This window comes from Hyphomonas sp. NPDC076881, from assembly GCF_050269995.1.
Taxonomy (GTDB): Bacteria; Pseudomonadota; Alphaproteobacteria; order Caulobacterales; family Hyphomonadaceae; genus Hyphomonas.
Genome location: NZ_JBNNJJ010000010.1, coordinates 57,672 through 113,011 on the forward strand (window position 1 = coordinate 57,672; position 55,340 = coordinate 113,011).

55 protein-coding genes and 1 riboswitch (2 of these 56 cut by a window edge) are annotated in these 55,340 nt (G+C 63.9%); of the genes, 24 read left to right on the forward strand and 31 right to left on the reverse strand.

All coding sequences use genetic code 11. The features are described from left to right. The 6 genes from ACQKI2_RS12330 to ACQKI2_RS12355 all read left to right on the forward strand — a co-directional run. A protein-coding gene (locus ACQKI2_RS12330; RefSeq protein WP_427379964.1) for an enolase C-terminal domain-like protein crosses the window boundary here: on the forward strand, nt 1–428 show its 3' portion. 877 nt of this gene lie to the left of the window's left edge; only the last 428 of its 1,305 coding nucleotides appear in the window; its start codon lies beyond the left edge, outside the window; its stop codon occupies nt 426–428. Continuing rightward, the gene (locus tag ACQKI2_RS12335; protein WP_427379965.1) at nt 425–1,417 is read left to right on the forward strand and encodes an aldo/keto reductase; all 993 of its coding nucleotides are present in this window, start codon (nt 425–427) and stop codon (nt 1,415–1,417) included. Before ACQKI2_RS12330 ends, ACQKI2_RS12335 begins: the two co-directional genes overlap by 4 nt. Next, the gene (locus tag ACQKI2_RS12340) at nt 1,417–2,256 is read left to right on the forward strand and encodes an amidohydrolase family protein (RefSeq protein ID WP_427380072.1); all 840 of its coding nucleotides are present in this window, start codon (nt 1,417–1,419) and stop codon (nt 2,254–2,256) included. Before ACQKI2_RS12335 ends, ACQKI2_RS12340 begins: the two co-directional genes overlap by 1 nt. Before the next feature lies 1 nt (nt 2,257). Then, on the forward strand, nt 2,258–2,995 hold the full coding sequence (locus ACQKI2_RS12345; protein WP_427379966.1) for an SDR family oxidoreductase: 738 nt from the start codon (nt 2,258–2,260) through the stop codon (nt 2,993–2,995). Between the two features lie 11 nt (nt 2,996–3,006). Continuing rightward, nucleotides 3,007–3,849 carry a fumarylacetoacetate hydrolase family protein gene (locus tag ACQKI2_RS12350; protein ID WP_427379967.1) on the forward strand — a complete coding sequence of 281 codons (843 nt, stop codon included), beginning with the start codon at nt 3,007–3,009 and terminating at the stop codon, nt 3,847–3,849. A gap of 113 nt (nt 3,850–3,962) precedes the next feature. Further along, nucleotides 3,963–4,562: an MlaC/ttg2D family ABC transporter substrate-binding protein gene (locus ACQKI2_RS12355; RefSeq protein ID WP_427379968.1), complete on the forward strand. Its 600-nt coding sequence runs from the start codon at nt 3,963–3,965 to the stop codon at nt 4,560–4,562. Here the strand turns inward: ACQKI2_RS12355 and ACQKI2_RS12360 are convergent. Beyond that, nucleotides 4,551–6,731, reverse strand: a complete 2,181-nt coding sequence (locus tag ACQKI2_RS12360; RefSeq protein WP_427379969.1) for a S9 family peptidase — start codon at nt 6,729–6,731, stop codon at nt 4,551–4,553. The genes ACQKI2_RS12355 and ACQKI2_RS12360 overlap by 12 nt on opposite strands. Before the next feature lie 247 nt (nt 6,732–6,978). On the opposite strand from ACQKI2_RS12360, the gene ACQKI2_RS12365 reads away from it, so the two are divergent. Both ACQKI2_RS12365 and ACQKI2_RS12370 read left to right on the forward strand, forming a co-directional pair. Further along, nucleotides 6,979–7,218, forward strand: a complete 240-nt coding sequence (locus ACQKI2_RS12365) for an AbrB/MazE/SpoVT family DNA-binding domain-containing protein (protein WP_427379970.1) — start codon at nt 6,979–6,981, stop codon at nt 7,216–7,218. A 7-nt stretch (nt 7,219–7,225) separates the two neighbouring features. Then, nucleotides 7,226–7,624, forward strand: coding sequence for a PIN domain-containing protein (locus ACQKI2_RS12370; protein WP_427379971.1), 399 nt, complete (start codon nt 7,226–7,228; stop codon nt 7,622–7,624). Nucleotides 7,625–7,664: 40 nt separating this feature from the next. Here the strand turns inward: ACQKI2_RS12370 and ACQKI2_RS12375 are convergent, their stop codons facing one another. Continuing rightward, complete coding sequence (locus ACQKI2_RS12375; protein ID WP_427379972.1) at nt 7,665–8,675, reverse strand: hypothetical protein; 1,011 nt, start codon at nt 8,673–8,675, stop codon at nt 7,665–7,667. 178 nt (nt 8,676–8,853) lie between these two features. On the opposite strand from ACQKI2_RS12375, the gene plsY reads away from it, so the two are divergent. The 6 genes from plsY to rsmA all read left to right on the forward strand — a co-directional run bounded on the left by plsY (nt 8,854) and on the right by rsmA (nt 16,347). Beyond that, nucleotides 8,854–9,477 (forward strand): glycerol-3-phosphate 1-O-acyltransferase PlsY, encoded by a 624-nt coding sequence (gene plsY / locus ACQKI2_RS12380; RefSeq protein WP_427379973.1) that lies wholly within the window; start codon nt 8,854–8,856, stop codon nt 9,475–9,477. After that, nucleotides 9,474–10,589 carry a DNA-processing protein DprA gene (gene dprA, locus ACQKI2_RS12385; protein ID WP_427379974.1) on the forward strand — a complete coding sequence of 372 codons (1,116 nt, stop codon included), beginning with the start codon at nt 9,474–9,476 and terminating at the stop codon, nt 10,587–10,589. The genes plsY and dprA overlap by 4 nt, the downstream gene beginning before the upstream one ends. 268 nt (nt 10,590–10,857) lie before the next feature. Continuing rightward, nucleotides 10,858–13,038 carry an LPS-assembly protein LptD gene (locus tag ACQKI2_RS12390; RefSeq protein WP_427379975.1) on the forward strand — a complete coding sequence of 727 codons (2,181 nt, stop codon included), beginning with the start codon at nt 10,858–10,860 and terminating at the stop codon, nt 13,036–13,038. A 139-nt stretch (nt 13,039–13,177) separates the two neighbouring features. Continuing rightward, complete coding sequence (locus tag ACQKI2_RS12395) at nt 13,178–14,425, forward strand: peptidylprolyl isomerase (RefSeq protein ID WP_427379976.1); 1,248 nt, start codon at nt 13,178–13,180, stop codon at nt 14,423–14,425. 15 nt (nt 14,426–14,440) lie between these two features. Continuing rightward, nucleotides 14,441–15,484, forward strand: a complete 1,044-nt coding sequence (pdxA, locus tag ACQKI2_RS12400) for a 4-hydroxythreonine-4-phosphate dehydrogenase PdxA (protein WP_427379977.1) — start codon at nt 14,441–14,443, stop codon at nt 15,482–15,484. Continuing rightward, nucleotides 15,481–16,347, forward strand: a complete 867-nt coding sequence (rsmA, locus tag ACQKI2_RS12405) for a 16S rRNA (adenine(1518)-N(6)/adenine(1519)-N(6))-dimethyltransferase RsmA (RefSeq protein WP_427379978.1) — start codon at nt 15,481–15,483, stop codon at nt 16,345–16,347. Before pdxA ends, rsmA begins: the two co-directional genes overlap by 4 nt. Here the strand turns inward: rsmA and ACQKI2_RS12410 are convergent. The 8 genes from ACQKI2_RS12410 to fabD all read right to left on the reverse strand — a co-directional run bounded on the left by ACQKI2_RS12410 (nt 16,344) and on the right by fabD (nt 23,231). Continuing rightward, nucleotides 16,344–17,075, reverse strand: coding sequence for a hypothetical protein (locus ACQKI2_RS12410; RefSeq protein WP_162786541.1), 732 nt, complete (start codon nt 17,073–17,075; stop codon nt 16,344–16,346). The genes rsmA and ACQKI2_RS12410 overlap by 4 nt on opposite strands. Before the next feature lie 49 nt (nt 17,076–17,124). Next, nucleotides 17,125–17,778, reverse strand: a complete 654-nt coding sequence (gene gmk / locus ACQKI2_RS12415) for a guanylate kinase (protein WP_427379979.1) — start codon at nt 17,776–17,778, stop codon at nt 17,125–17,127. Next, nucleotides 17,768–18,652 carry a YicC/YloC family endoribonuclease gene (locus ACQKI2_RS12420; RefSeq protein ID WP_427379980.1) on the reverse strand — a complete coding sequence of 295 codons (885 nt, stop codon included), beginning with the start codon at nt 18,650–18,652 and terminating at the stop codon, nt 17,768–17,770. Before ACQKI2_RS12420 ends, gmk begins: the two co-directional genes overlap by 11 nt. Next, nucleotides 18,652–19,689, reverse strand: coding sequence for an endolytic transglycosylase MltG (mltG, locus tag ACQKI2_RS12425; protein ID WP_427379981.1), 1,038 nt, complete (start codon nt 19,687–19,689; stop codon nt 18,652–18,654). The genes ACQKI2_RS12420 and mltG overlap by 1 nt, the downstream gene beginning before the upstream one ends. 202 nt (nt 19,690–19,891) lie before the next feature. After that, a complete protein-coding gene (fabF, locus tag ACQKI2_RS12430) occupies nt 19,892–21,178 on the reverse strand; it encodes a beta-ketoacyl-ACP synthase II (protein WP_427379982.1) in 1,287 nt (428 codons plus the stop codon). A gap of 15 nt (nt 21,179–21,193) precedes the next feature. Further along, complete coding sequence (locus ACQKI2_RS12435) at nt 21,194–21,427, reverse strand: acyl carrier protein (RefSeq protein WP_035596381.1); 234 nt, start codon at nt 21,425–21,427, stop codon at nt 21,194–21,196. A 113-nt stretch (nt 21,428–21,540) separates the two neighbouring features. Continuing rightward, on the reverse strand, nt 21,541–22,278 hold the full coding sequence (gene fabG, locus ACQKI2_RS12440) for a 3-oxoacyl-[acyl-carrier-protein] reductase (protein ID WP_427379983.1): 738 nt from the start codon (nt 22,276–22,278) through the stop codon (nt 21,541–21,543). Between the two features lie 5 nt (nt 22,279–22,283). Further along, nucleotides 22,284–23,231: an ACP S-malonyltransferase gene (gene fabD, locus ACQKI2_RS12445; protein ID WP_427379984.1), complete on the reverse strand. Its 948-nt coding sequence runs from the start codon at nt 23,229–23,231 to the stop codon at nt 22,284–22,286. Nucleotides 23,232–23,444: 213 nt separating this feature from the next. Between fabD and rpsF the strand changes: the two genes are divergently transcribed. From rpsF to ACQKI2_RS12470, 5 genes are all read left to right on the forward strand, one after another. Continuing rightward, nucleotides 23,445–23,783, forward strand: a complete 339-nt coding sequence (gene rpsF / locus ACQKI2_RS12450) for a 30S ribosomal protein S6 (protein WP_427379985.1) — start codon at nt 23,445–23,447, stop codon at nt 23,781–23,783. 21 nt (nt 23,784–23,804) lie between these two features. Next, nucleotides 23,805–24,062 carry a 30S ribosomal protein S18 gene (rpsR, locus tag ACQKI2_RS12455; protein ID WP_035596393.1) on the forward strand — a complete coding sequence of 86 codons (258 nt, stop codon included), beginning with the start codon at nt 23,805–23,807 and terminating at the stop codon, nt 24,060–24,062. A gap of 12 nt (nt 24,063–24,074) precedes the next feature. After that, nucleotides 24,075–24,659, forward strand: coding sequence for a 50S ribosomal protein L9 (gene rplI, locus ACQKI2_RS12460; protein ID WP_427379986.1), 585 nt, complete (start codon nt 24,075–24,077; stop codon nt 24,657–24,659). A 154-nt stretch (nt 24,660–24,813) separates the two neighbouring features. After that, nucleotides 24,814–26,304 carry a replicative DNA helicase gene (locus tag ACQKI2_RS12465; protein WP_427379987.1) on the forward strand — a complete coding sequence of 497 codons (1,491 nt, stop codon included), beginning with the start codon at nt 24,814–24,816 and terminating at the stop codon, nt 26,302–26,304. 196 nt (nt 26,305–26,500) lie between these two features. Beyond that, nucleotides 26,501–27,208, forward strand: coding sequence for a hypothetical protein (locus tag ACQKI2_RS12470; RefSeq protein WP_427379988.1), 708 nt, complete (start codon nt 26,501–26,503; stop codon nt 27,206–27,208). A 323-nt stretch (nt 27,209–27,531) separates the two neighbouring features. Here the strand turns inward: ACQKI2_RS12470 and ACQKI2_RS12475 are convergent, their stop codons facing one another. Together ACQKI2_RS12475 and ACQKI2_RS12480 are read right to left on the reverse strand one after the other, a co-directional pair. After that, a complete protein-coding gene (locus tag ACQKI2_RS12475) occupies nt 27,532–28,017 on the reverse strand; it encodes a CinA family protein (RefSeq protein ID WP_427379989.1) in 486 nt (161 codons plus the stop codon). A gap of 27 nt (nt 28,018–28,044) precedes the next feature. Beyond that, nucleotides 28,045–28,953: a crotonase/enoyl-CoA hydratase family protein gene (locus tag ACQKI2_RS12480; protein WP_035596410.1), complete on the reverse strand. Its 909-nt coding sequence runs from the start codon at nt 28,951–28,953 to the stop codon at nt 28,045–28,047. A 148-nt stretch (nt 28,954–29,101) separates the two neighbouring features. On the opposite strand from ACQKI2_RS12480, the gene ACQKI2_RS12485 reads away from it, so the two are divergent. Both ACQKI2_RS12485 and ACQKI2_RS12490 read left to right on the forward strand, forming a co-directional pair. Then, the gene (locus ACQKI2_RS12485) at nt 29,102–30,406 is read left to right on the forward strand and encodes an amidohydrolase family protein (RefSeq protein ID WP_427379990.1); all 1,305 of its coding nucleotides are present in this window, start codon (nt 29,102–29,104) and stop codon (nt 30,404–30,406) included. A gap of 12 nt (nt 30,407–30,418) precedes the next feature. Beyond that, complete coding sequence (locus tag ACQKI2_RS12490; protein WP_427379991.1) at nt 30,419–31,357, forward strand: sterol desaturase family protein; 939 nt, start codon at nt 30,419–30,421, stop codon at nt 31,355–31,357. On the opposite strand, the gene ACQKI2_RS12495 is transcribed toward ACQKI2_RS12490, so the two are convergent. From ACQKI2_RS12495 to ACQKI2_RS12515, 5 genes are all read right to left on the reverse strand, one after another. Continuing rightward, the gene (locus tag ACQKI2_RS12495) at nt 31,354–32,814 is read right to left on the reverse strand and encodes a cobyric acid synthase (protein ID WP_427380073.1); all 1,461 of its coding nucleotides are present in this window, start codon (nt 32,812–32,814) and stop codon (nt 31,354–31,356) included. The two genes, ACQKI2_RS12490 and ACQKI2_RS12495, sit on opposite strands and share 4 nt — an antisense overlap. A 126-nt stretch (nt 32,815–32,940) precedes the next feature. Beyond that, nucleotides 32,941–33,306: a DUF779 domain-containing protein gene (locus ACQKI2_RS12500; RefSeq protein WP_427379992.1), complete on the reverse strand. Its 366-nt coding sequence runs from the start codon at nt 33,304–33,306 to the stop codon at nt 32,941–32,943. A gap of 39 nt (nt 33,307–33,345) precedes the next feature. Continuing rightward, complete coding sequence (gene adhP, locus ACQKI2_RS12505) at nt 33,346–34,377, reverse strand: alcohol dehydrogenase AdhP (RefSeq protein WP_427379993.1); 1,032 nt, start codon at nt 34,375–34,377, stop codon at nt 33,346–33,348. Nucleotides 34,378–34,469: 92 nt separating this feature from the next. Continuing rightward, on the reverse strand, nt 34,470–35,993 hold the full coding sequence (gene adh / locus ACQKI2_RS12510) for an aldehyde dehydrogenase (RefSeq protein ID WP_427379994.1): 1,524 nt from the start codon (nt 35,991–35,993) through the stop codon (nt 34,470–34,472). 187 nt (nt 35,994–36,180) lie between these two features. Further along, a complete protein-coding gene (locus tag ACQKI2_RS12515) occupies nt 36,181–37,161 on the reverse strand; it encodes a GAF domain-containing protein (RefSeq protein WP_427379995.1) in 981 nt (326 codons plus the stop codon). 147 nt (nt 37,162–37,308) lie between these two features. On the opposite strand from ACQKI2_RS12515, the gene ACQKI2_RS12520 reads away from it, so the two are divergent. Then, the gene (locus ACQKI2_RS12520; protein ID WP_427379996.1) at nt 37,309–38,394 is read left to right on the forward strand and encodes a glutathione S-transferase N-terminal domain-containing protein; all 1,086 of its coding nucleotides are present in this window, start codon (nt 37,309–37,311) and stop codon (nt 38,392–38,394) included. A gap of 96 nt (nt 38,395–38,490) precedes the next feature. Next, nucleotides 38,491–39,006, forward strand: a complete 516-nt coding sequence (cobU, locus tag ACQKI2_RS12525) for a bifunctional adenosylcobinamide kinase/adenosylcobinamide-phosphate guanylyltransferase (RefSeq protein ID WP_427379997.1) — start codon at nt 38,491–38,493, stop codon at nt 39,004–39,006. On the opposite strand, the gene cobD is transcribed toward cobU, so the two are convergent. From cobD to ACQKI2_RS12585, 12 genes are all read right to left on the reverse strand, one after another. Then, complete coding sequence (gene cobD / locus ACQKI2_RS12530; RefSeq protein WP_427379998.1) at nt 38,996–39,997, reverse strand: threonine-phosphate decarboxylase CobD; 1,002 nt, start codon at nt 39,995–39,997, stop codon at nt 38,996–38,998. The genes cobU and cobD overlap by 11 nt on opposite strands. After that, on the reverse strand, nt 39,994–40,941 hold the full coding sequence (gene cbiB / locus ACQKI2_RS12535) for an adenosylcobinamide-phosphate synthase CbiB (protein ID WP_427379999.1): 948 nt from the start codon (nt 40,939–40,941) through the stop codon (nt 39,994–39,996). The genes cobD and cbiB overlap by 4 nt, the downstream gene beginning before the upstream one ends. Continuing rightward, on the reverse strand, nt 40,938–41,474 hold the full coding sequence (gene cobC, locus ACQKI2_RS12540) for an alpha-ribazole phosphatase family protein (RefSeq protein WP_427380000.1): 537 nt from the start codon (nt 41,472–41,474) through the stop codon (nt 40,938–40,940). The genes cbiB and cobC overlap by 4 nt, the downstream gene beginning before the upstream one ends. Continuing rightward, entirely contained in the window at nt 41,465–42,241 is a 777-nt protein-coding gene (gene cobS / locus ACQKI2_RS12545; RefSeq protein ID WP_427380001.1) for an adenosylcobinamide-GDP ribazoletransferase, read from the reverse strand. Before cobS ends, cobC begins: the two co-directional genes overlap by 10 nt. After that, nucleotides 42,238–43,242, reverse strand: a complete 1,005-nt coding sequence (cobT, locus tag ACQKI2_RS12550) for a nicotinate-nucleotide--dimethylbenzimidazole phosphoribosyltransferase (RefSeq protein WP_427380002.1) — start codon at nt 43,240–43,242, stop codon at nt 42,238–42,240. Before cobT ends, cobS begins: the two co-directional genes overlap by 4 nt. 4 nt (nt 43,243–43,246) lie before the next feature. Next, complete coding sequence (locus tag ACQKI2_RS12555) at nt 43,247–43,645, reverse strand: DUF1636 family protein (protein WP_427380003.1); 399 nt, start codon at nt 43,643–43,645, stop codon at nt 43,247–43,249. Then, nucleotides 43,639–44,448, reverse strand: a complete 810-nt coding sequence (locus tag ACQKI2_RS12560; RefSeq protein WP_427380004.1) for an ABC transporter ATP-binding protein — start codon at nt 44,446–44,448, stop codon at nt 43,639–43,641. Before ACQKI2_RS12560 ends, ACQKI2_RS12555 begins: the two co-directional genes overlap by 7 nt. Then, nucleotides 44,445–45,491, reverse strand: coding sequence for a FecCD family ABC transporter permease (locus ACQKI2_RS12565; protein WP_427380005.1), 1,047 nt, complete (start codon nt 45,489–45,491; stop codon nt 44,445–44,447). The genes ACQKI2_RS12560 and ACQKI2_RS12565 overlap by 4 nt, the downstream gene beginning before the upstream one ends. Further along, nucleotides 45,484–46,347: an ABC transporter substrate-binding protein gene (locus ACQKI2_RS12570; RefSeq protein ID WP_427380006.1), complete on the reverse strand. Its 864-nt coding sequence runs from the start codon at nt 46,345–46,347 to the stop codon at nt 45,484–45,486. Before ACQKI2_RS12570 ends, ACQKI2_RS12565 begins: the two co-directional genes overlap by 8 nt. Next, nucleotides 46,340–46,930, reverse strand: a complete 591-nt coding sequence (locus tag ACQKI2_RS12575; protein WP_427380007.1) for a DUF7676 family protein — start codon at nt 46,928–46,930, stop codon at nt 46,340–46,342. Before ACQKI2_RS12575 ends, ACQKI2_RS12570 begins: the two co-directional genes overlap by 8 nt. A gap of 43 nt (nt 46,931–46,973) precedes the next feature. Beyond that, on the reverse strand, nt 46,974–48,890 hold the full coding sequence (locus tag ACQKI2_RS12580; protein ID WP_427380008.1) for a TonB-dependent receptor plug domain-containing protein: 1,917 nt from the start codon (nt 48,888–48,890) through the stop codon (nt 46,974–46,976). Nucleotides 48,891–49,064: 174 nt separating this feature from the next. Then, nucleotides 49,065–49,278: riboswitch (cobalamin riboswitch) on the reverse strand. A 24-nt stretch (nt 49,279–49,302) separates the two neighbouring features. Continuing rightward, the gene (locus ACQKI2_RS12585) at nt 49,303–50,331 is read right to left on the reverse strand and encodes a FecCD family ABC transporter permease (RefSeq protein ID WP_427380009.1); all 1,029 of its coding nucleotides are present in this window, start codon (nt 50,329–50,331) and stop codon (nt 49,303–49,305) included. A gap of 163 nt (nt 50,332–50,494) precedes the next feature. Between ACQKI2_RS12585 and ACQKI2_RS12590 the strand changes: the two genes are divergently transcribed. Beyond that, nucleotides 50,495–51,337: an ABC transporter substrate-binding protein gene (locus ACQKI2_RS12590; protein WP_427380010.1), complete on the forward strand. Its 843-nt coding sequence runs from the start codon at nt 50,495–50,497 to the stop codon at nt 51,335–51,337. Here ACQKI2_RS12590 and cobO read toward each other — a convergent pair. Continuing rightward, nucleotides 51,334–51,939, reverse strand: coding sequence for a cob(I)yrinic acid a,c-diamide adenosyltransferase (cobO, locus tag ACQKI2_RS12595; protein WP_427380011.1), 606 nt, complete (start codon nt 51,937–51,939; stop codon nt 51,334–51,336). The genes ACQKI2_RS12590 and cobO overlap by 4 nt on opposite strands. After that, nucleotides 51,920–55,340, reverse strand: partial view of a cobaltochelatase subunit CobN gene (gene cobN / locus ACQKI2_RS12600; RefSeq protein WP_427380012.1) — the 3' portion only. Its footprint extends 347 nt past the window's final position; 3,421 of the gene's 3,768 nt are visible here — the last part of the coding sequence; its start codon lies beyond the right edge, outside the window; the stop codon is at nt 51,920–51,922. The genes cobO and cobN overlap by 20 nt, the downstream gene beginning before the upstream one ends.

The following is a 55,340-nucleotide window of genomic DNA, read 5'->3' on the forward strand; positions in this document are numbered from 1 at the left end:
AGCTTGCCACCGGCGAACACGCCCATAACAAGGTGATGTTCAAACAATTCCTGCAAGCACGCGCCATCGGCTTCTGCCAGATCGATTCCTGCCGCCTCGCCGGGGTCAATGAAGTCATCGCCGTGATGCTGATGGCCGACAAGGCCGGCATCCCTGTCTGCCCTCATGCGGGCGGCGTCGGCCTCTGCGAATATGTGCAGCATCTGTCAATGATCGACTACATCTGCATCTCGGGCACCATGGAAGGCCGCGTCATCGAACACGCCGCCCACCTGCATCAGCATTTCCGCAACCCCATCGAAATCCGCGATGGCCGCTATCTAGCCCCGCTCGCGCCGGGCTATTCGGTTGACCTCTGGCCCCAGAGCATGGCCGATCATGAATTCCCGAATGGCAAGGTTTGGGCGGAGGAGCCCGTCTCTGGATGACCCCTGCGCCCGCCCCCTTCTCCCTGCCGGATTTCGGCCTCGGCGCAGCGGGGCTTGGAAATCTGTATACGGCCATTTCGGAGGCTGATGCCAGCCGCGCCCTGGCAGCAGCGCAGGCGGCAGGCCTCACCTATATCGACACTGCCCCCTTCTACGGTCACGGCCTCAGCGAGCAGCGCATCGGCGCCCATCGCTGGGCCGGAGAGGACCGCCCACACCTCTCCACCAAGGTCGGCCGCCGGCTGGAGCCCGCCAGCGGGCGCCCCGTTCCGGACAATGGCTTTGCCCATCCGGCGCCCTTCATTCCCGTCTTCGATTACTCCGCTCACGGCATCCGTGCCGCCTTTGAAGGCAGCCAGACCCGGCTGGGCGTCAACTCCGTCGATGCCCTGTTGCTGCATGATATTGGCGAGATGACCCACGGCGCGGCCCATCAGAAAATCCTGGCACAGGCGCTGGAAGAGGCCCTGCCGGAAATGGCCGCGATGAAATGGGAAGGGCTCACCCGCGCCATCGGCCTCGGCGTCAACGAAATCGATGTCTGCCGCGATGTCCTGGACCATTTTGATCTGGATATCCTGCTGCTCGCCGGGCGCTACACGCTGCTCGAGCACGCTGCCGCGCTGCCCTTCCTCGATGAATGCCACCGCGCGGGCATAAAAGTCATCATCGGCGGCGCCTTCAATTCCGGCCTTCTCGCCGCCGCGCCAGGTGACGCGCTCCACTATAACTACGCCGCCGCGCCCGGCTGGGCTGTCGAGCGGGCCAATACGTTGCGAAACGTATGCGGATCATTCGGCGCGCCCCTTCCGGCGGCCGCGCTGCACTTCTGCAAGGCGCATCCGGCAGTCATCTCCGTTATCCCCGGCGCGCAATCTGCCCGGCAGGTCAACGAGATTGCCGGCTGGATCGCGGAAGAGATCAATCCCGATCTCTGGACCGCGCTGAAAGACAGGGGCCTCATTGCTCGGGATGCGCCGGTGCCATGATGGAAAAGATCGACACCCATATGCATGTCTGGCGCCTCGCGCGCGGCGATTATGACTGGATGACACCCAGCCTCGGCGCAATCCATCGCGACTTTGCAATTGACGATGCCTGGCCCGCCGCCCGCGCCGCCGGCGTCTCCTCCGTCGTCCTCGTCCAGGCCGCCGCCACCGCCGCCGAAACAGACTACCTCCTCTCCGTTGCCGAGGCTGACGCCAGAGTTGCCGGTGTGGTCGGCTGGGTGGATTTCGAAGCGGCAGGCGCCGCCGCCGAAATCGCCCGCCGCGCAGCCGATCCCCGCATGCTGGGCCTACGCCCGATGATCGCAGACCTTCCGGACCCGGAATGGATTCTCCGCCCTGCCTTTTCGCCCCTTCTGGAAGCGATGGCCGGACACGGCCTCATCTTTGATGGCCATGCCCGCGCCGATCTCGTGCCCGTGATGACACGTCTCGCAGACCGCCACCCCGCCCTGCAGATCGTCCTCAACCATGGCGGCAAGCCCCAGATCGCCAGTGGCAATCTCGCCGCATGGCGTGCAGATCTCGCCGCCCTCGCCCAGCGCCCCAACGTCGCGTGCAAACTCTCCGGCCTGCTCACCGAAGCGGGCGCCCGCACAAGCGATGACGCTCTCGGCGAAGTCGCCGCCTACATCCGTGACTGTTTCGGGCCGTCCCGCGTAATGTGGGGCAGCGACTGGCCAGTCCTCAATCTCGCCGGCGACTATGCCGGCTGGGCCAGCCAGAGCGAGCGGCTGATAAATCATTTCTTCCCGGAACATCAACGCGCCGTCTGGGCGGGCAATGCCCGGCGCATCTATCTCAATCGATCAGGAGCATGATATGGGCCGTCTGGCAGGCAAAAAGGCGCTGATTACCGCCGCAGGCGCTGGCATTGGCCGCGCCTGCGCAGAGGCATTCGCGCGCGAAGGCGCTCATGTCATCGCGACCGATATTAATGCCGATGCCCTCTCTGAACTGAAGGATTCTGCCAACATCGACACGCAGATCCTCGACGTAACCGACCCCGCCGCCATCGCCCGCCTCCTTGCGGCGCATCGCGATGTGGGCATTCTCTTCAACGTCGCCGGCTGGGTCCATCACGGCACGATCGAGCAGTGCGAGCGGGCCGACTGGGACCGCTCCCTCCAGATCAATCTCACCTCCATGTACGAAACCTGCCGCGCCGCCCTGCCGAACATGCTGGCCCGTGGCGGCGGCGTCATCCTGAACATGTCCTCTGTCGCCTCCAGCGTTACAGGCGCCCCCAATCGCTTCGCCTATGGCGCCACCAAAGCCGGCGTGATCGGCCTAACCAAGGCCATCGCCGCCGACTATGCCGGGCGCAACATCCGCTGCAACGCTATCTGTCCGGGCACAGTCGATACGCCCTCTCTGCAGGGCCGCATGTCGGCGCAGGGAGACTATGACACAGCCCGTCAGATGTTCATCGCCCGCCAGCCCATGGGCCGTCTCGGCACAGCGGAAGAAATCGCCCATCTGGCCGTCTATCTCGCCTCCGATGAGGCTTCCTTCACCACGGGCGCCATCCATGTCGTGGATGGCGGCTGGACCAATTAGGAGCTGATGAGATGAAACTCTTGAGAGTCGGCCCCGCAGGGCGCGAAAAACCGGCAATCCTGGATGCCGATGGCCACATTCGCGATGTCAGTTCCCTGATAGACGATTGGGATGGCCCCGCTTTGGCCGATGCGGTTCTGGATCAGCTGAGGAAAATTGATATCGCCTCCCTCCCCATTCTCCCCGCCGCCAGCCGCATCGGCCCCTGCGTGGCCGGCGTGGGCAAATTCATCTGTATCGGGCTGAATTATGCCGATCACGCCGCCGAAACCGGCGCGGCCGTCCCGGCAGAGCCTGTCGTCTTCTTCAAGGCCACCAGCGCTATCTGCGGCCCGAATGACAATCTGGAAATCCCCCGCCGCTCGGAAAAGACTGATTGGGAAGTCGAACTCGGCATCGTCATCGGTAAACAGACGAAATATGTCAGCGAGGAAGACGCCCTGGATCATATCGCCGGCTATTGCATCATCCATGATGTCTCCGAACGCGCCTTTCAGCTCGAAGGCACCGGCCAATGGGTCAAAGGCAAAAGCGCCGACACGTTCGGCCCCATCGGCCCCTGGCTCGTCACGCGCGATGAAGTCGCCGATCCCCACGCCCTCTCCCTGTGGCTCGACGTAAACGGGGAAGCCATGCAGCGCGGCTCCACCTCCACGATGATTTTCAGCGTGCCCCACATCGTCAGCTATCTCTCACAATTCATGAGCCTGCAGCCCGGCGACGTGATCTCCACAGGCACGCCGCCCGGCGTCGGCCTCTCGCGCACTCCGCCCCGCTATCTCCGCTCCGGAGACGTGGTTACCCTTGGAATACAAGGCCTTGGCGACCAGAAGCAGGTCTGCATTGATGCCTGAAAGCCACACATCCTGACCCCTCCGGCAGCGGGGCCGGGAACCGATAGCCGCAACCGGGCGTTCATCAGCGAAGTCAAAATCCCTCCGGATGCGACAAACCGATGGAGCCCAACATGCAAGTCCTGAAGTCTCTCCCAGCTCTCAAGACGCGCCACGCCCTCACCGGCCTTGCGCTTTCCCTTGCCCTCCTGGCCCAGCCCGCCGCTGCCTCCGGCGCCACCCCCGAAGCCGTCGTGGAAACCGCTGTGGACCGCACCCTGTCGGCGCTGCAGGATTCGCATATCTCCGATCAGGAGGCGGATGAAATTCTCAAAGTGATTGATATTGAGCGCGTCGCCCAGTTCACCATGGGCCGCCACTGGCGCGGTATGGATGAAGCCAGCCAGGCAGACTTCATGACAGCCTTCCGCTCCTTCGCCCGGGTTCAGCTGCGCGAACACCTCTCGGATTTCTCCGAAGCCGAAGTGGAAATTCTGCGCACGGTCGAACGCAAGCCGGGCGACGCCATCGTCACCACCAAGGTCAGCGGCGTTGACAACAAGGAACATATGGTCAGCTGGCGCGTGAACGACAATGATGGCTGGAAGGTCACCGATATTGAAGCCATGGGCCTCTGGTTCGCCATCGAACAGCGCGCCCAGTTCCAGGCCATGCTGGACAAGAATGGCGGCAATGTCAGCCAGCTGATCGAAGAGATCGGCTCAGCCACCTAGCCCGCCGCTGACGGCCACCTCCGCGAACGCCCAGTAAAGCGACATCTCGCGGAACTCCGCCTCGCGCCCGCCGCTGGACTGATGCCCCGCCTCAGCATCCAGAACCAGTATGGCGGGCGCGTTGTCGGTGGAAGTATGACGCACTTCCGCCACCAGCTTCGCCGCCTCCCAATAGCCTACCCGGTCATCCTTGAGCCCGGATGTGCACAGCAGCGGCGGATAAGCCGTGGCCTGAACATTCTCGTAAGGTGAAATCGAGAACATGTAGTCATACGCCGCCGGATCGGCAAGCGGATCGCCCCAGTCCGGCCGGAACAGCGGCACGAGTGGATGGTCCGCGTCGCTCATCGTGTTCAGCATGTCCACAAACGGCACCTGCGCGATCACACCCGCCCACATGTCTGGCATTTCATTCATGGCCCCGGCCACCAGAAGTCCGCCGGCTGACAGGCCATAGGCCACCACCGCGCCCTTGCGGGTCACGCCCAAATCGCAGAGATGCTCCGCACACGCTACAAAATCGGTAAAGCTGTTGCGCTTGCTGAGGCGCCGCCCGTCGAGAAACCATTGCCGCCCCCGCTCCGATCCGCCGCGCACATGCGCAATGGCATAGGTCCATCCCCGGTCGACCAGCGTGAGCGCGGGCACGGAAAATTCCGGCTCGCTGGAAATGCCATAAGCGCCATACCCGTAAAGCAGGCAAGGCCGGGAGCCATCGCGCGGCGCGCCCCTGCGGCTCAGCAGCGTTACCGGCACCTGCGCCCCGTCCGGCGCGGCGGCAAATATCCGCTCAACGACATAATCGCCGGGATCATACCCCGGCCGCCCGGCCTTCTGCACAAGGCTGAGCCCGCCCGTTTCAAGGTCCACATCCATCCACTGCACCGGCAGGCGCGGCGACTGAAAAGTGATCCGGCAGCGGGCCGCCGTATAATCCTGCCCTGCAGGCACGGACACCGCATACGCCGCCTCGTCAAAGCCGATAACGCGCTCGCTTCCGTCCGCCCTCAGAAGGATCAGCTGATGCAGGCCATCCTGCCGCTCAAGGCGCAGCAACCCCTTCTCGAACGGAAACACTTCCAGGATCTGGCTGCCCACCCGGTGCGCCACCAGCGTTTCCGGCGCCGCGCCCGGCGCCAGCACCAGCAGCTTGTTGTCCAGCGCGTCCTCATCCGTCAGGACGACCAGCCGCCCGGCCCACTCGTCCACCTCATAGCGCACCTTGTCGCGGCGCGGAAACACAAGCTGCGGCGCCCCGGTCTCATCCTCGGCCGAAACCAGCCACACTTCGGATGTATCCGGCCCGGACATCGTGATCGCCACATATCCGCCCGCCGCGGTGCGTTTGATCTGCATAAAGATGGCTGGGTCGGCCTCCTCATACACCAGCTCCGCCGCGCCCCCGCCCACCGGCGTGCGGTAAACCCGCGTCGGCCGGTTGCGGCCGTCGCGCCATATCCAGAACAGGAAGCGAGAAGACGGGCTGAACACGAGGCCGCCATAGCCATACGCATCTTCCCCCACCAGCACGCTTGTCGCCCCGGTCTGCGTATCCTTCACGCAGATCCGGTGCCGGTCATTCCCGATCACATCTTCCGCCCACGCATAATATCTGTGGTCGGGGCTCGGCTGATGCCCGGTCGTGCGGTAATAGGCGGCGCCCGCTGCCCGCCCCGCCTCATCCAGCAACACCTCGGCGGCGCCGGGGGCTGCCAGCGGCGCGCGCGTATAAACGGCATGGGCGCTGCCCTCGGGATAATGGCTGGCATAGGCCCAGGGGCCGGACGGGATCACCGGCGGCGCATCATTCCCGGGCACGCGCGCCAGCATCTGCGCCGCGATTTCCGGCTGCAGCCTGCGCGCCGGCGCCAGCACAGCCTCGGCATAGGCCGCCTCCGCCTCCAGATGCGCGCGGATCATCTCAGGCAGCGTGGCCATCTCCCGCGTGCCCGTCTCGGGAATATATTTCATCCAGCGGTAATAATCATTCCGTGTGCGGCCCAGCTGCTCGATGGGAAACGGGATGCGCGGCGCCACAGGCGGGGCAATGCTGCCGCCGGCCGGGCTCAATCCGCTGCCCGCGCCTGCGCCGCCCGCGCATCCGGCCAGCGCGCTCAGCGCAATCGTCTGCAAAAGCGTGCGGCGTGAAAACCCTGCCCTGCTGGCCATGAACACTGCCTCCCTCGCCTGTCTGAAACGGTTCACCCTACCTAGCCCCTCCCGCCCTGCAAATCCTGAAACCGGCCCAATCTCTCCTCAATCGGGCCAAGTGCGCAGGGATCGGCGCGCCCGCGTCCCCCTTCTCCTCCCCCGCGGCGCAGCGGGGGAGAAGGCTCGCCCACATCAGTAGCCCATTTCTTGACTTGGCTCGCCTGGCGCCTTACTTTTCTCCTTACCAAACTCAAGGCGCGCGCCCATGTCCACCGCCACAATCACCTCCAAAGGCCAGCTCACCGTGCCCAAGGCCGTGCGCGACGCCCTCGGCATTGGGCCGGGAGACCGGGTGGATTTCGTGCGGATGGCGGATGGCAATTTCGCCGTGATGCCCGCCACCCAGCCGGTCAAACGCCTCAAGGGCATCCTCCCGAAGCCGAAGACCCCTGTGTCGCTGGAGGATATGGACGCCGCCATCGCGAGCGGCGCAAAGGGCGCCTGACCGGGCCATGACGGGCCTGGACACCAATGTCGTCATCCGTTTCCTGGTGCAGGATGATGCCGCCCAGTCCGCCGCCGCCACGCGCTTCTTCTCCCGCCTGACGAAAGACCAGCCCGGCTTCATCAGCGCGGTGGTCCTGGCCGAAATCAGCTGGGTGCTCGCCCGCGCCTATAAAGCGCCGCGCGAAGACATTGCGCGCGTCCTCGAAGGTCTGCTCCGCTCCGCCGAACTCGTCGTGGAAAATGCCGAAGCCGCCTACCGCGCCCTGGGCGTCTACATGGCCTCTACCTCGGCAGACTTCGCCGACGCCCTCATCGCGCAAACCGCCAGCCTCGCGGGCGCCCGCGAAACCCTCACCTTCGACCGCAACGCCGCGAAGGAAGCGGGGATACGTTTGTTGAAGTAGCCCTATAGAGTTCAAATTGTACTGAAAAAAAGGTCCGTTTTCAAAGATTTTTCCCCAGCAACTCATTGTGCATTCTGTGAAACTCAGACGTATTGGGAAGGGGGAGATTCAGGACAGTATCATTTCCAAATCGAACAGATATCTCCAAGCTATCTCCTACGTTCAATGCATTGCCAAAACTATTGCCGTCTTGTCGATACATAAGACCAACAACACTATTACCTTCGGCGTCACGAACTATTTGTGCACTAAGCCAACCTGACGTGAAACTTGACAACTCGTCTGAAATACAGACGCCCCCGATGCCATTGAAATCCCAACCTGGCGAAAACGATATGTAAAAAAAGCGATGCTTACCGATGGCGATGTTAAAGATAGACCCCCGGTTCTCGTAAACTGCAGAAATCTTGATCGTACTGTTTACCTCTTTACTTTTGTATTTCCATTCCTGTTCAACAATGTGACCTTTTCGCCGCCATCCAGTATACGAACAATGTAATTGTTTTCCAAAATCTGATTTCTCACTTTGAACGTCAGAGGAAACAATAGATCTGATTATGTTTGATGTGGAATCTGGTACTTTCGAAATAAACTCCGTCAACAAATCAACCCCTCCTTCTTGTGCGAAAAAAGCTGCTGTATCGAGAAGGCCATCCGGCCCATGAAACTCTATGCCAATGTCCAACCCGCTAAGTAATACTGCAAAACATTTACTCACATAATCTGGGTCTTCAATGACTATCTGGCTACCGAACGAAACGCTCTGATGTAGGCATGGAATTGAAAATAGTGTCTTACCCTTATGTTTTGCCAACGCCACCAAGTAGCAATCGTCAACACTCTGTTGGCTTAGGATTTTGAAGTTTGTATTTAAGATTACAGCAAAGGCTGCTGCGCCGCCGGCTCGCTCTGAACGAACTACAGAATAGCTCTGCACGCGCTGACCAACACTTGTCTGAAGTGTTACAGTACACGACAAAATGCGTGTCGCGCCTTCTGTGCTAGAGGTCCATGGAGAAACTTCAGTGTCATATATTTCAATTTTCAGCATCGTCCGCCCGCACGCAAAAGTATAGTACCTTTCATAGGAAGGATATCATTTTGATTCAAAGGAAACTTAAGGATGCTTTTTGAGTTGAAGCTAAACATCATTTTACCCCCCCCTTGCCCCATTCCCCCCGCCCCCCTAAACCTTGCCGTCAACAGGGCCGGGCGAGGAACCAGCACACATGCCGGAATGGGCAATCTACGCAGTCGCGGCGGTGGCGGGGTATCTCGCCGGGTCGATCCCGTTTGGCCTCGTCCTGGTCAAGGCCGCCGGCCTCGGCGACATCCGGGAGATCGGCTCCAAAAGCATCGGCGCCACCAATGTGCTGCGCACCGGCCGCAAGGATCTGGCGCTGGCCACCGTCCTGCTCGACAGCCTGAAGGCCGGCCTTGTTGCCCTCGCCTTCACGCTGATTGCGGGCCGGGAGGCAGGCATGGTCGCCGGCGCCGCCGCCTTCCTCGGCCATTGCTATCCCCTATGGCTCGGCTTCAAGGGCGGCAAGGGCGTGGCCACCTATGCGGGCCTCCTCCTTTTCATCACGCCGCTGCACGGCCTTGTTGTGGGCGCGCCGGTCTGGCTCGGCATGTTCGCCCTCACGCGCATTTCGTCCCTCTCCGCACTCACTGCTGCCGTCGCCGTTCCTCCGGGGGCGTATCTTCTGGGCGAGCGCAGCCCGATAATCCTCGGCGGCCTCGCTGCCCTCTCCGTCCTCGTCTTCTGGACACACCGCGCCAATATCGGCCGCCTGCTCGCGGGCACTGAGCCGCGCTTCGGCGCCAAGAAGAAAGACGCCGCCGGAGAATGACGCTGGCGCGTCCCCTCACCGATGGGGAACGCCTTGACTGGCTGCGCCTCGCGCGAACCCAGAATGTCGGCCCGGTCACCTTCGCCCAGCTCATCGGCCGCTATGGCGATGCCGGCCGCGCCCTCGCCGCCCTGCCGGAAATCGCCGCCCGCGCCGTGCGCGGCAAATCCGTCGCCATTCCGTCTGCGGACAGTATCGCCCGCGAGATCGACGCCACCACAAAATACGGCGCCCGCATCGTGGCCAGTTGCGAGCCGGACTTTCCCGCCCTCCTCCGCGCGCTTGATCCCCCGCCCCCCGCGCTCACCCTCCTGGGCAAGGCCGCCCTCGCCGCCCAGCCCACCTGCGCCATCGTCGGCGCGCGCAATGCCTCCGCCGCTGGCCGCAAGATCGCGCGGGATATGGCCGCTGCCCTCGGCAAGGCAGGCTACACCATCGTCTCCGGCCTCGCCCTCGGCATTGACGGGGAGGCTCACGCCGCCAGCCTCTCCACAGGCACCATCGCCGTGCTCGGCGGCGGCATCGATCACGTCTACCCGCCCCAGCATGACCGGCTCTATGCAGAGGTCGCCGCCAGCGGCCTCATCCTGTCCGAAATGCCCTTCGGCCACCGCGCCAAGGCGCAGGATTTTCCCCGCCGCAACCGCATCATCACGGGCCTGGCGCGCGGCACGGTGGTGGTGGAAGCGGCCGAACGCTCCGGCTCGCTCATCTCCGCCCGCGTGGCGAATGAACAGGGGCGCGAAGTGATGGCCGTCCCCGGCTCCCCGCTTGATCCGCGTGCGGCGGGCACGAACAACCTCATCCGCAATGGCGCCGCCCTTGTGCGCCATGCCGGCGATGTGCTGGAAGTGCTGAGCAGCCTCCCCCTGCTGCAGGTCTCCGCGCCCCCGGCGGATCTCTATGATCCCGTCCATGGCGGCGGCGATCCGATCCCGCCCTCGGAAACCGCCCGCGTCCGCGAAGCGCTCAGCCCCCATGCCATGCCGCTGGACGAGATCGCCCGCGCCACGGGCATCCACGCGGCCCGCGTCGGGGCCATCCTGATGGAGCTGGAACTGGCCGGTGAGGCGATCACCTTTCCCGGCGGCCTGGCGGCGCGGGCTGTGTAATTCCTGTCCGGAAATGACCGGGAAGCGGCCGCCTGTGGCCGGAAATACGCCCGCAGCCGCTGCCTTGGCCCCCGCTAGGCATTGATTTGTCAGGAAATCGTCAGGGTTGGCTGTGGCCTGACAACACTGTAATGGCCCGAATGCACATACCGGCGATTGGATGGCTGGACGCCCCCGCGGTTCCTCTCTAAGCCTCGGTTTCGGGATAAACGCGGCGCCAGATACCGGGTGGGGCGTTGTGTACGGGTTGTTTAGGATGCCGTCTGTCGTGAAATGGTCTCACTATGCCCTGCTCGCCGGTTTCTCGGCGGCCCTGCCGGTGGCGGCCCATGCCCAGGGCACTCCGGAAGCTGGCGCAACGGCTGAGGCCACGGATGAGCGTGTGGTTCTGGAAGCCGATACGGTCTACGAAAACTCCGCCGACAACACCATCATCGCCGAAGGCAATGTCGAAGCCCTCTATCAGGGCCGCATCCTGCGCGCCGACCGGCTGATCTATGACCGCACCACCGAGCGCGCCCGCGCCTCGGGCAATGTCGTCATCATCGAAGCCGATGGCAGCCAGCAATTCGCCGATGAGGTCGATGTCGGCCCCAATCTCTCGGATGGCTATGCCATCGGCTATTCCGCCCGCCTCGAAGGCAACGCCTCCGTCGCGGCGAAATCCGCCATCCGCCGCTCCGACGGCATCAACGCCATGGAGCATATCGTCTACACTGCCTGTCCGGTCTGCGAGGGCAAAAATCCAACATGGCAGATCCGGGCGCGGCGCGCGGTGCTGGATGAAGAAACGCAGATGATTTCCTATCGCGACGCGGTTCTGGAAGTTGGCGGCGTCCCGGTCTTCTACCTGCCCTACCTGTCCCATCCGGATCCCAATTCAGAGCGCCGCTCGGGCTTCCTGATGCCGAATGCGGGCATCTCCACGATGCTCGGCACCTTCTACAAACAGCCCTATTACTGGGCCGTGTCGGACTATTCCGAACTCACGATCTCGCCGACCGTCTATCAGAATGTGAACCCGCTGATCGGCGTTGAGGGGACTAAGCGCTTCTATTCCGGCGCCGTCAGTTTCGACGCCAGCTTCACCCATGAAGCGGATTTCGACAGCAATGGCGACACGTTCGGCGAAGAGTCCTTTCGCGGCCACCTGTATGGAAATGGCCTGTTCACGATCACGCCGGGCTGGAAATGGGGCTTTGGCCTGGAAACCCAGACGGACGACCTCTACGACCTGCGCTACCGGATCAGCAATCAGAACGCCAAGCGCGGCCTCTACTCCAACCAGCCCCGCCGCCTGCTCTCCCAGATCTTCGTCACCGGTCAGGGCGACAGCTATTATACCGACGCCGCCGTCCTGAACTTCCAGGGCCTGCGCGGCGAGGATGATGCCTCCCGCCTGCCGCAGGTGGCGCCCCTCGCCTATGCCGAGAAATACTGGAATATGGGCGATCTGGGCTTCGCCTCTGTGAACGCCTCTTCGGCAATCCTGACGCGGGATGTCGGCGCCGACAGCCAACGTGTCAGCCTCGGGGGCGACTGGAGCACGATGAAAATCCTGCCCGGCGGCTTCACCTTCAAACCCTTCGCAGAGCTGCGCGGCGACTATTACCTTCTGGACGAAGCCGTCAGCGGCAAGGATTCGGTGTCACGCGCCGTCGGCAACACCGGCGCAACACTCGCCTATCCGTTGATCCGGCGCGGCAAGAGCGTTGATCTGATGATCGAACCCACGGTCATGGCCGCCTGGGGCTTTGCGAATGCGAACGACCCGGCCATCCCGGTGGAAGACAGCCTGCTCTACGAATTCGACGAATCCAGCCTGTTTGACCCCAATGGCGTGGGAAATTACGACCTCTATGAGGGCGACGGAAAGCTGAGCGCGGGCATTACCGCGCGCGCAATCTGGAAGAACGGCACCGAAATCGCCACCACGGTCGGCCGCCGATGGCGCTCCCGCGTCGATCCGAACTTTGACGTCGCCAGCAACCTCGATGGCACCTCGTCGGACTGGGTTGCCTCCACCAGCCTCAAGATGGGCAATGCCCTGCAGCTCAACTCGCGCGTTCGCCTGAACGAGGACGACCTCTCGCTCAGCCGGCTCGATATGCGGGCGTCAACCTCATTCAACCGCTTCCGCGCGGTCGGCCAGTATTACAAGATCGACGAGCGCATCAGCCCGGCCGGAACCTCCGATGAGGGCATCTACCTGCGCGGCGAAATCGACATAACCAACCGCTACTCGGTCATTTTCAGCCAGCTGCGTGATATCAGCCGCAATGTGGATACCAAGCAGGAGCTGGGCATTGCCTACACCGATGACTGCGCCCGATTCGAGATCATCTATGACCGGTCCGAGGTTCGCGACCGGACGCTTGGGCCGCAGGAAAGCTTCCAGATCCGGTTCTCTCTGCTATCCTTGGGCAATTTCGGCTCCAACGGCTTCTGAGCGGCGCCCGCACAAAAAATGAACTGCAGCAAACTTCGCTGATGACTGTAGCGGCGCGTTGCGCGATGAGACGAGACTTGTAAGGTCTGCCAGCGAAAACAGGCCTATTTTCCCAATTCTGGGGCCATGGAGACGTCGTATGGTACGTGTTGTGTTCTTGGCAGCAGCTTTTGCGGCGATCAGCGCGCTCAGCGCCCCCGTTTCGCCCGCCAGCGCGCAGGAATCAGACCGGCAGACCCTCGAAGGCATTGCCGCCATCGTGAATGATAAGCCCATCTCCTATTCCGATGTGCGCCAGCGGGCCCGCCTGCTGCTGCTGACAATTGGCGCGGCCAACCCCACCCAGGAACAGGTGCAGCAGATCACCAGCCAGGCGCTGGAACAGCTGGTCGATGAAAAACTGCAGCTGGACCGCGTGGCCGAATACAAGGTCGAGGTGGACCCCCGCGAAATCGACGCAGCGGTTCGCGATATGGCGGCCGATGCCGGCCTGTCCGGGGAAGTGCTCCGCCAGCAGCTGACGGCTTCCGGCGTCAACCCGGTCAGCCTGGAAGAACAGATGCGCGCCGAGATCGCCTGGAGCCGCCTCATGAGCGGCCTCTATGGTAACCGTATCCGCATCTCCGAGAATCAGGTCGACGATCAGCTCGACCGCCTGCGCGCCGCCTCCAAGAAAACCCAGTACCGGCTCGGCGAGATTTTCCTCTACGCGCCCGACGACGCCACCAAGGCCGAGGCCATGCCGGCGGCGCAATCCATCATCGCTCAGCTCAATCAGGGCGCTGACTTCCGCGTCGCCGCTCAGCGCATCTCCTCGGCCCCCACCTCCGCCGCCGGCGGCGATATGGGCTGGGTGACGACGGACGACCTCGATCCCGCCATTGCCGCAGCCGTCCGCGCGTCTTCCGGAAACGGCCTGCTCGAGCCGATCCAGACCGAAAACGGCATCTACATCATCCTGGTTGGCGGCAAGCGTGAGCCGGCCGAGCCGGTGACCCGCGTGGACCTGAAGCGCCTCGTCGCTTCAGACGGCGCCGAGGCAACGCTCACCGAAGCCATCGGCCGCATCAAGAGCTGCGACGACGTTCAGTCTGTTGCCAACTCCCGCTCCACCCTCCGCGCCCAGGACATCACCGACATCAATGTCGAGGAGCTTGGCCCGGAAGGCCGCAGCCTCGTCCTGGCCGCCGATGTCGGCAGCCCGACCGATATCTTCGCCGTCAGCTCCGGTCTTGCCGTGATGTATGTCTGCCGCCGCGAAGATGGCGCCGAGGCCCTACCTTCGCGTGAAGATCTCAAAGGGTCGCTGAAATCCCGCGAGCTCAACATGATTTCCGAGCGCGAACTGCGCAACACGCGGCGCCTCGCCACCATCATCTACCGCTAGGACAGGCGAAACCGCTTGATCCGCCGCGCAATTGGCGCGACACCCCGGCGCGTGACCACGCCCTCTGCACTCCCTCTGGCCCTGTCGATGGGCGACCCTGCCGGTTGCGGGCCGCAGATCACCATGGCTGCCTGGAACGCGCTGCACACCGATCCGGCCAGCGCCTTCTATGTCATCGGCTGGCCGGGTCTTTACCCCGGCGTGCCTGTGGAAATCATCGCCTCGCCCGCTGAGGCGGCCGCTGTCTTCCCGCGCGCCCTGCCGGTTCTGCCGCTGGAGAATACCCGCGCCGTCACCCCTGGAAAGCCTGATCCGGAAACCGCCGCCGGCATCATCGGCGCCATCAAGCTGGCCACCGGCCACGCCCTGCGCGGCCTTGCTGGCGCGGTGGTCACCAACCCGATCAACAAGGCGCTGCTCTACGGGCAGGGCTTCCGCTTTCCCGGCCATACCGAGTTCATCGCCGACCTCTGCGCGCCTGCGGGCCAGGCCGCGCCCGAGCCTGTGATGATGCTCACCGGCGGCGGCCTGCGCGTGGCGCTCGCCACCATCCATATGCCCTACACCGCCGTGCCCGGCGCGCTGGCCGATGGCCGCCTGCCGCGCATCGCGCGCATCACGCACGCCGCGCTCCGGCAGAATTTCGGCCTCCCCGCCCCCCGCCTCGCCTTCACCGGCCTCAACCCTCATGCGGGCGAAGACGGCACGATTGGCCGCGAGGAGATCGAGATCATCAACCCGGCTGCAGAAACCCTACGCACCGAAGGCATCGACATCACCAATGCCCGCCCCGGCGACACGGTGTTTGCCGAAGCGCTTGCAGGGCGGTTTGATGCCGTCATCGCCATGACCCATGACCAGGGCCTCATCCCGGTCAAGACGCTGGACATGTGGGGCGGCGTCAACACCACGCTCGGCCTGCCGGTCATCCGCACCAGCCCGGACCATGGCACCGCCTATGACGCGGCCGCCGCCGGAACGGTCAAACCAGACAGCCTGATCGCGGCCCTCCACGCCGCGCGGGAGCAGGCCGCCCACCGCGCAAGGAACGCTGCATGAGCAACGACATCGACAATTACGATGAGGAGAGCGGCGAAACGCCCGCCCTCACCGATGCCCCGGCGCGCAAGGCTCTGGGCCAGCACTTCCTGTTTGATCCCAGCATCCTGAAGCGCGCCGCCAATGCCGCTGGCTCTCCCAAAGGCCAAACGGTCATCGAGGTCGGCCCCGGCCCCGGCGGTCTCACCCGCGCCATCCTGAACGAGGCCCCTGCCCTGCTGATCGCCGTAGAAACCGATCCGCGTTTCTCCGAAGCGCTGCTTGGCTGGCCCGAAGCCAAATCCGGCAAGTTGCAGGTCATCGCGAAGGACGCCCGCAAGGTTCACTGGGAAAAGGTGCTGACCGAAGCTGGCGCCACCACGCCCGTGATGATCATCGCCAACCTTCCCTACAATGTCGGCACCCCGCTGCTGATCGACTGGCTGAAAGCCGGCGACTGGCGCGGGCGCATGGCGCTGATGTTCCAGAAGGAAGTGGCAGACCGTATCTGCGCCCGGCCTGATACCGACGCCTATGGCCGCCTCGCCGTCATCTCGCAGGCCGTCACCCGCCCGCGCATCGCCTTCACCCTGCCGCCGGGCGCCTTCCGCCCGCCGCCGAAGGTGGACAGCGCCGTGGTGGAGTTCGAGCCGCTGCCGCCGGGCGAGCGCTTCGAACATCTCGCCCTGCTGGAACAGATCGCCGGGGCCGCCTTCGGCCAGCGCCGCAAGATGCTGCGCGCTGCCCTCAAACCCTTCGCCAAGAAGCGCGGCATGAAGGCCGAGGCCTGGCTGGAAGACTGCGGCATAGACCCCACCGCCCGCGCCGAAACCCTCACTCAGCAGGAATTCCGGACGCTCGCTAGATCGCTCGTCCAAGACTAACAAGGCGATAGATTGGCTCCACCTGGAAGCGCGTTCAAAATGCCACTGGTGATGCGCGCCCTGTTCGCTGCGATATCAATCATAAGGACCGACAGCCCCAACAGGAGCAGGCTATAGCCCCACCCCCAATAGTCGCTGTAAATCACCGCCATCACCCAATCTTGGCCAAAGGCATACCAGGTTATCGCCAATATGGTGGTCAGCGTCAGTGTGATGGATATCGGCAAAAGGTGCTGGGCAGCAGGCCCTCTGAACACCGAAAGGAAAAGTGCCAAGGCGAACGCCGCCGCTGTGCTTCCGGAGAATATCTTCAGATCAGCGCGAAGTTCCGACATGATCTCCTGATATTCGCCGACCACAATGTCCTCGAGCCGGTCCAGCGCAAATCCGTACCGTTCGATGGAGGATTCATAGAAGCGCCTCACGGCCCTCCGCGCTTCATCGCGGCGCTCGCAATCAAGTTCGCACGCCGCTGCTAGAATATCAGCGATGAAGACGTCGATCCCTGCATCGAGACTTCCGCGCCAGCTGTCGATCTGATCCCGAAGCCGTTTGGAAAATTGTCCCGCCACGGCGCTGATATCTTCCGCCGTGTCCGATGACGCTACCGAAGAAAACCGGTCGTCCAGTTCAGCCTTGACCATTTCAACGGCAAAGTTGCGTGTGCGGCGGTCGAAATCTTTAGGTGCAAGCGTGACGTAAAGAAACAACCCCGCGAAAGTCATCATTCCGATCACTGAAAGGAATAGATTGGCTTTCCGGGCGAACTCCAAAGCTTCACCCTTCACCCAGCAACTTGCGGACATGGTCTTCCAGGTCCAGCTGGCGCAGGCGCTTCAAACGCTCCGTAAGCAGAATACGCTTCAGCCGCTGGTAAGCCACTTCCAGCTTGTCATTGACGATCACATAGTCATAGCGCCGCCAGTGCATGATCTCGCGCTTGGCGTCGTCCATTCGGCGGGCCACCATCTCCGGCGTTGAGCCTTCCCGGCCCATCAGCCGCGCCTGCAGCGCCTCGATGCTCGGCGGCAGGATGAACACTGACACCACATCATTCGGCATCTGGTCGTGCAGCGCGTCGGCGCCCTGCCAGTCCACATCGAACAGCACGTCCTCGCCCGCCTCAAGCCGGGCCACCGTATCCGCCTTCGGCGTGCCGTAATGCTTGTCGAACACCTGCGCCCATTCAAGGAACTCGCGCCCCTCGATCATCTTGTGAAACGCTTCGGGCGTCTTGAAGTAATAGTCCTTCCCGTCCACCTCGTTCGGCCGCGGCGGGCGCGTGGTGGCCGAAACCGACAGCTTCACATCGCTGAACTCCTCCAGCAGCATCTTCGACAGCGTGGTCTTGCCCGCGCCCGACGGGCTCGACAGCACCAGCATCAGCCCGCGCCGGTGGCCGCTGTCCTTGGGATGTCCGCTATTCGACATTGGCCGATTGCTCCTTGAACTGGTCAATCACCCCTTTGAGGCCAAGGCCCGCATTCGTCAAATCGAGGCTGAGGGATTTCGAGCAGAGCGTGTTGGCTTCCCGGTTCAGCTCCTGCGCCAGAAAGTCCAGCTTCCGTCCCGCCGGAGAGCCCGCCTTCAGCAGCTCCCGGCCCGTCCTGATATGCGCCGCCAGCCGGTCCAGCTCCTCGCGCACATCCGCCTTCGCTGCCGACAAAGCCACTTCCGCGGCATAGCGTTCAGCGTCCACCCGGCCTTCCCGGTCAAGGTCTTCCAGCTGCTTGGTCAGCTTCGCGCGGATCAGTTCCGGCTGCGTGCCCGCAAATGTCTCCGCCTCAGCTTTCAGGCGCTCCATCTGGCTTAGCAGGTCGCCCAGCAGCGCCTCCAGCAAGGCCCCTTCGGCCCGGCGCCCTTCGGCGAGGCCATCGAGCGCCTGCGCCGCGCCCGCCGTCAGCGCCGCCATCGTTGCCTCATCCATCACGTCCCGCGTGGAGGTCGCGCCCGCATCGACCACCCCTTTGACCGCCATCAGCGTTGCAATCGCTTCGGACGAAAGCTCGCGGCCCGAAACCTTGCGCGCCGCCTGCGCCAAATCGGCCAGCAGCGCCTCATTGATCACGGCAGATGCACCAGACGCCGCCAGTTCTATCCGCAGGCCCACCTGCAGCGAGCCGCGATTGAACCGCGCCGCCGCCATGGCCTTCACTTCCCGCTCCAGCGCTTCGGCGCCCGGCGGCAGGTTCACCCGCACATCCAGAGAGCGGCCATTGACGCTTTTCGCTTCCCAGGCCCATCCGCCCCAGGCCGCTTCGCCCGTCACGCGGGCAAACCCCGTCATCCCCGACAATGTGCCCATCAGTTAGACCGCTCCCGTTCGATTTCCTTGCGCTCATAGGCGCGGTACGCCGCGACATTGCGGTTATGCTCGGCCAGCGTTTTGGCAAAGAGATGCCCGCCTTTACCATCCGCCACAAAAAACAGATACTCCGTATCCGGAGGGTTCAGAACCGCCGCAATCGCCTCCCGCCCCGGATTGCAGATCGGCGTCTTCGGCAGGCCGTCGATCTGATAGGTGTTCCATTCGGTATGCCGGTCGATCTCTGAACGGAGCAATGTGCGGCGCTGCCCCTTGCTGTTGTAAAGTGGCTCGCCCTGCGAAATGCCATAGATGATCGTCGGGTCGCTCTGCAGGCGCATCCCCTTCTTCAGGCGCGTGGTGAAGAGGGCGGCAATCTCGTCCCGCTCCGCCGCAATGCCCGTTTCCTTCTCCACGATGGAAGCCAGGATCACCGCCTCATAAGGCGTCTCCAGCAACAGGCCCTCGGCGCGCTGCGGCCAGAGTTCTGCCAGCACATCGGCCTGCGCCTTCTGCACCTTGTCGATCAGCTGCTGGCGCGTCATGCCGCGGTGGAAAAGATAGGTATCCGGAAGAAGCATGCCTTCCTCCGGCAACACGTCGGGCATCTCGCCCACCAGCGTTTCATCCGCCTCGATGATGCGCAGAAGCTGCGCCGTGGTGCGCCCCTCCGGCAGCGTGATCCGGTGGAGAATGGAGCGGCCCTCGGTGAGCACCGCCAGAACGCCGGCCATGCTGATGCCGGGATCGAGGATATATTCGCCCGCCTTCACATGCGTGGCCGTGCCCTGCATTTCGTGGTCGATCCGGTTCTTGAGCAGAAGGACGCGGTCATCCTTGATAACCCCGTCTGCCTCCAGCCGCGCGGCCACCGCCGTCAGCGTGTCCCCCTCCGTCACCATGAAGACGATCTCGTCCTGCAAAGGCCCTGGCCGGGTCATTTCATTGTTGATCCACACCCAGCCGGCCACGAGGGCTGCCGCCGCAATAAATGCGAGCACAAACACCCAGGCAAAGAGCGTTCTAAGGAATCCCATGCAGGCCTCTTGTTCGCGTGTCCCAGCGCGGAGTTCTAACCCGGCCAGATGGCTGGCGAAAAGCATACTCCGCAGCCGGATCAGGCAATAACCGATATGTCATGAACCTTGCCATGAGTCGCCGCGCTGTCAGGGAAAATGAAAAAACCGCCGGCTTCACAGCCAGCGGTTCATTATAGAAGCGTCAGACACTCGCGAGGCGTCAGTCGATCTTGCGCAGCACCAGCGAGGCGTTCGTGCCGCCAAAACCGAAGCTGTTGGACATCGCGGCGCGCACCTGGCCCTTCTTGGCCTTGTGCGGGATGAGGTCGATCACCGTCTCGAAGCTCGGATTGTCGAGGTTCAGCGTCGGCGGCATCACCTGATCGCGAATCGCCAGCGCGCAGAACGCCGCCTCAATCGCCCCGGCCGCACCGAGCAGGTGGCCCACCGCCGATTTGGTCGATGACATGGACAGGTTCCTGGCATGATCGCCAAAAGCCCGCTCGACCGCACCCGCTTCGCCTTCATCGCCTTTCGGCGTGGAGGTGCCATGGGCGTTGACGTAATCGATCTCGGCCGGGTCGATCTTTGCGTTCTTTAGCGCCATCTTCATGGCGCGGTAGCCGCCCTCGGCGCCTTCGGCCGGGGCCGTGATGTGGTAGGCATCGCCCGTCAGGCCATAGCCGATCACTTCGGCATAGATCTTCGCGCCGCGTTTCTTGGCGTGCTCATACTCTTCGAGCACCAGAACGGCCGCGCCTTCGCCCATCACAAAGCCGTCGCGGTCCTTGTCATAGGGGCGCGAGGCCTTTTCGGGCGTGTCGTTGAAATTGGTGGACATCGCCTTGGCCGCGCAGAAGCCGGCAATGCCGATACGGCCGATCACGGCCTCGGCGCCCCCGGCCAGCATGACATCAGCATCGCCATACTGAATCAGGCGGGCAGAATCGCCGATGGCGTGGGCCCCGGTTGCGCAGGCCGTCACCACCGAATGGTTGGGGCCTTTCAGGCCGTGGCGGATGGACACCTGCCCGGAGGCCAGGTTGATCAGCGACGACGGAATGAAGAACGGGCTGACCTTGCGCGGGCCATGCTCGTGCAGCGTGATCGCCGTGTCGTAGATCGATTCCAGGCCACCGATGCCCGAGCCGATCATGACCCCGGAACGTTCCTTTTCCTCTTCGGTCTCCGGCTTCCAGCCGGAATCCTCAAGGGCCTCGTCCGCAGCGGCAATCCCGTACAGAATGAATTCGTCGATCCGGCGCTGCTCCTTGGCGGAGAGCACCTTGTCTGGATCAAAAGCGTGCGGATCGCCTGCCCCGCCGCCGCGGCCAGAGGCCCACGGAACCTGGAAGGCGATCTTGCACGGCATGTCGGACGCATCGAAGGCGTCAATCTTGCCTGCTCCGGATTTACCGGCAATCAGCCGCTCCCACGTGGCCTCACGGCCATTTGCCAGCGGTGAAACGATACCGATACCGGTAATGACGACTCGACGCTCCGACATACTTGGCCCCGCGTCTTAGACGTGAGCCTTGATGTGCGAGACGGCGTCACCGACCGAACGGATCGACTCTTGCACGTCATCAGGGATCTCGATGTTGAACTCTTCTTCGAAAGCCATCACGAGTTCGACGAGGTCCAGCGAGTCCGCCCCCAGGTCATCGATGAAGCTTGCGCTTTCCACGACCTTGTCAGCATCCACGTCGAGGTTCTCGACTACGATTTTCTTCACACGTTCAAAAACGTCAGACATGAATACCTCTCTCGATATGTCTGATGACTGGTCCTCATGCGAACCATTGGTGTTGCGCCTAGCACACACTACGGATGAGCGCCAAGCCCTAGTCTGATGCCCTACTGCTGGGCTTAAATCATTGCCATGCCGCCATTTACGTGCAGCGTCTGGCCGGTGACATAAGCCGCTTCATTCGAAGCAAGATACACTGCTGCTGCAGCAATGTCGCCGCCTGCCCCGAGCCTTCCGGCCGGAATTTGCCCCAAAAGTGCCGTTTTCTGGGCTTCCGGCAGCACATCCGTCATGGGCGATTCGATGAATCCGGGGGCAATCGTGTTCGCCGTAATGCCGCGCGAGGCGACCTCCTGGGCGATCGATTTGGTAAAGCCGATCATGCCGGCCTTGGAGGCACAATAATTTGTCTGTCCGGGATTCCCCGTAACCCCGACAACCGAGGTGATTCCGATGATGCGGCCATGGCGGCGCTTCATCATTCCCCTCACAGCTGATTTGGTCAGCCGGAAATAGCTTCCCAGGTTAACATTGATCACGTCGCTCCAGTCCTCATCCTTCATCTGGATGAGCAGCTTGTCGCGGGTGATGCCAGCGTTCGCCACCAGAATGTCCAGCGGGCCAATAGCGGCCTCTGCCTGGCCCACCAGCGCATCCACAGCGGCAGGATCAGACAGGTTGCAGGGCACAATGGCCGTCTCGCCCTTCAGGGTCGCGGCCACGTCCTGCAGCACCGCCTCGCGCGTGCCGGAAAGGGCCACCTTGGCCCCTGCCTCGGACAGGGCCTGCGCAATCGCCCGGCCAATGCCGCCCGAAGCGCCGGTAACAAGGGCCGTGCGGCCGGTCAGGTCAAACATGGGTCTTATCCTTTGATCGCTTTGGCGAAGGCTTCCAGATCCTCAGGCGTACCGAGGGTGAGGCCGTTCAGTGACTTCTCGATCCGGCGCTGCATCACGGTCAGCACCTTGCCGGCCCCGGCTTCCCCTGTCGTGGTGACGCCCTGGCTGACCATATACTGCACGCTCTCGGTCCAGCGAACCCGGCCTGTCACCTGTTTTACGAGATTCTGGCGGATCGTCTCGGGGTCTGTGACAGCGCTCGCCATGACGTTTGCCACCAGTGGCACCACCGGCGCCTTGATCTCGGCGTCCGCCAGCGCCGCCGCCATGGCGTCCGCCGCCGGCTGCATCAGCCCGCAATGGAAGGGGGCAGACACGTTCAGCGCCATCGCCTTCTTCACGCCATTGCCCTGCGCCCAGGCCACGGCCGCATCAATCGCCGCCTTGCTGCCGGAAATCACCAGCTGGCCGGGGGCGTTGTCATTGGCAATGTCGCACACCCCGCCCGTCTCGCGGCCCGCCTTGCAGGCGGCTTCCGCCTGGTCGTAGTCGGCCCCCAGCAGCGCCGCCATGGCGCCCTGCCCCGGCTGCACGGCCGATTGCATGGCATTGCCACGAATGCGCAGAAGGCGGGCAGTATCTGCCACGCTGATCGACCCTGCCGATGCCAGCGCCGAATATTCGCCCAGCGAATGCCCGGCCACAAAGGCGGCATCCTTCGCCGAAATGCCGAATCCAGCCTCCAGCGCCCGCATCGCGGCCACCGAATGGGCCATCAGGGCCGGCTGAGTGTTGGCCGTCAGCGTCAGCTCGGCAATGTCGCCTTCCCACATCAGGGTGGACAGCTTCTGGCCGAGCGCCTCGTCCACTTCGTCAAACACCGCTTTTGCCGCCGGAAAGGCCTCGGCCAGCGCCTTGCCCATGCCGATTTCCTGGCTGCCCTGCCCGGGAAAAATGAATGCGAGGGTCATGTTACCCCTGTCTCCCTAGTTTTCCGGCGTGCCTAAAGCGCGTCCCCGGCGCATGCAAGCGCTTGAATTTTCCACAAGGATAGGCTTAAGAGCGCCTCTTCACAGCAAGGTGCGGTCCTCAAGTCACCGGAATGAGCCGGTAAAAGAGGGGCCATCATCAGGCGAGTTTCCCGCTCCCCGGTGCCGCATCTTCATAATTTTGGGAATGAAAACATGGCACTGTACGAGCATGTCGTGATCACACGGCCTGATATCTCGCCCGCCCAGGTTGAATCCTTCATCGAAGAGATTTCCACCTTCCTCAAGGAAAAAGGCGCAACCGTCGGCAAGACGGAATACTGGGGCCTCCGCAGCCTCGCCTACCCGATCAAGAAACAGCGCAAGGGCCACTACTCGCTGATCAACATCGACGGCCCCGCTGATGCGATCCACGAACTGGAACGCCGCCAGCGCATCTCCGAAGACGTGATGCGCTACATGACCGTCCGCGTTGAAACGCTGAGTGACGAGCCTTCGCCGGTTCTCTCTCGCAAAGAACGCCGCCGCGACTAACCCGGCAGGAGGACAGATCACATGGCACAGAAAATCAACATCACGAACATTCCTGCCCGCCGCCCGTTCGGTCGCCGCCGCAAGGTGGACCCGTTCACAGGCCAGAACGCTCAGGAAATCGACTACAAAGACGTGAAACTGCTTCAGCGCTACATCTCTGAAAAAGGGAAAATCGTGCCGAGCCGCATCACGGCTGTAAACCTGAAGAACCAGCGCAAGCTTGCCCAGGCGATCAAACGCGCCCGCATGCTGGCCCTGATTCCGTTTGAAGTGAAGTAAGGAGAGACCCCCATGCAAGTCATTCTCCTTGAGCGCATCGACCGCCTCGGCAAAATCGGTGACGAAGTCCGCGTCAAGAACGGCTTCGCGCGCAACTTCCTCATCCCGCAAGGCAAGGCCCTCATCGCCAACGACAAGAACCGCAAGCGGTTCGAAGCCGAGCGTGAAGCGATCGAAGCCCGCAACGCCGCTGCCCGCGACGCCGCAAAAACCGAAGCGGAAAAACTCGAAGGCGCAACCTTCGTGCTGATCCGTCAGGCTGGCGAAACCGGCCAGCTCTACGGGTCTGTTTCGGCCCGCGACGTGGCAGAAGCTGCTGAAGCTGCCGGCTACAAGGTCGACCGCGCTGCGGTCCGCCTCGACAAGCCGATCAAGGCCATCGGCATCTCCGAAGTGTCCGTCCGCCTGCACGCTGAAGTCAGCGTGAAAGTCCAGGTGAACGTGGCCCGTTCGACCGAAGAGGCCGAGCGTCAGGAAAAAGGCGAGGACATCGTCGCTGCCCTGGCCGCTGCCAACCAGGCTCAGGCCGACGAGCAGGCCGGCGAACTCGCCGCGGCCGCTGCCGAACGCGCAGAACTGGGCGGCGACGAAGAGTAATCTTCGCCAGCCTTCCGGCACCCCATCCGAAACGGCGGCTCCCTCGGGGCCGCCGTTTTTGATTCTGCCTGTGGGAATCGCCGGGCACTGAAATATGCGTCGTGCGCATATTCTGAAGTTCGCTATAGTAAACGTTTGCGCCATGGGGGTGCCAGTGTCTGAGCAAAAGCCGGGAAGCGGCGCGATCACACCGCCGAACAACCTTGCCGCCGAAGCCGCCGTGCTCGGCGCGATCCTGTTCGACAATAACGTCTACCAGTTCATTGCCGACATCCTCACCCCGCCAGACTTCTACGCCCCCGCCCACCGCGAGGTGTATGCGGTGGCCGCCAACATGATCCAGACCGGCCGCGTAGCCGATGGCGTCACCCTGCGCGAATATTTCGAGCACCGGGAAAAGCTCGCCGAAATCGGCGGCGCGAAATACCTGGTCGACCTGCTCGACGCCGCCGCCTTCGGGCCGGAGGTGAAGGATTACGCCCGCATCATCCGCGACCTCGCCATCCGGCGCGAGCTGATCAATGTCGGCGGCACGATCCAGTCCCAGGCCATCACGCCAGAGCCTGACGACACAGGTTCAGTCCTCATCAACAAGGCCGAACGGGCCCTCTTCGATCTCGCCGAACGCGGCAGCGCCGAGCGCGGCTTCTCCAGCTTCGCCGAAGCCCTCGCCGAATCGCTGATCACCGCCGAAGCCGCCTTCAAGCGCGGCGGCAAGATCGCCGGCATCCCCACCGGCCTGCGCGATCTCGACAGCCAGCTTGGCGGCTTCCACCGGTCTGACCTGCTGATCCTCGCCGGCCGCCCCTCGATGGGCAAAACTTCGCTCGCCACCAACATCGCCTATAACGCGGCGGCGGCCTACAAATATGAAACCCAGGAAGACGGCTCGAAGAAAACCATCGATGGCGCAGTCGTGGCCTTCTTCTCGCTCGAGATGTCGAACGAACAGCTCGCCACCCGTATCCTCGCCGAGCGCACCGGCATCAACGCCCACCGCATCCGCCAGGGCGACCTCACCAAGGCAGACTTCGAACAGCTCGTCGAGGCCACCGCCGAGTTGCAGAACCTGCCCCTCTATATTGACGACACCGGCGGCATTTCCATCAGTGAGCTGACGGCCCGCGCCCGCCGCCTGCAGCGCTCCGTCGGCCTCGACATGATCGTGATCGACTATCTGCAGCTGATCACCGTGTCCAATTCCGGCGGCCAGGCCAACCGCGTGCAGGAAGTCACTCAGATCACCACGGCGCTGAAAGCCCTCGCCAAGGATCTCAACGTCCCCATCGTGGCCCTGTCCCAGCTTTCCCGCGCGGTGGAGCAGCGCGACGACAAGCGCCCGCAACTGTCAGACCTGCGCGAATCCGGCTCGATCGAGCAGGACGCCGATATCGTGATGTTCGTGTTCCGGGAGGAATATTACCTCGCGCGGACTGAGCCGCCCGCCGATCCGAACGATCCGACCTCGAATGAAAAATGGAACGCCTGGCGCTCGCGGATGGATCAGGTCTACGGCACCGCCGAAGTCATCGTCTCCAAACAGCGCCACGGCCCCATCGGCACAGTCAAGCTCGCCTTCGACGCCAACGTCACCCGCTTCGGAGACCTCGACAAATCCCGCATGGGCGAAGACGTCTACGAATAACGGCAAGGCCGCGCAAAGCTCATTCTGAGCGAAGTCGAAGGATGAGCGAAGCCGAAGGATGAGCGAAGCCGAAGGATGAGCAGGCGCGCACCCTTATCCCCCAAAATCCAGACAAAAACCCTCAACTTTTCAACTACTTGAAAGAAATTCTAGCAAACTTGTCCACCCCCTCTGCGCCCATGCTAATCTTCCCGGCATGGAAGACACGCCCCTTCAGCCCCCGGATGATCTTGACATCCTGAACGGCCTCCTCGGAAGGGCGCGGTATTTCATCCTTGATCTGATCGGCTTTCTTGACACTGCGCTGGAGCGGCTGGGAAACACCCCGCTCAGCGCGCGGGTTGTCCGCTATCTCACGCGCCGCGCGCTGCTGCCTGCGGAGGCGGCCCTGCGCCGCGCCATCATCCTCATGGTCCTCCAGCTGGAACCGGCGCCCGCTGCCCCCGCCCGCGCGCCTGCCAAAGCCAGCGCCCGCCAGCCAGCGCCCCGCCCTCAAGCATCTGCCTCTCCCCGTGCGCCCCTTTTCCGCATGAGCGAGCCTCAGCCGCGCCCGGCAAAATATCCGGGGGCAAACTATCTTCCCGAAGAACTCATGCCCCGCATCACGCTGCTCACCGAGGCTGCCCTTGAGGCCCGCCCGGCTGCGGCCCCGACGCCCGCGCCCCGCGATCCTGCCGCTGCCTTCCGCCGCCGCTTCGAAGCGCTGCGCGCCGCTTATGAGGACCCCGCCTCCGCCGCCCGCCGCTGGCGCCGCCGGTGCGCCGCCTCAGCCGCCACCGCCGCCAGAACCCTGTCGTCCGGCAAGATCCCCGGCGCTTCCAAACCCCTCGGCCAGAATGCCCTCAGCCTGCTGCAGGAACTCACCCAGGCCGCCCGCAGCACGCCCCTCCTCAACACATCCTGAAATCCCCGCCCAATCAGCCGCCCGCCTCCCCCGCCCAGCGAGGGAGGCCAAAGGTGCTGGCGCAAAGGCGAAACGCAACGCCCTCCTCCCCCGCGTGCGGGGGAGGTGCCCCGAAGGGGCGGAGGGGGGATTTGAGCAGCACACTCTATCCCCCCATCGCCCCCCTCAATGGCCGCAGGCCATCAGAAGGCCCACCTCCTGAACGCTCCGCAGTCGCACATCTCATTGGATGTGTATCCCGGGCATTTGCTTTGGCAAATCCCGGGAAGACGAAAGCGAAAGAGGATTGTGTGTGACTGAATAGCAGCGCGCCGCCACCCGCCTCAGCCCAGCCCGCCCCGCAACAGGTCCAGCGCCTCGGCCGCAAACAGGCGCATGTTCGCCTCGCGGTCTGAAAGCCCCGTCTCCAGCGTGCGCGAAACCAGCACGCCCCCCGGCCCCGCCAGCGCCACGCAGGTATGCCCCGCCGCGTCACCATACATGTTGCCCGTCGGCCCGGAGGCGCCCGTCTCGCAAAGCCCCCAATCGGCCTCCAGCAGCTCGCGGATGCGCCCGGCCAGCATCCTGGCATAGGGCTCGGTGGAGGAACGCTTGTCGCCCAGGTCTTCCCGCGTCAGGCCCAGAAGGCCGCGGAACGCCTGCGGGGTATAGATCACGCCGCCGCCCCGGTAATAGCGCGAGGCGCCCGGCGCGGCCAGCAGCGCGGCAGAAATCAATCCGCCAGCGGAGGATTCCGAAATCGCGACGGTCTCCCGCCGCGCTTTCAGGATGCCGCCAATCCCGGCGGCAAGGGGCAACAATGTCTGCATGGCCTTATCGCCCCTCGCCGTCCGGGTTTACTTGTTGCCGATCCACTCGAACTCCGGCTCATCCCACCAGGGGAAGAAGCCCGGCATCCCGTCGGAAACCTTCACCGGATAGGTCGGCGTGCGCTTCTCCAGGAAGCTCATCACGCCCTCTTTCGCGTCCGGCGTCTTGCCGCGCGTATAGATGGCGGCGGAGTCCACGATATGCGCCTCCATCGGATGGCTCGCGCCCAGCATCCGCCACATCATCTGCCGCGTCAGGGCGTTGGAAACCGGGGCGGTGTTGTCGGCAATTTCCTTGGCCAGTTCCCGCGCCACGGTCATCAGGTCCGCATGCGGAACAACGCGGGAAACCAGCCCGCCTTTCAGCGCCTCATCGGCCGGAAACACGCGGCCGGTATAGCACCATTCCAGCGCCTGCTGGATGCCCACAAGGCGCGGCAGGAACCAGCTCGACGCCGCCTCCGGGTTGATGCCCCGGCGGTTGAACACAAAACCAAAGCGCGCCTTGTCAGACGCAATGCGGATATCCATGGGCAGCTGCATCGTCACGCCAATGCCCACAGCCGCGCCATTGATCGCGCCGATCACCGGCTTCAGGCTCTCGAAAATGCGCAGGGTCACGCGGCCGCCGCCATCGCGCTGAATGTCCACCGATTCGGTGCGCCCCTTCTCGCCGTCGCCCGCGCGGGCGTCATAATCGAACGTCTTGGCGCCCGCCGAAAGGTCGGCCCCGGCGCAGAAGGCCCGGTCGCCATGCCCGGTCACGATCACCACCTTCACGTCATCATTGGCATCGGTGATGTCGAAGGCCTCGATCATCTCGTACATCATGGTGCCGGTAAAGGCGTTCATATTGTCCGGCCGGTGCAGCGTCAGGGTGGCGATGCCGTCCTCGATGTCGAGAATGATTTCCTTGAATTCCTTAGGCCTGGCCATCGTCGGTCTCCTTCAGTGATGTGTTTCCCGCCCGAGAAGGCCCGCCTTCCCTAACGTCCGTCAAGCGTGCCGGGGCGCTTGACGCCAGCGCCCCCGGCGCCGCACAACAGACACAAAGCATGACGAAATTTACAGGAACCAACCGGCCATGATCCTTCGCGCCCTCGCTGCCGCCGCTGCAGCGCTCACGCTCGCCGCCAACTCGGCCGCCGCCGAAACGGTCTACCTCACGGCCGGTCATTTCATTGACCCCGTTTCCGGGCAAACCGTGCGCGATGCGGCTTTCGTGATCGAGGAGGGCGTGGTGGCCCAGCGCGGCACCAAGGCCAGCCTCAAGGCCCCGCGCGGCGCCAGAACGGTGGATCTTGGCCAGGCGTACCTGATGCCCGGCTTCATCGATATGCACGTCCACCTCACGGGCGACGCGGAAGACGGCCCCTATTACTCCTTGAGCCTCTCGGACGAGCGGATGGCCATCAAGGGCGTCAAGAATGCCCGCAAGACCCTGCTGGCCGGCTTCACCACCGCGCGCAATCTCGGCGCCAAAAGCTATGGCGATGTTGCCCTGCGCGATGCCATTGAGGCCGGCGAAGTGCCCGGCCCCCGCCTGATCGTCTCCGGCCCGCCGGTCGGCATCACGGGTGGCCACTGCTCGGACATGAACCTTCTGCCCTCCGAATATGGCCTGAAAGGCGCCGGCGTTGCCAACGGCCCCTGGGAAATGCGCGCCAAGGTTCGGGAGAACATCAAATACGGTGTTGACCTGATCAAGACCTGCTCCACCGGCGGCGTCCTCTCCAAAGGCACCGCCCTCGGCGCAGCGCAAGGCACGATCGAAGAGATTGAGGCCATCGTCGAAGAGGCCCATGCCCGCGGGCTGAAAGTGGCCAGCCACGCCCATGGCACCATCGGCATCCGCAACGCCATCCTCGCCGGTGTCGATACGGTCGAGCATGGCTCCATCATGGACGAGGCTACCATCCAGCTTGCTGTCGAGCATGGCACCTACCTCTCGATGGACATCTACAACACCGAATACATCCTCTCCGAAGGCGCAAAGAACGGCCTCCTGGAAGAATCCCTCGCCAAGGAACGCTCCATCTCCGCCCGCCAGCGCGCCAGCTTCAGCGCCGCCGTCAAGGCCGGCGCCAAGGTCGTCTTCGGCTCCGATGCCGGGGTCTATCCCCACGGCCTCAATGGCAACCAGTTCTCCCGCATGGTCACCTTCGGCATGACGCCGATGCAGGCCCTGCGCGCGGGCACCTCCTTCGCCGCCGAAGCCCTGGGCAAATCCGGCGAGGTCGGCTGCGGAGACGTGGGCTGCAAGGCAGATTTCGTCGCCGTCACCGCCGATCCGCTGGCAGACATGCAGCGCCTGGCGGATGTGGACTTCGTGATGAAAGGCGGCGTCGTCTACAAGCAGGGCGGCGTCCCGCAGGCTTCGTCCTTCTAAGGATCATCGCCAATGGACTTCACGCCATTCCCGGATGTGACCGCCCTGGCCGCCCCGGTCTTCGTGGCCTCGGTGGCATGGGAATGGTGGGCGGTGAAAACCGGCCGCGCCAGGGGCCGCTACGAAACGAAAGACGCCCTCGCCTCCATGGCCATGGGGCTCGGCAATGTCGTGGTCAACACGGCGACAGCCACCATCGCCCTCTGGATGATGATGCTGGCCTGGCCCTTCCGTATAATGACCATCCCAATGACCTGGTGGAGCTTTGCCCTCTGCTTCGTGGCGTATGATTTCATCTATTACTGGAAACACCGCTTCGCCCACCGGATGCGCTGGTTCTGGATGGAGCATGTCACCCACCATTCTTCGCAGCACTACAACCTCACCACCGCCCTGCGCCAGCCCTGGTTCGGCCCGTTCACCGGGCTCATCCTCGTCGGCCTGCCGCTGGTCTGGCTGGGCTTCCACCCCTACGTCCTCGCCCTCGCAGGCGGCCTCAACCTGATCTACCAGTTCTGGATTCACACCGAAGCGGTAGACAAGATGCCCCGCTGGTTCGAGGCGGTGATGAACACCCCCTCCCACCACCGTGTCCACCACGCCACCAATCCGCGGTATCTGGATACGAACTATGCCGGCGTCTTCATCATCTGGGACAAGATGTTTGGCACCTTCGTGCCCGAACTGGAGGCGGACAAGCCGAGCTATGGCATCGTCAAACAGCTCACCACGCACAATCCGGTCATCATCGCCTTCCACGAACTCGGCGGCTTCCTGACCGATTGCGCCCGCGATGGCCTGCACCCCTGGCGCTGGCTGGGCCGGGCCATCAATGCGCCGGGTTGGAGCCCGGATGGCCACCATAATCGCTCCGCCGAACTCAAACAGGCCTATGTCGCCGCCCATCCAGACCAGGCTGGCCAGCCCGGCTTGCCCACCGCGCGGGACTAACCCCGCCAGCCCGGCGGCTCGGCCAGCGCCAGGAAACGCGCCACATCCATATGCGCCTCCAGCCCATCGGCCAGCGCGTCCAGCGCCGCCTCCACCGATGCCCCATAGGCCGCCTCGGATGACGCCCCCGCCCGCACCCCTTCCAGCCAGGCCGACCGGAAGCGATCCTCCGCAAACAGGCCATGAACATAGGTGCCCTCGATGCGCCCGTCCGGGCTCACCGCGCCTTCGGGACCATCCGGCAACTGAAGGAAAGGCCGCGCCGCATCCGGCCCGCGCGTCAGCCCCGCATGGATCTCATAGCCGCTGACGGCAAGCCCCGTGCGCGCGCAACAGCCCGTCACGGGGCGGACGGTCTTTGCCCCCTGCATGGTCGTGTCGGTCTGCAGCAAGCCCAGCCCCGGCATCTCTCCGGCCGGGCCATCAGCGCCTTCCGGATCGCACAGCCACTGGCCCAGCATCTGATATCCCCCGCAAATACCCAGCACCCGCCCGCCCGTGCGCGCATGAGCCAGGATGTCATGATCCCATCCCTGCGCCCGCAGGAAAGCCATGTCCGCCAATGTGGATTTGGTGCCGAAGAGGATGATCACATCCGCGTCGCGCGGGATCGCCTGCCCCGGCGGCACAAACAGGAAGTCCACATTCGGCTCATTCCGCAGCGGGTCGGCATCATCAAAGTTTGCAATCCGCGACAGCATCGGCGCCGCAATGCGGATCTTGCCGCCCCCGCTTGATTTCATCTGTCCCAGGACGACTGCGTCCTCCGCCGGCAGGCGCGCCGCCGCGCTCAGCCAGGGCACAATGCCAAGGCCCGTCCATCCGGTCATGCGCTCGATATCCGCCATGGCCGGCGTGAACAGGGAAGGATCGCCGCGAAACTTGTTGATGAGGAACGCCCGGATCATGGCCGCGTCCTCTGCCTCGATCACCGTCTTCGTTCCCACAATCGCCGCGATCACCCCGCCCCGGTCAATGTCGCCGGCCAGCACCACGGGTACCCCCGCCGCGCGGGCAAAGCCCATATTGGCAATGTCGCCGCCGCGCAGATTGATCTCCGCCGGGCTGCCCGCCCCCTCCACGATCACAAGATCAAAGCGCGACATCAGCCGCCCGAAACTCTCCAGCACCGCGCTGCGCAGGCCCTCGCGCCGGGCCATATAGTCGGCCGCCGCCAGCGTGGCCGAAGGGCGCCCATGCACGATCACCTGCGATGTGCGGTCAGACTGGGGCTTGAGCAGAACAGGGTTAAAGTCCGTCTCCGCATCAAGTCCGCAGGCCCGCGCCTGCAGCGCCTGCGCGCGGCCAATCTCCCCGCCATCGGCGGTTGCGGCCGCATTATTGGACATGTTCTGCGGCTTGAACGGCGCCACGGCCAGGCCCCGGCGCCGCGCAATGCGGCACAGCCCGGCCACCAGCAGCGACTTGCCAACATCAGAGCCGGTGCCCTGGATCATGATTGCGCGCGGGCCCAACACTCCCTGCCTCCAGGCTGACGCCCACAGGGGCACCCTCTCCGCGACGTGTAGGAACGCGCAGGCCACCTGTCCAGAAATTTCCCGGCTGGCCCCCGGGCCTCTGCCTCAGGCGTCCAGCGCCGCCAGTTCCTCGGGCGTGAAAACGCGCGAGCGAGTCAAAAACCGGCGCTCGCGGCCATTATCCAGCGAGAACATCCCGCCCCGGCCCGGCACGGCGTCAATGATCAGCTGGGTATGCTTCCACAGCTCGAACTGGCTGCCGGAAATATACACCGGCATATCCCCGATCTCGCCCAGCTTCACATCATTCTCGCCCAGTTTGAAGTCGTCCTGCGGATAACACATCGGCGAAGACCCATCACAGCACCCGCCGGACTGGTGGAACAGCACAGGCCCATGATCGGCCACGATCCCCGCCAGCAGATCCAGCGCTGCGGAGGTGGCGGTGACGCGGGGAATGTCGATGGGCATGAGGCCGTCTCCTGCTGGCCGGCGGGAAGGCAGATTGCCTCAATCGACAGACATGACGATCCGGCCTTCGATCTGTCCCTTGTGCATCCGCTGGAAAATGTCGTTGATGTTTTCCATGGGCTCCACGGCCACCGTCGCCTTCACCTTGCCCTCTGCGGCAAAGTCGATCGCCTCCTGCAGGTCCAGCCGTGTCCCCACAATCGAGCCGCGCACGGTGGTGCCGTTCAGCACCATGTCGAAAATCGGCAGCGGGAAATCGCCGGGCGGAAGACCGTTGAGCGCAACTGTTCCCCCGCGCGCCGTCATGCCGAGGGCCTGCTCAAAAGCCTTGGGCGAAACCGCCGTGACCAGAACGCCCTGCGCGCCGCCATCGGTGCCCTTCTTTATCTCCGCAGCCGGATCGTGGGAGGTTTTCGCATTGACGGTCAGGCTCGCGCCCAGGCGGCGCGCCAGCGCCAGCTTGGCCTCGTCCACATCGACGGCGGCAACATTCAGCCCCATCGCCCTGGCATATTGAACCGCCAGATGGCCAAGGCCGCCAATGCCCGAAATCACAACCCAGTCGCCAGGCCGCGTGTCGGTCATCTTCAGGCCCTTATACACGGTCACGCCCGCGCAGAGGATCGGGGCCATCTCGTCAAAGGCAATATTGCCCGGCAGATGGCCCACATAATTGGGGTCTGCCACCACATATTGCGCAAATCCGCCGTTTACGGAGTAGCCTGTGTTCTGCTGATCATGGCAGAGTGTTTCCCACCCGCCGAGGCAGTGCCGGCAATGGCCGCAGGCCGTGTAGAGCCACGGCACGCCCACGCGGTCGCCCTCCTTCACATGCTTGACGCCTGCGCCCACGGCTGAGACGAAGCCAACGCCCTCATGCCCCGGAATGAAGGGCGGATTGGGCTTTACCGGCCAGTCCCCCTCGGCGGCGTGCAGGTCTGTATGGCAAACGCCGGAGGCGGCAATCTTCACCTGGATCATGCCGGGGCCGGGCTCGGGAACGGGCACCTCTTCAATAACCAGCGGCTTGCCAAACTCGCGGACAACCGCAGCTTTCATTGTCTTGGCCATTGGGTATTCCTTTCACGGATATTACGGCGGGGATGGAAAGGCCCGATCATCCGGGCCTTCCCATATGCCTTCAATACGCAGTTCTACGAGGCTCAGAAGAAGCCGAGCTTTTTCGGTGAATAGCTGACCAGCATGTTCTTGGTCTGCTGATAGTGGTCGAGCATCTTGGAATGGTTTTCCCGCCCGATGCCAGACTGTTTGTATCCGCCAAAGGCCGCATGCGCCGGATAGGCATGATAGCAATTGGTCCAGACGCGGCCCGCCTGAATGCCCCGCCCGAAACGGTAGCAGGTGTTGGCCTCCCGGCTCCACACCCCCGCGCCCAGGCCATAGAGCGTATCATTGGCGATCGCGAGGGCCTCTTCATCGGTCTTGAAGGTGGTCACCGAAACCACAGGCCCGAAGATTTCCTCCTGGAACACCCGCATCCGGTTATGGCCCTTCAGAACCGTGGGCTGAATATAATGCCCGCCGGTCAGATCGCCGCCCAGATCGGCGGCCTGGCCACCGATCAGCACTTCGGCGCCTTCCTGCCGGCCGATATCGAAATAGGAGAGGATTTTCTCCTTCTGCTCGGAACTGGCCTGCGCGCCGATCATCGTTTCGGGGTTGCGCGGGTCTCCCTGCCTGATGGCGGCCACGCGCTTCAGGGCGCGCTCCATGAAACGGTCATAGATCGACTCATGGATCAGCGCGCGCGACGGGCAGGTGCACACTTCGCCCTGGTTCAGGGCGAACATGGTGAAGCCTTCCAGCGCCTTGTCGAGATAATCGTCATCCTCCCGCATCACATCCGCGAAGAAGATGTTGGGAGACTTTCCGCCCAGCTCCAGCGTTACCGGGATCAGGTTTTCGGACGCATACTGCATGATGAGGCGGCCCGTCGTCGTCTCGCCGGTGAAGGCGATCTTGGCGATGCGGTTGCTGGAGGCGAGGGGTTTCCCCGCCTCCAGGCCAAAGCCGTTCACGATGTTGAGCACACCGGGTGGGAGGAGATCCGCGATGAGTTCGGCAAACACCATGATCGAGGCCGGCGTCTGCTCGGCCGGCTTCAGCACGACACAGTTGCCCGCCGCCAGTGCCGGCGCGAGCTTCCATACCGCCATGAGCAGGGGGAAGTTCCAGGGAATGATCTGGCCGACAACACCCAGCGGCTCGTGGAAATGGTAGGCCACCGTGTCATGGTCGATTTCCGAAATCCCGCCTTCCTGGGCGCGGATACACCCGGCGAAATAGCGGAAGTGATCGACCGCCAACGGAAGGTCTGCCGCCATCGTTTCGCGGATGGGCTTGCCATTGTCCCATGTCTCGCACAGGGCCAGAAGTTCCAGATGGGATTCCATCTTGTCAGCGATCCGGTTGAGGATCAGCGCGCGCTCGGTAGTCGAGGTCTGCCCCCAGCGCTGCTTGGCATCATGCGCGGCATCCAGCGCCAGATTGATGTCGTCGGCTGTGGAGCGGGCAATCTCGCAGATGACCTGCCCGGTGACCGGTGAGGTGTTCTGAAAATACCTGCCTCCCACCGGCGGCACGAAGCGGCCATTGATGAAATTGTCGTAACGGGCCTTGAAGGGAGAGACGGTGAATTGAGCGGGCGCGTGAGCAGTGTCAGCCATGGGTTCCTCCGTGAGCTTGTGACATGTCAACTGGTGACTGGCCCTCGTCGCTGGGTGCGAGAGCATGGAGGCAGGATCAGGCCGCAGCCTGTCTGTGTCATGCCCCGCTTTGTCCGGAAATGTCCGCAATTGTCTCGAAACTGAGACAGTCTGACCGTGAAAAGTGCGGAAAAATACCCCGGAAGGCTCAGCTTTCCGGCAGGAGGCCCAGCTTTTCCATCCGCCGGTAAAGCGTCGCCCGGCTGATGCCGAGCAGGCGCGCAGCGGCGCTGACATTGCCATTTGCCCGCGCCAGAGCCCGGCGCAATTCCCGCCGCTCGGCGCTTTCCAGCCCCATGCCCCGCCGCTCCTGGTCGCCCAGAATATCCATCGCCGGACGGGGAGAGATCAGCGCCGCATCGTCCAGCCCATAATGCAGCCGGGCGCTCCGGGTTGCGCCGATGACCAGATCATCGCCATTAACCGCAAGCAATACAGGGCCCTGCTGGCCTTCTGCCGTGCCCTGAACAATCCGGGCCTGGCTGAAGGAGCGGCAGAAATTCTCCGCCTCGATCCGCATGGCCGCCTGCTCCACAGTCTGGGCAATCAGCGCCACAAAGGCCGCATCGAGATCCCCCCGGCAGGAGGAGACATCCAGCACCGCCGCCAGCTTGCCCGTCTCCCCAAAGACCGGCGCGCCCAGACAGATCATCGAGGTATTGCGGGTATGGTAGTGCTGATCCCGCAGCACATGCACTGGCCGGCCTTCGGCAATGGCCGTGCCGATTCCGTTGGTGCCCTGACGCTTCTCCGACCAGTCCGCCCCCCTTGCCAGGCCGGCCGTCTCGAAATCCTGCTGGTCTCCCGCGCGCAGCCGCTGATCCAGCACGATGCCATCGGCGTCACACAGGATCACACTGCACCCGGCCAGCCCCAGGCTGGCATGCAGCTGATCCATCACAGCCTGAGACACATGAAACAGCCGGCCAATTGCCTCGCGATGAAGGCCGACCTCCGACTGGCTGAGACGGCCCGTCCGGCTGGGCGCATCCGGCTCCAGCCCATATTTGTGAAAGGAGCGGACCCAGGACGCCGCCACCGGCGAGCGCGCAGCAGCGGAGCGTGAGGCTACGATCTCTGCAACCTTCTCCGCATGATTGGCCGAATGCGATGAACGACGGTCATCCATGCTGGCAATAGATACACCGGAAATGCCGGTCAGGGCTATCGGAATATCAGGCGATGAAGCCGGCTTCCCATTTGCAGATTTTATGGCATTTAGTGTGCCAAAATATTTGAGCGATGATATTTCAGAGAAAATCGGGACGAGGACCAGATGAGCACCCAAGCATATAGCCTCCACGGCCTGAAGCTCTCCTACTTCACGGGAAAGCTGGAAACCTATCTGCGGGCCAAAGGCATTGCGTTCGAATATGTGGAAATGGACAGCGCGGATTTTCGTGCCTGCGCAGCCCGGACCGGCGTTGCCCAGATGCCCCAGCTTGGCTGCCCGGATGGAGCCTGGCTGACGGATACAACCCCGATTATCGCCCATTTTGAAGCAGGCACCGCCGGGCCATCCTTCCGTCCACGGACACCGCTGGCGCGCTTTGCCAGCCTGCTTCTGGAAGATGCGTTTGATGAATGGCTGTGGCGCCCCGCCCTCTATTACCGGTGGGCCTTCGCGGAAGATGCCAAGCTCATGAGTTCCCAGATTGCGCGGACATTGCTGCGGGATGTGCCGGGACCGCACGGGCTGCGCACATGGTTCATCCTCAATCGTCAGCGCCGCACCTATCTGAAGCAGGATGGCGTGACGCGGGAAACCGCGCCTCTGATCGAGGAACAGTTTCACTGGCTGCTCGGCGTGCTGGAAACGATCTTCTCAAAACGGAGCTATCTGATGGGAGAGCGGCCGGTTGAAGCGGATTTCGGGTTGATGGGGCCGTTTTTCCGGCACTTTTCCTATGATCCCACACCCGCCGCCCTTCTCCGCGAGAAAGCGCCCCACACGCTTGCCTGGGTCAGCCGCATGTGGGCGACCGGCCCGGAGGCCCATGCAGCCGCGCCCCTGCCCGGCGATGTTCCCGATGACCTGGGACCGCTGCTGCAACGCATTGGCGCCGACTATCTTCCCTATCTGGCCCTCAACGCGGCCGCCGTTGAAAACCGGCAGCGATTTGTGAGCTATGAAGAGAAAGGCGTTCGCTGGAAGCTGCCTGCTTCTCCCTACAGATGGGCCTGCCTTGGAGAATTGCAGCGGGCGTTTGCCGGCCTGACGGCAGAAGAGCGCGCCGCAGCGCTTGCCTGGTTGGGAGACGGGGGCGCGTGCCTGGCCGGGACACCTGCCGGCAGCGTGACCGCCATTCCCCCTGGCCCCGGCAAACCGCTGGACCGGTTGTGGCAGAGCGTTCTTCGCTAACCGCTGAAAAGAGGCTGCGCCGGAGGGCATGCCCGGTTGCGGGCGGGATGATCGGTGCCTAGAGAAACAAGCGCAGACAAAACAGAATATTGGGCCATGGATATGAAGAGTACGCTGGTTCTGGGCGGGGCCCGCTCGGGGAAAAGCCGGCGGGCGCAGGCGCTGGTTGAGGCCGCAGCGGCGCAGCGGATTTACCTGGCGACCGCGCAGGCGTTTGATGAGGAAATGCGCGAGCGGATCGCGCGCCATCAGAGCGAGCGCGATGGCAGCTGGCAGACGGTGGATACGCCGCTGGAACTGGTCAGTACCCTGCAGGGTCTGAAGGACAGCCAGCGCGCTGTGCTGGTGGATTGCCTGACGCTGTGGCTGTCCAATCTGATGCTGGGCGGGCGGGATGTGGCGGCCGAAACAGCCGGGCTGTGCGCCGCCATCGGGGAGATGAAGACGCCCGTATGCCTTGTTTCCAATGAAGTTGGCATGGGGCTTGTGCCCGAAACGCCGCTGGGGCGCGCCTTCCGGGATGAGCAGGGCCGGCTGAACCAGAGGGTGGCGGAAGTGGTGGACAGGGTGGAGTTTGTTGCCGCGGGTTTGCCCCTGGTGCTCAAAGGCTAACGGCGAGGGCAGCGGAGAGGCGCTGCCTACCTGCATCATCCGCAGGCAGACCAACACGAAGATGGTGCCGGCTCCAGGAGAAGCGGCGCGTATAGATGCCCTGCTCTGCCAGCGCCTGCCACAGGGCATGGGCATCGGGCACCTGCACATAGCGGAACAGCGATGTGCCGCCGACGATGGGTACCCCGGCGCCGCTCAAAGCCTCATCAAGCGCCAGTCTGGACGTTTCGAGCCGGTGCCGGGCCGCGGCAATCCAGTCTGTGTCTGCCACTGCCTGTGTTCCCACATGCAGCGCCGGACCGGAGACCGGCCAGACGCCGAAGCGTTTCTGCGCCTCCCGCAGCAGCGCCTCCGGAGCGATCAGGGCGCCGAGACGAAGGCCGGCCAGGCCGAAGAACTTGCCGAAAGAGCGCAGGACAATCAGACCCGCCGCCCCGCCCCGCGCGGCGAGGGAGAGGCTGGGGGCAATATCCGCATACGCCTCATCAAGGATCAGCCAGCCCTGGCGGGCGGCCTGGCGCGCGCGGCAGTCTTCAAGGACATCCGGCGGCCAGATCCGGCCATCGGGATTGTTGGGATTGCAGACGACGATGGCATCCACCTTGCCGGCGAGGTCTGCCGGGTCTGTCATCTCCATCACGTTCGCCCCCGCAGTCTGCCAGCAGGAAAGGTGATCGCCATAGGTTGGCCGGGCGAGTGCAACTGTCTGAACTTCAAGGAGTGACGGCAGAAGCCGGATGAGGATTTCCGTGCCCGGAACCAGCATCAAACTGGCCACCGGCGCCCCGTAATACTGCGCCATCGCCTGACGGCAAGCCTCGTTTTCGCTGGCGGTGGGCAGGTGGGCGAAGCTGTGCGGCAGGAGGGGCGGCGCGGGGTATGGATGGGGGCTTATGCCGGTCGAGAGGTCCAGCCAGGGCTGAGGGGCTTGAGGATAAAGGGCTTTCACGCGGTCGAGCGCGCCGCCATGGACGAGGTCAGGCCCGGTCATGCGAGGCACCAGAGGATACCGATCCCCGCCAGAAGGAGGCCCGCAAGGGACACCGCATGGACAAATCCGGACAAGGCCGGACAGATCTGATCAGGCCGGGGATCAGGCGCAGGCGCATTCAGCCAAGGCTCGTCACTCACCTGCGTTCCATAGACGCGCGGGCCGGAAAGACGCACGCCGAGCGCGCCGGCCAGGGCCGCTTCGGGCCAGCCGGCATTGGGCGAGCGGTGGCGGGGCGCGTCGCGCAGCATGATCGAGAGAGCGCCGCGCCGCCATGCCGGCGCCGCGATGAGCAGGCCTGTGAGGCGGGCGGGAATGAAATTGGCGACGTCATCCAGCCGGGCGGCAAAGCCGCCGAAGGCCGCATAACGGTCTGAGCGGTGGCCGATCATGGAGTCCAGCGTGTTGACGGCCTTGTAGACCGCGATGCCCGGCAGGCCGAAGATTGCCCCCCAGAACAGCGGCGCGATGACGCCATCGGACGCATTTTCTGCAAGGCTTTCGAGGGCGGCGCGCGTGATGGCGGGGGCGTCGAGCCGGGCAGGATCGCGCCCGACGATCAGCGACACCTTCTCCCGCGCGAGGGCCAGGTTTCCCGCCTCCAGCGGCGCGGCGATGGCGGCGACATGGGCATACAGGCTGCGCGAGGCGAGGAGGCTGGAGGCGATCAGCATTTCGAGGCCCGCGCCCCAAACCGTTTCGGGGATGAGCCGGGTGAGCGCGACGGCGGCGCTGCCAGTGGCGGCGAGGGTGAGGAGGCTGGTGAGGGCCCCAAGGACGTAGCGGGCGCGGTGGCTGAAGGCGGGGCGGTTGAGGCGGCGCTCCAGCGCGGCTATGAGCGCGCCGATCCAGACGACGGGATGGCGGATGCGCCGGTAGAGCCAGTCCGGCCAGCCGAAGGCCGCCTCCAGGGCGAGGGCACCGGCCATCAGCAGCGCGGTCATTCCTCCCTCGCCTCCAGCCCGTCGAGCCATGTGGCGGAGGCATAGGCGATGCTGGCCTCCCAGGCGCCTGCCTGCCCTGCTGCGGCCAGCGCGGCGCGCACCACGCCGGCATGGGTGATGATGAGGATGTTTCCCGGCCAGCGGCGGACGCAGGTGAGGGCGCGGCCGACACGGTCTGCGAGGTCTGCCACGTTCTCTCCGCCATGGGGGCGGCCTTCGAAGAAATGCTCTGCCCACGCATTTATTTCGCCTTCGGGAATTTCCGACCAGAGGCGGCCTTCCCAGCGGCCAAAATCCATTTCCTGGAAGCGATGATCGACAAGCGGCACAAGCCCCCGCCGCGCGCCAAGCCAGTCTGCGAGCCGGCGGCAACGGGTGGCCGGGCTGGTGACGAGACGCTCAAAGGGCGGCAGACCGGCATTGAGCGCGCGCGCCTCTTCCTCGAAACTCGCGGCGAGGGGTACATCGAGGCGGCCATAGCAGAGGCCGTCTGTGCCTTCCGGGCGGGTGTGGCGGACGAGGATCAGAGCCAAGCGAGAAGCCCCAGATAAAAACCGATTTCGCTGGCCTGCTGAACCGCGCCGAGAGCGTCTCCGGTATAGCCGCCGAGCTTTGGCTCGAAGAAGAGGCGCAGGGCCACATGACCGAGGGCGAGACCGGCGAGGGCCGAGAGGATGGCGCTGGGGGGCCAGTGGGCGGGGCCCGCGAGGGCAGCGAAGATGGCGGCGGCGCTGAGTAGCGTGACGGCGAGGCCGCCCCAGCCGAGGCCGGTGGCAACCGGCTTTGCCTTGCCCTCGAAGCGGACATAGCGGCTGGTGGCGATGACGAGCACGGCGGAGGCGCGCGATAGTCCGTGGGCGGCGATCAGGGCCGCGAGGACAAAAGCAAGCGGAAGGGCGGCGAGGGCGGCGGCCTTGAGGCCAAGCGCCAGGACTAGGGCGGCGGCGCCATAGGTGCCGAGGCGGCTGTCTTTCATGATCTCCAGGGCACGCTGCTGCGTGACGCCGCCGCCGACGCCATCAAATGTGTCGGCAAGGCCATCCTCATGGAAGGCGCCGGTAAACAGCAGCGTGGCGGCGGTGGAGAGCAGCGCGGCGAGGAGCGGCGGGAAGACCTGCGCGGCCGCCCAATAGGCGAGCGCGGCGAGGCAGCCGATGAGAAGGCCGATGAGGGGATAGTAGCGCGGCGTGGCTGCCAGCCGGGCCTGCGTGAACAGGCGCGCCGCCGGCACCGGCAGGCGCGTGAGGAATTGCAGCGCCAGCAGCAGGATCGCCGCCTCATTCGTCAGCCAACGTATCATGCCGGACCGCTGACCCCTGCGTCTTCAAAGCTCGCCATATCGCGGAGCATGGCGGCAGCAGCGCGCACCAGCGGCCAGGCGAGCAGCGCGCCAGTGCCTTCGCCCAGGCGCATGCCGAGAGAAAGCAAAGGCGCAGCATCCAGCGCGGCGAGGAGATGCCTGTGGCCAGGCTCCGGCGAGGTGTGAGCAAAAATCATGGCGCGTCGGGCGGCGGGGTCAAGCCGGGCGGCGGCGAGCGCGGCGGCGGTGGCGATGAAGCCATCCACCAGGATCATCCGCCCTGCCCCGGCCGCGCCGAGCATGGCGCCCGCCATCATGGCGATTTCGAAGCCGCCATACTGGATGAGGGTTTCTTCCGCCAGCGGATTATCTGGTGTGCGCGCGGCGGCGCGAGCGAGGATTTCTGTTTTGCGGGCGAGGGCCGCGTCATCCAGGCCAGTCCCCCGGCCTGTGAGGGCAGAGAGGGGGACGCCGGTGAGCTTGTGGCCGATCAGGGTGGCGGCGGAGGTGTTGGCGATGCCCATTTCACCGAAAGCAAGGGCGTCATCACTGCCTTCTTCGGCGAGGGATTTACCTGCGGCCAGGGCGGCGGCAAGCTGGGCCGGTGTCATTGCCGGGCCATGCAGGCTGCTGGCCGTGCCGGGGGCAATGCGGCGGGAAATGAGGCGGGGGTGGATGATAGGATCGCCCGCGACGCCGGCATCGACAACGCGCAGGCTGACCCCAGATGTGGCGGCAAAGACATTGGCCGCCGCGCCGCCTGCGAGAAAGTTCAGCACCATCTGGCGCGTGACGGCCTGCGGGAATTTCGAGACGCCCTCCCCTGCGATGCCGTGATCTCCGGCAAAGATGATGAGGCCGCAACGCTCCATCCGAGGACGGATCGTATTCTGGAAACGGGCGATATCCGCGGCGAGGCTTTCGATGCGGCCAAGGGCGCCGAGCGGCTTGGTCTTGGCGTCGATGGCGGCCTGGAGGGCGGCGTCTGTCAGCAGGGCCATGGCTTCAGCCCACCACTTTGCCGGAGGGCGGAGAGCGGGTGATGAAGTAGCCTTTGACGCCTTCCGGCCAGTTCCTATACGGAACGACGCCATGCTTGCTGACGAGGTAGTGTTCAAAATAATCGAGGATGGCGGTTGCGGCCTCCGCTGTCGGCTCGAAACCGCCGAGGACATAAGAGATCTTGCCTTCAGCGCGCAGATGGACCGTACACCAGCGGGAGCAGGCGAAGAGGCAGGGCATGTCTTCGATGACAATGGGGCCGGCGCGCTTTGCCGCCTCGGCGCGGAGGGCTTCGGCAAGCAGGGCGCCGCCGCGCTTGCCCTCCTCATTCTCCCGCTGGGTCTCGGTGAGGCGGCAGGTGGAGCAGACCACGATGGCGGCGTCAGAGGCAGGTTTCAGCATGGGCGGGGCTCCGGCTTTGAGGCGTCCGCATCCAGGCGGCGCCAGGGAAGGATGAAGGGTTCGGCCTCATGCTGGCCCTGAAGGGAGCGGATGGAATAGGCCGCCCGCAGATGCGTGTCCGTCAGCACATCCTGCGGCGCGCCCTGCGCCAGGACGCGGCCTTCCGACATCAGAACGGCGGCATTGCAGAAGCGGGCCGCCAGGGCGAGATCGTGCAGCACACAGACGACAAGCTTGCCTTCATCAGCCAGGCCGCGGAGGAGTTCCATGACGTGGAGCTGATGGTAGGGATCCAGCGCGGCAACGGGCTCATCCACCAGGAGAATATCTGCCTCAACCGCCAGGGCGCGGGCCATCATGACGCGGGCACGCTCGCCGCCCGAGAGGGTTTCGGCGACACGGAAACGGAAGGCGGAAACCTCCGTACGCGCCATGGCTCGGTCTATGGCGGCCTGGTCCTGCGGGCCGATATCGGAGAAAGGCCCGAGATGCGGCAGGCGGCCGAGCGCCACCAGACGCTCGACCTCCAGCGGCCAGTGCATCGTGTGCCCCTGCGGCAGATAGCTGAGCTTGCGGGCGAGCTGTCTGCGATGGAAGCTGGTGATGGGTGCGCCGGCCAGGTGTACCTCCCCTGCGGCGGGCTTCAGGAGGTTACAGAGCGTGCGCACAAGGGTGGATTTACCCGCGCCGTTCGGGCCGACAAGACCGGTCAGGCAGCCGGACCGGAAGCTGGCGGACACGCCCGTGAGAATCCGTGTGCGGCCGATATCGACGGAGATGTTCCTGGCTTCCAGAAGGCTCATTCGACGCGCTGCCTTGTCCTGAGGATCAGATAGAAAAAGAAGGGCGCGCCGATCAACGAAGTGAGCACGCCGAGATGGATCTCGACGCCGACGCGGATGAGGCGGGCGGCGATGTCTGCCGCGAGGACGAGGGCGGCGCCCGCGAGCAAGCTGGGGAGGAGCAGCCGGCTGGCGACATGGCCGACCAGGGGCCGCAGCAGATGGGGCACGACCAGGCCGACAAAGCCGATGCCCCCGGAGACGGCGACCGTGCCGCCGATGGCCAGGCTGGTGCCGATGATGGCGAGGGCGCGGACGCGCTTCAGATCAACGCCGAGACTGCGCGCGGCATCTTCGCCGAGCGTCAGCGCATCGAGCGCCCGGCTGGTCAGCAGGAGGAGGATTACCCCGGCCAGCACAAAGGGCGCGGCGAGCGCGACATCATGCATCGACCTGTCCTTCACCGAACCGAGCATCCAGAAGATCATCTCGTTGATGGCCCAGGGATTGGGCGAAAGGTTCATGGCAAGGGATGTGAGCGAGATGGCGAGCCCGCCGATGGCGACGCCAGCGAGAATGATCGTCAGCGTGCTGGCATTCCGGGCGGATAGGAAATATAGCACGGTTGTAGCGGCGGCCGCGCCTGCCATTGCCGCCATCGGCAACGCATAGAGGAAGGTGGCCGAGAGGCCAAAATAGATGGTGATGACGGCGCCGAAGCTGGCGCTGGAAGAGATGCCGAGAATGCCAGGCTCTGCCAGCGGGTTTCGCAGGAGGCCCTGCAGCACGGCGCCGGACACGCCAAGCCCGCCCCCGATGGCGAGCGCCAGCAGGAGCCGCGGCAGGCGCAACTCCCGCACAATGGTGATGACTTTCTCATCCCCAAGGCCGAAGAGGGCCGCCACAACATCCGCAACCGGATAAGTAACATAGCCAATGGTGAGCGAGACGCAGGCAAGGACCCCGATCAGCGCCAGAAGGGCGAGATTGAGACTGAGCCAGCTGATGCGATGGCTGACGGAATGGGCGCTGCGGCGCGGCGCGGCTGTGGCTTCTTCAGTCATGACCACCTCCGAAATGTTCACGGCGCTGAGCCGCAAGAGATTCCACAGCATCGATCAGCATGGGACCGGCGCAGGTCCAGTAACGGCCCGGCACCGGCATGACGGGCTTTTCTGCCGACAGCCGCGTGAACAGGGAATGGCTGGAAAAGCGCGCGTTGACGCCTTTATAGGCCGTGTCGAAGAAACTGGTGACGAGGCCGTCGGGCGGGGTAAGCACGAGCTGTTCCAGCGGGACGCGGCCCCAGCCGGTGTTGCCAAGGTCTGCCTGCAGATTGCGGAAGCCGGCATGGCGCAGGGCCGTGTCAACAAAGGTGCCCGCCCCAGCGCCGCCGCCTTCCGGACGGAAATAGGTGACGGAGGGACCTGCACCTTCCTCCGCCACCTGACGGTTTATGCGGGCAAGGCGCGCCTGCATGTCGGCGATGAGGGCTTCGCCGCGCGCTGTCTGATCCAGCTTTGCGGCGACATCGCGCACGGATTGGGCAATCTCATCGAAAGTGATGGTGGTGGTGGCAATGACGACCATCTCGACATCGAACTGGCCCATGATGCGGCGCAGCTCCATGGAGCCATGACTGTTCAGGATAAGGATTTCGACATTCGCATCAAGAAACTCCTCCGCCCCGCCGTGATTGGAGGGATAGGCGGCGGCTTCTTCCGCGAAGGTGGAGAGCGGACCGGTTGCCTGCCAGCTGAGCGAGGCGATCTGCTCGGGATCGGCGAGAGCGAGCAGATACTGGTCGGCGCAGATGCTGGCCGAGGCGGCGCGGGGTTTTGGCGTTTCGGCATGGGCGGACGCAGACGGTCCAGCAAGGAACGCCAGCACTGCCAGGCAGAAGGCCACACGCCTAGCCATGCCGGAAGCCCTTCCCTTGCCGGTCCAACTGGTCTGGCCCGTGCCCGGCATAGTGCTGCATCAGATACTCCCAAAGCGCGAGGCGGGAGAAATCATTTTCCTCTGCCAGCTGATCATCATCCGTGAGAAAGGGATTTGGCATGAAGATCGCGATCTGCGGCTCGCCTGCCCCATTGAAGAGACGGAGGCCCCAACTGACCGGGTGGCCATGCTTGTCGAGGCTGCGATAGAACTCAGCGCGGGCTGTACGGCGGCGGACCATCAATTCCGGGCCGCCGCCTTCACCTTTCAGGGCGCCATAATTGCTGCCAATGCAGAGATGAAAATGCCCCCGGCCACCCCAATGGACGGTAAGGTAACCGTCATTGAGCGTGATGCGTTCCGGCTTGCCGGGGGCTTTCAGTTCATAGGCGGCGCCCTGGATCAGGGGCCCGAAGGTGAGCTTCTCAGGATGATTCTCGAAGAGATCCCGCAGGAGTGTTTCGAGAAAGGACTGATCGACAGGCAAGGCCCAGATATGTTCTGTGCGGCCGTTTGTCTGTATGTCCGCTCTCGGAATTCTGCGGCTGGTTCCGGTGGTCATGTTGCTGGCTTCCCTTGGGGTCTGACAGGGCGTTGCCGCGCGCTCAGAAGCGCGCGCGGACGCCGAGATAGAGGCTGCGGTTGAGTTCATTGCGCCCGTAGGAAAGCTGGTAGTCCTGATCCAGAGCGTTCACGAGGCGGCCATATAGCGCGACCCGGCTGGTCAGATCATAGTTTCCGAGGAGATCAAGCGTGACAAAGCCAGGCGTGACACCGCCATAGCTGGAGGCGTTATCCGACCGGTAACGCAGACGTGTTGTGAGATCGAACCTGTCCGTCAACTGAGCTGTGGCACTGGTTGTGCCCGAATAGCGCGGGCGGCCAAGCCAGAGGCCGGTTTCCTCATTCTGAGCATCCAGCACCATGAAGGATTGGGACAGGCTGAGCCAGTCCGTCACCGAATAACGCAGGCCGAGTTCGGCGCCCTGTTTCTTCGTGCGGCCGAACTGAATATAGCCGCCCGATGGCTTTCCCGGGGGATAGCCAAAGGCGATTTCGTCTTCCACATCGCTGTGGAATACGGAGAATTCCAGCGCGGCCCTGGCCCAGCTGATATCCACGCCGGCGTCATAGCCTTCGGAGGTTTCCACTTTCAGACCGGCATTGCCATAGGTGGGGTCAAACAGCTGGTAGAGACCCGGCGCCTTGGCGCCTGTGCCATAGCTGGCGCGCAGCTTTACATCGCCGCCTGCGAGCGTGGCGGGCAGATAATAAGCGCCCGTGACGCGATAAGTGTCGAACTGGCCGAAGCGTTCATTGTCGTCGAGGCGGCCGGCGACCGTGATCGAAAGTGCTTCGGTGGGCCGGAAGGCCAGCTCTGTGAAGACGGAACTGGTGGAGATGCCTTCGCTGAAATTGCCGGAATAGAGCGTTACCTGATCCGTAGACTCATCTTCCCAGTTGAGACCAGCGGAAATCTGGACCTTGTCGAAGCCCGTATAGCGCGTGAGGAAAAGGGCTGTGTCCTTGGTGCCGTCATAAAGATCGCCCCCGGAGGAATAGAACGGGCCGAAATAGAGGCGTTCTGCATTATAGCGCGAGAGGGTCAGCTCATTCTTCCAGGCACTGTCCGGTGTTTCATGCGTCAACTGAACAGCGTAGGCGGTGTCTTTCTTGTCGACCGTGTTGACGCTGTCGCTGGTGGTATTGTCGAGATCGGTGGAGGAGTCGTTGTAGAAACCAACAACCTGGCCCGACAGAGTTTCGGAGATCTGGTAGCCGGCGCGGCCGCTGATGGCCCAGACGGAATAGTCGTCATCTTCGGTGACAGATGGGCCCGTGCGCGGGTCTGCGATGGAGGGGCCTTCCGTCTTTGTGCCCGTCAGCGACAGGCGGTAATCGAGCTTGCCCTGCTTGCCGAGCAGCGAGACGCCGCCGCGCTGCAGGAGGTGGTCGCCATGTTCCGACGACACGCCGAGATAGCCGCCGGCCTCTGCCTCCACATTGAAGCGGAGGCCTTCTTCGGTGGCACGCTGGGTGATGATGTTGATGACGCCGCCGATGGCATCGGAGCCATAGAGGGAACTCTGATTGCCGCGCAGGACTTCGATACGTTCGATATCGAGCGATGTCATGTTGTCGGAGGAAAACTGCGTGCTGGTGGAGCTGGGGTCGCCCAGCTTGATGCCGTCGAACAGGAACAGCACCTGATCATTATCCGACCCGCGGATGCTGACATTCGTGCTGCCGCCGGGGCGGCCAGCGCTGATCTGGACGCCCGGAATATCCTGCAGGGTTTCCTTCAGGGCGATGATCTGGCCGGTTTCCAGGGCCGCGCGATCAACGAGGGCGATAGCGCTGCCGATCTCGCGCGGGGCGAGGTTCAGGCGGCTCGCCGTGATGGTGATGGTTTCCTGCCGGCTTTCGTCTTCCGTTGACTGAGCATAGGCGAAGGAAAGTGTATTCAGGCTGGCGGCGCCGAGCAAAGCGCCAGTGATTGCTCTCACTGCATGTGAGGACATTGCTATTCTCCATCCGGGGGACAGGTCCCCCGATTGCATCCATACGGATGACCGAACGCAATCTCTTTCCGGAGGGCGCCTGCGCGACAGCCGGAAGCGAGGGTGCGTTCAGCACCCGCCTCTCAGATGTCGCCACGACGGAGTTCCGCTCTGCCGACTAGACCCGGTCGGAAGAGGGGCGACAATTTGACGGCAGGTCTCCTGGCTTCCGGTTCATCGCTTCCCTCCGCGCCTTCCCAGAACACCCTTCCGGGCGCACCAGTGGCATATCGCGGCAAAGCTCGCCGGTTACAGTTGCGGGTACAGCTGCAGATTCAAAGCTAACGCTCCTCACTGCATTCCCGTTTTAATCCCCCGATAAAGGGGAACCGTCATGAACGCCGATACATTTGGTGGCGGCACTTGTCCAGCCCTATGCTTCGCGCCGGCGCGTGCGATAGAGGATGATGACGAGAAAAGGCGCACCGATAAGCGCGGTGACGACGCCGAGACGCAGTTCATTCGTGGTCGGGATGAGGCGCACGAGGATATCTGCCGCGGTGAGTAACAGCGCGCCCATGAGCGCCGAGGGCGCAATGAGACGCGAGGGAAGGCTGCCGGCAACACTGCGGGCAAGATGGGGCGCGACAAGGCCGACGAAGCCGATCGCGCCGGTGACGGACACGGCGGCGCCGACGCCCAGCGCCACGCTGACAATCAGCCGCATGCGGACCAGTGTGAGATTGTAGCCAAGCGCGCGGGCGGCGTCTTCGCCGAGCGTGAGCGCGTCAAGGGCGCGCCTGTCACTGAAGAGAACCGCGAGGCAGAGCCCGATCAGCGGCACCGACAACCCCACATGGCGCCAGCTGCGATCCTCCGCCGAGCCGAGCAGCCAGAAGGTGATCTCCATCGCCGCGAAGGGGTTTGGCGACAGATTGAGGGCAAGCGAAATGCCCGCCCCGGCCAGTGAACCGATGGCGATACCCGCCAGAATGAGGCTGAGACCGGAGGCAGAAAACATCGTAAAAACAAAGAGGAGAAGCGTCGCCGCGAGCGCGAACACCGCCGCCATGAGCGGCAGAAAAATACCCGCAACGCTGGCGAGACCGAAGTAGAGCGCGACAACGGCGCCAAGCGCGGCGGCGCTCGCGACACCAAGAATGGAGGGCTCTGCCAGCGGGTTGCGCAGATAGCCCTGGAGCGCCGCCCCTGCCCCGCCGAGCATGGCGCCCACGCCAAGGGTGAGCATGAGGCGCGGCAGGCGCAGCTCCCGGATGATGGTGTTCGTCACCGCGTCTGCATTGCCAAACAGGGCGCGGAAAACCTCTCCGGCGCCGATGGCGACAGGGCCGGTCATCAGCGACAGCGCCGCCATGACGAGCAGCGCGCCCGCGCCGAGCAGCCATTTGGCAGTATCAGTGACAGCCTGCTCCGGGCGGAGGGTGGCGGCGGAAATCTGCATGGGCGGAACTCGTCAAGATCGATCCGAAGGCATTCCGTCAACTGAGTGTCCCGGAACCCGAGATCGACCCTTAGACCAGAATGCGCCCCGGCGCCAAGCATGGCTTGCGATTTTTTCCGGATGTGACATGGCTGCGCCTTCTCATCCGCCGGGAGCAGGTTTTATGAAGCTGAAAGCCCTGACTGCCTCTCTCCTGCTGGCCCTCTCCGGCGCTGCCGATGCCGACGCGCGGCCACAACGGATCGTTTCGCTGAACCTCTGCGCGGATCAGTATCTGATGGAGCTGGCGGACCCGGACCAGGTGGCAGCCCTTTCCCACAATGCGCGCAATCCGGCGCTTTCCTTCAGTTCAGAAAAGGCGAAAGACTGGCCGGTGTCAGACGGCAATGCCGAAGAACTTACCGTTCTGAGGCCCGACCTAGTGATCGCCAGCCGTATCCGGCGGCCGGAGATTCGCATCTTCCTGGAGACACAGAATATTCCGGTATTGGAGATTGAACCGGCGCATACGCTGGAGGATATCCGCGCACAGACGCGGGCCATCGCCGGGGCCATCGGCGCGCAGGCGCGCGGCGAGGAATTGATCACAGATATCGAGAGGCGGCTTGAAGCCGCGTGGGAAGCGGCGCCGGAGGCACGCCCCGCAGCCGCCCATTATCAGCGCCGGGGGTTCATTTCCGGGCAGGCCACCCTGATGTCTGAAATCATGCGCTGGGCCGGCCTTGAGAACATCGCCGGCCGGATGGGCGCGCGCCGCACACAGAGGGTCTCTATGGAAGTGCTGCTGGCGGCCCAGCCGGCCATCCTTGTGACCGGCGTGCCTACCAGTAACGAGCGGGACATCGGCAAGGAAGTGCTGGAGCATCCAGCGCTGAAAGCTCTCTATGCACGGGCCCGCTGGATCGAGATTCCCGAGGCGATGACCGTTTGCGGCGGGCCGTCCTTTCCGGCAGCGGTGGAGGAAATGCAGCGCCAATTCAAGGCATTAGAAGACGCTCCGCACTAAAACTCGATCCCCGCCTGCGCCTTCACGCCGGAGCGGAAAGGATGTTTCAGGAGGGTCATCTCAGTGACCAGATCGGCCGCTTCGATCAATTCTTCGGCCGCGTTGCGCCCCGTCAGTACGACATGGCTATCTTCCGGCCTGGCGGCGAGCGTTTCCAGAACATCCGCCAACGGAATATAATCATAGCGTAGCGCCACGTTGATCTCGTCACACACGACGAGGCGGATTTCGGGATCGAGGATCATGGCTTTTGCCGCCTCCCAGGCCTTCATGGCAGCCGCGATGTCGCGGGCCTTATCCTGTGTTTCCCAAGTGAAGCCTTCACCCATAGCCTGCATGGTGACGAGATGCGGGAAAGCATCGAAGACCTGTTTCTCGCCGGTTGCCCAGGCGCCCTTGATGAACTGGATGATGCCCACCTTCATGTTATGGCCGATGGCCCGGCAGACCATGCCCATCGCGGCCGTGCTTTTGCCTTTGCCTTTGCCGGTGTGGACGATGATGAGACCCTTCTCCACCGTCTTGCCGGACATGATCTTGTCACGGACGGCCTTTTTCTTTTTCATCTTCTCATTATGACGGTCATCGTCCTGAGCGGTCATGGGGGGCTCCTCCGGTTTTAGCAATCAGGGTTTCGAGGGTGGGGCGGACGCTGTTGAGACGGGGCTTCCAGAGACCCCGCTCCAGCGCCTCCAGAAAACGCGCCGCCATTTCGCGAAGGGCGGCGGGATTATTGTCTCGGATGAAGGCGGCAACCCTGTCGTCTGACAGATAGGCGCCGTACAGCATATCGAACTGATGATCCTTGACCGCATCGGTGGTCGCGGCAAAAGCGAAGAGATAATCCAGCGTGGCGGCCATCTCGAAGGCGCCCTTATAGCCGTGGCGCATGGCGCCTTCGATCCATTTTGGATTGGCCGCGCGGGCGCGCACGACGCGGGCAATCTCTTCCGCCAGTGTGCGGACCCTTGGGGTTTCCGGGCGGGAATGGTCGGTGTGATAGATCACGGGTGCCTTCCCCTTCAAGGCCTCGGCGGCCGCCGCCAGACCGCCTTCGAACTGGTAGTAATCATCCGAGTCGAGAAGGTCATGCTCGCGGTTATCCTGATTGTGGACGATGGCATCGGCCCTGCGGATGCGCCGCTCCAGCGAGGCGCGATCAGCCCTGCCCGCCTGGCCGCCGCCATAGGCATAGCCGCCCCATTCGAGATAGGCTTCTCCTAAAGCGCTCCGGTGCTGCCAGATGCCTTCATCAATGAGCGCCTGGAGGCCTGCGCCATATGCGCCGGGCTTTGAGCCGAACACCCGCGCGCCGGCCTGCATGTCTGCGGCGTATTCGGCGTGGCCATCTGCCATCAGTACACTGCGCTCTTCCTGATACCGGGCGGCAAGTGGATTGTCCGCCTCGGGCTCGTCCAGTTTCATGATGGCGCGGGCGGCCGAATCGATCAGGTCCATCTGATCCTGGAAGGCATCGCGGAAAAAGCCCGAGACGCGGAAGGTTACATCGACCCTGGGGCGCGCCAGCAGAGCGAGCGGGAGAATTTCAAATCCCGTGACACGGCGCGACGCATCATCCCATTTCGGGCGGGCCCCCATCAGGGCGAGGGTCTGGGCGACATCATCCCCGCCTGTGCGCATGTTCGACGTTCCCCATGCGGAAATGGCCATGGCACGCGGCCACATGCCTTCGCGCTGGCGATAGTCCTCGACCAGAAGCTGGGCAGATTTCCAGCCGAGCGCCCAGGCGGTTCGCGTAGGGACTGAGCGTGTGTCTACGGAGTAAAAATTCTTTCCCGTAGGCAGTACATCCGGGCGCCCGCGCGTGGGCGCGCCGGAGGGGCCGGGCAGAACGAAACGGCCCTCGAGCGCGGCGAGAAGCCCGCAGATTTCCTGCTTCCCGCAAGCCGTGAGCGATGGCAGCAAGACGCCGCGAACATTGCCCATCACGGCATTCGTCCGCTGCCAGTCAGCCGGTATCGGAGCGCCCGCTATGAGCGCTGCGGCGAGCAGTTCGAGCCGCTCCACGGTATCGCCATGGGTTCGCCAGGTATCCCGGGACAGGGCGGCAAGATGTTGCGGCCGGGGCCCCTCCCAGGCATCCCCGAGACGGCAGTTCAGCGGATCGAAGCCAAGGGTCATATCGGCCGCCAGGGCCCGCAGGAGCGAGGCGTTTGCGCCCTGCCCATCATGACGCGGGGCGCGGGCGATGGCAACGGCGAGATCCGCCAGCAGACGCCCTTCCGGCGCGCGGCCGAAGACGTGCAGGCCGTCACGGATTTGCATTTCCTTCAGCTCACAGAGGTAATTGTCGAGGGCGGCGATGGCCTCGTCCTCGTCTCCCGGCGTGTAGATGCCATCCCGGTCGAGGCCGGCACGCGCCGCGGCCTCAAGAATGTCGTGGCGCAGAGGCTTCAGCCGCCGCGCGTCCAGGCTGGCGGCTTCGTAATACTCGTCCACCAGCGCTTCAAGGTCTTTCAGCGGGCCATAGCTTTCCGCGCGCGTCATCGGCGGTGTGAGATGGTCGATGATGACGGCGCTGGCGCGCCGCTTGGCCTGTGTGCCCTCGCCGGGATCATTGACGATGAAGGGATAGATGTGCGGCAACGGGCCGAGGACCGCCTCCGGATAGCAGGCTTCGGACAGGGCGAGCGCCTTGCCGGGAAGCCATTCGAGATTGCCGTGCTTACCCATATGGATGATGGCATGGGCCCCGAACGCCCGGCGCAGCCAGGCATAGAAGGCCAGATAGCCGTGAGGCGGAGGCAGGTCCGGACTGTGATAGGTTTCCACGGGATTGATGTTGTAGCCGCGCGCCGGCTGGACACCCAGCACGACATTCCCGAAGCGGTGTATCCCGAGCCGGAAACCGTCCGCCTCCGGCTCAAAGAAGGGATCCTGTGGCGGGGCGCCCCAGCGTGCTGTTATCTGATCGCGGACAGTTTTCGGAAGGGATTCCCAGAAGTCGTTATACTCAGCCAGCGGAAGGATCACGCCATCCAGAGAGGGCTCTTTGCTGCGGTCATTTGTTGGGCCGCTGGCAAGTAGGTTCATCAGGGATGCGGGGGAGTGTGGGGCTTCCGGCACTGTGTATCCGGCGGCGTTCAGGGCTTTGAGCACTTCAATCGTTCCGGCGGGCGTATCGAGGCCGACGCCGTTGGCGAGGCGCCCGTCACGGTTGGGATAATTGGCGAGGATGAGGGCGACCCGGCGGCCTGATGCGGGCGTGCGGCGCAGACGCGCCCAGGCGGCTGCCTGGGCCGCGACGAATGCTGTCCGGTCTGGCACAGGCACATGCCGGACGCTGGCATGCTGTGTCAGTGCGCTGGAGACGGCGCGTTCCTTGAAGGCGATGGCGCGGGTGAGGATACGGCCATCGACCTCCGGCAGGGCGACACTCATGGCGACATCACGCGCGGAGAGGCCGCGCGTGCCCGCCGCCCATTCCTCCCTTGCGCCGCTGCTGAGCACCCCCTGAAGAATGGGGCAACCGGCGCGTTCGAGAACCGCGGGTTGACGGGTTTCGCCGGGCGTGGATACGGCGAAGCCTGTCAGATTCAGGATGATGTCGGGCGATGCCTCGGCGATCAATCCGCCCACGAACGCTTCGCAGACCGTGTCCTTCAGGCTGTGCAGGAAGACAGGCAGGGGATTGAGGCCAGCTTCATGAATGGCGGTGATGAGCGCGTCCAGCGCCTGCATTTGCCCGGCGAGATAATAGGCGCGGTAGAAGATGATCGGAGCGATGGGCGCCTGCCGGCCCCAGAGCTGGGTCATATGGCTCATTGCGCCCGGCGCGGCGCCGGGCCAGTAGAGGCCTGCGCGCGGGATTTCTGCGGGGTCGGGGCCAGGCAAAGGCCGCCGGCCAATCATCCAGGACGTATGCTGAAGGAATGCGGAGAGGTTATCCGGCCCGCCTTCCTGAAGATAAGCCCAAAGGCGGGCCCGGTCTTCCGGGGAGATGGTTGAAAGTCCTTCAAGGTCCGGATCGCGCCGGCCATCG

Bases quoted from the DNA above. Each gene is read 5' to 3' on its own strand.
- ACQKI2_RS12495 (WP_427380073.1), bottom strand. From the start codon at position 32,814: ATGATCCAGGGCACCGGCTCTGATGTTGGCAAGTCGCTGCTGGTGGCC.
- ACQKI2_RS12345 (WP_427379966.1), top strand. From the start codon at position 2,258: ATGGGCCGTCTGGCAGGCAAAAAGGCGCTGATTACCGCCGCAGGCGCT.
- ACQKI2_RS12480 (WP_035596410.1), bottom strand. From the start codon at position 28,953: ATGGCCAGGCCTAAGGAATTCAAGGAAATCATTCTCGACATCGAGGAC.
- ACQKI2_RS12410 (WP_162786541.1), bottom strand. From the start codon at position 17,075: ATGATGACTTTCGCGGGGTTGTTTCTTTACGTCACGCTTGCACCTAAA.
- ACQKI2_RS12370 (WP_427379971.1), top strand. From the start codon at position 7,226: ATGACGGGCCTGGACACCAATGTCGTCATCCGTTTCCTGGTGCAGGAT.
- fabF (WP_427379982.1), bottom strand. From the start codon at position 21,178: ATGTCGGAGCGTCGAGTCGTCATTACCGGTATCGGTATCGTTTCACCG.
- ACQKI2_RS12515 (WP_427379995.1), bottom strand. From the start codon at position 37,161: ATGGATGACCGTCGTTCATCGCATTCGGCCAATCATGCGGAGAAGGTT.
- adh (WP_427379994.1), bottom strand. From the start codon at position 35,993: ATGGCTGACACTGCTCACGCGCCCGCTCAATTCACCGTCTCTCCCTTC.
- gmk (WP_427379979.1), bottom strand. From the start codon at position 17,778: ATGTCGAATAGCGGACATCCCAAGGACAGCGGCCACCGGCGCGGGCTG.
- ACQKI2_RS12350 (WP_427379967.1), top strand. From the start codon at position 3,007: ATGAAACTCTTGAGAGTCGGCCCCGCAGGGCGCGAAAAACCGGCAATC.
- ACQKI2_RS12485 (WP_427379990.1), top strand. From the start codon at position 29,102: ATGATCCTTCGCGCCCTCGCTGCCGCCGCTGCAGCGCTCACGCTCGCC.
- dprA (WP_427379974.1), top strand. From the start codon at position 9,474: ATGACGCTGGCGCGTCCCCTCACCGATGGGGAACGCCTTGACTGGCTG.
- cobD (WP_427379998.1), bottom strand. From the start codon at position 39,997: ATGACCGGGCCTGACCTCGTCCATGGCGGCGCGCTCGACCGCGTGAAA.
- cobU (WP_427379997.1), top strand. From the start codon at position 38,491: ATGGATATGAAGAGTACGCTGGTTCTGGGCGGGGCCCGCTCGGGGAAA.
- ACQKI2_RS12340 (WP_427380072.1), top strand. From the start codon at position 1,417: ATGGAAAAGATCGACACCCATATGCATGTCTGGCGCCTCGCGCGCGGC.
- ACQKI2_RS12360 (WP_427379969.1), bottom strand. From the start codon at position 6,731: ATGGCCAGCAGGGCAGGGTTTTCACGCCGCACGCTTTTGCAGACGATT.
- ACQKI2_RS12420 (WP_427379980.1), bottom strand. From the start codon at position 18,652: ATGGGCACATTGTCGGGGATGACGGGGTTTGCCCGCGTGACGGGCGAA.
- rsmA (WP_427379978.1), top strand. From the start codon at position 15,481: ATGAGCAACGACATCGACAATTACGATGAGGAGAGCGGCGAAACGCCC.
- cobS (WP_427380001.1), bottom strand. From the start codon at position 42,241: ATGATACGTTGGCTGACGAATGAGGCGGCGATCCTGCTGCTGGCGCTG.
- ACQKI2_RS12475 (WP_427379989.1), bottom strand. From the start codon at position 28,017: ATGCAGACATTGTTGCCCCTTGCCGCCGGGATTGGCGGCATCCTGAAA.
- ACQKI2_RS12355 (WP_427379968.1), top strand. From the start codon at position 3,963: ATGCAAGTCCTGAAGTCTCTCCCAGCTCTCAAGACGCGCCACGCCCTC.
- ACQKI2_RS12555 (WP_427380003.1), bottom strand. From the start codon at position 43,645: ATGCTGAAACCTGCCTCTGACGCCGCCATCGTGGTCTGCTCCACCTGC.
- cbiB (WP_427379999.1), bottom strand. From the start codon at position 40,941: ATGACCGCGCTGCTGATGGCCGGTGCCCTCGCCCTGGAGGCGGCCTTC.
- ACQKI2_RS12560 (WP_427380004.1), bottom strand. From the start codon at position 44,448: ATGAGCCTTCTGGAAGCCAGGAACATCTCCGTCGATATCGGCCGCACA.
- ACQKI2_RS12335 (WP_427379965.1), top strand. From the start codon at position 425: ATGACCCCTGCGCCCGCCCCCTTCTCCCTGCCGGATTTCGGCCTCGGC.
- ACQKI2_RS12590 (WP_427380010.1), top strand. From the start codon at position 50,495: ATGAAGCTGAAAGCCCTGACTGCCTCTCTCCTGCTGGCCCTCTCCGGC.
- fabG (WP_427379983.1), bottom strand. From the start codon at position 22,278: ATGTTTGACCTGACCGGCCGCACGGCCCTTGTTACCGGCGCTTCGGGC.
- adhP (WP_427379993.1), bottom strand. From the start codon at position 34,377: ATGGCCAAGACAATGAAAGCTGCGGTTGTCCGCGAGTTTGGCAAGCCG.
- ACQKI2_RS12490 (WP_427379991.1), top strand. From the start codon at position 30,419: ATGGACTTCACGCCATTCCCGGATGTGACCGCCCTGGCCGCCCCGGTC.
- ACQKI2_RS12365 (WP_427379970.1), top strand. From the start codon at position 6,979: ATGTCCACCGCCACAATCACCTCCAAAGGCCAGCTCACCGTGCCCAAG.
- ACQKI2_RS12435 (WP_035596381.1), bottom strand. From the start codon at position 21,427: ATGTCTGACGTTTTTGAACGTGTGAAGAAAATCGTAGTCGAGAACCTC.
- rplI (WP_427379986.1), top strand. From the start codon at position 24,075: ATGCAAGTCATTCTCCTTGAGCGCATCGACCGCCTCGGCAAAATCGGT.
- ACQKI2_RS12575 (WP_427380007.1), bottom strand. From the start codon at position 46,930: ATGACCACCGGAACCAGCCGCAGAATTCCGAGAGCGGACATACAGACA.
- ACQKI2_RS12470 (WP_427379988.1), top strand. From the start codon at position 26,501: ATGGAAGACACGCCCCTTCAGCCCCCGGATGATCTTGACATCCTGAAC.
- ACQKI2_RS12580 (WP_427380008.1), bottom strand. From the start codon at position 48,890: ATGTCCTCACATGCAGTGAGAGCAATCACTGGCGCTTTGCTCGGCGCC.
- ACQKI2_RS12570 (WP_427380006.1), bottom strand. From the start codon at position 46,347: ATGGCTAGGCGTGTGGCCTTCTGCCTGGCAGTGCTGGCGTTCCTTGCT.
- mltG (WP_427379981.1), bottom strand. From the start codon at position 19,689: ATGGGATTCCTTAGAACGCTCTTTGCCTGGGTGTTTGTGCTCGCATTT.
- ACQKI2_RS12565 (WP_427380005.1), bottom strand. From the start codon at position 45,491: ATGACTGAAGAAGCCACAGCCGCGCCGCGCCGCAGCGCCCATTCCGTC.
- ACQKI2_RS12520 (WP_427379996.1), top strand. From the start codon at position 37,309: ATGAGCACCCAAGCATATAGCCTCCACGGCCTGAAGCTCTCCTACTTC.
- ACQKI2_RS12395 (WP_427379976.1), top strand. From the start codon at position 13,178: ATGGTACGTGTTGTGTTCTTGGCAGCAGCTTTTGCGGCGATCAGCGCG.
- ACQKI2_RS12500 (WP_427379992.1), bottom strand. From the start codon at position 33,306: ATGCCCATCGACATTCCCCGCGTCACCGCCACCTCCGCAGCGCTGGAT.
- cobO (WP_427380011.1), bottom strand. From the start codon at position 51,939: ATGACCGCTCAGGACGATGACCGTCATAATGAGAAGATGAAAAAGAAA.
- ACQKI2_RS12585 (WP_427380009.1), bottom strand. From the start codon at position 50,331: ATGCAGATTTCCGCCGCCACCCTCCGCCCGGAGCAGGCTGTCACTGAT.
- cobT (WP_427380002.1), bottom strand. From the start codon at position 43,242: ATGGCCCTGCTGACAGACGCCGCCCTCCAGGCCGCCATCGACGCCAAG.
- ACQKI2_RS12375 (WP_427379972.1), bottom strand. From the start codon at position 8,675: ATGCTGAAAATTGAAATATATGACACTGAAGTTTCTCCATGGACCTCT.
- rpsF (WP_427379985.1), top strand. From the start codon at position 23,445: ATGGCACTGTACGAGCATGTCGTGATCACACGGCCTGATATCTCGCCC.
- rpsR (WP_035596393.1), top strand. From the start codon at position 23,805: ATGGCACAGAAAATCAACATCACGAACATTCCTGCCCGCCGCCCGTTC.
- fabD (WP_427379984.1), bottom strand. From the start codon at position 23,231: ATGACCCTCGCATTCATTTTTCCCGGGCAGGGCAGCCAGGAAATCGGC.
- plsY (WP_427379973.1), top strand. From the start codon at position 8,854: ATGCCGGAATGGGCAATCTACGCAGTCGCGGCGGTGGCGGGGTATCTC.